Origin of the sequence: Dyadobacter subterraneus, assembly GCF_015221875.1 — a bacterium.
Taxonomy (GTDB): domain Bacteria; phylum Bacteroidota; class Bacteroidia; order Cytophagales; family Spirosomataceae; genus Dyadobacter; species Dyadobacter subterraneus.
Genome location: NZ_JACYGY010000001.1, coordinates 4,081,955 through 4,139,625, shown reverse-complemented (window position 1 = coordinate 4,139,625; position 57,671 = coordinate 4,081,955). Strand labels below are relative to the sequence as shown.

The window sequence follows — 57,671 nt, the reverse complement described above, 5'->3', positions numbered from 1 at the left end:
GAACAAAACCAAATGCCTCATCCAGCACTGGCGGCAATTGCAAAACAGCAAACATAGCGACCCCGGAGATGACCAGTTCCAGATTCCAGCTTTGCGTTGTCAGTTCTCTTAATTTTTCTTCTTGTTCAGGTGCCAAACTGGTATTCGGCTCAGGTATATTGTCGATCATCAGGAGTGAAATAAATAGGGGAAGGGCCCGTCACAAAGCTATTAATTTCAAAAATCACTTGCAATCCGCATCACAGATGAAATTTTAGCCTTGCAGATAGTCTTGCTTTTGACCTGGAATACCAATGGTCAAAGTGCTATTGTAAAAATATTAAGGGCTGCCTGACTGATTTTGTTATCCAAGATTTTTTCAGACAATTGATTAGATCCTTCATGGGATGGTTATGTGCTGGTTTTTATTGATTTTTTAAATTTTGTGTTAATCGGTTTATTACTTAGTTTGGGTAGAAATTTTACAGTGAGTTTGCAATATTCCTAACCAACCTTATTAATGAAATCAAATAAAGAACGCAGAAGTTTTTTAAAAAAAGGACTGCTCGGCAGTATCGGGCTTTACGGCTTTTCAAAAAAGGAAGCTGTTAATCCGGAATTTGAAGAAATACCCGGCTTTAAGACGCCCCCGGCCACGGGAAAATCAGTTATCGGTTTAAAGGTGGCGCCCATCAAACAGGTCAGAGTTGCGCTGATCGGAATTGGTGCAAGAGGCAGTGGACACGTCATGCAATTCGCTTCCTTGTTTCCCGAAAAAGCGGTTGTAACCGCAGTTTGTGATATTCAGCTGGACCGCGCCGAAAAAGCCGTTGAGAAGCTCAAACAAAAAGGCCAGAATGCGACTGCTTTTGGCGGGAAGATTGATTCCTGGAAAGAAATGGTCAAGCGGGATGATATTGACCTGGTGGTGATAGCCACGCCCTGGCGGGATCATGTGCCTATGGCTGTGTATGCGATGAAGCAGGGAAAACATGTGGTCGTTGAAGTGCCGGCTGCTCTGACGCTGGATGAATGCTGGCAACTTGTCAATACTGCCGAAGAAACACAGCGGAACTGTATGATGATGGAAAATGTCTGCTACGGGGATGAAGAACTTTGGCTGCTGAATATGGTGCAGAATGAGGTTTTCGGTACGCTCACCTATGCAGAAGCTGCCTATATCCATAATCTGAATTCTTACCTGCTTGATACGAAAGGATATTATGATTTCTGGCGTTTGAAAGAAAATATAGCACACGACGGAAATCTTTATCCTATGCACGGTCTGGGTCCGGTCGCTCAATATCTGAATATCCTGCGGGGAGACCGTTTTGATCACATCGTCTCAATGAGCAGTCTTGAAGCCTCATTGTCTGAAAGTATAAAAAAACTGCCTGCTGATCATCCGTATGCAAATTTTAAAGGGACCATACATAAGGGTGATATGAACACCTCGCTGATAAAAACCCATCAGGGAAGAATGATTACATTAAAACACGATGTAGTTTCACCAAGAGCTTACGACAGAATTAACGCGCTGGGCGGAACACACGCCTACCACCAGGGTTATCCGAGCAGGCTGTCAATCATTGACAAAGGCCATGATTATTTAAAGGAGGCAGATTACAACGAATATAAAAGTAAATACAAACATCCGATATGGGACAAGCTTAAAAAGGAAATTGAGGTAAACGGAGGCCACGGCGGAATGGATTTTGTACTTATTTACAGGATTATTGATAGCCTGAATAACGGCAGGCCAATGGATATGGACGTGTATGATGCGGCTACATGGAGTTCGGTTATTCCGTTGTCTGAAGTTTCGGTTAGCAAAGGAAATGTTCCTGTTAAATTCCCTGATTTTACCCGCGGAAGATGGAAGGAAAGCCGCGACCTGAGCATTATGAAGAACATCTGATTTTAATACAGCTACAAGTCTTTCTTACCCTGTTTGATTAAAGTCAAACAGGGTAAGAGGGTAGCTGATTTTTACATATAATTACTATCCACCAGTGCCGACTTATCGCTAAGTGTCAAACGTGCTATGTCATCCTTACGCATAAATTTTACACCTGGCTTTTTTGAGGCAAATGCTAAAAATTCGTCAAGAACCTTTACCTGGGCCGGCGTTCCACTTATTCTGTCATGCGTGCTGATAGACATCTGACGCTTTTGTTTTGCACCTTCTTCGTATAACTGCTCAAATTCAAGCAACAACTGTTCTCCAAATTGTTTTGACGAAAAATAGCGTCCTTCCAATAGCTGAATATCATTGTTTCGCAAGGAATATGGAACAACGGCAAAGTTCCTGCCATTTACCGGGATTAAAAAAGGTTGATCCCGGCTGAGATCATCAATGTGATAAATAAACCCTAATTCCTGTAAAATTGAAATAGTATTTTTGCTTCTTCTGAGCCAGTTACAATTGTATCCGATTGTGGTTTGCCCTGTAATATCCTTAATAATATCTGCGCCATCCTTGATGAATTTTTTCTCTTCATTATAGCTCATCGCGTATTGCGGAGTCCAGTTCAAACCATGACCTGCTATTTCATGTCCTCTTTTTACAATTTCCCGTGCGAGGTCAGGATTTCGTTTTGCAGCTTCGGCAACGGTATGGCTGGTAACTTTTATCTTGTACTTATCCCATAAATTCAGCAGTCTGGGTATACCTTCTTTATAGCCATATTGAAACCACGTTTTTGCCGGCAAATCGGTATATCCTTTTTGCAAATTCTGTGGAAAAGGGCTATCAAAACCCGTTTCAGGCTCACCACCGGCTTCAAACTGCATTGAAATAGAAATAACCAGTCGTGTATCGTCCCCCCAGTTTGCCGGGGCCGGATCTGTGCGGTTAACAAGCGGTTTTGCGTCCGGTTTGTCTGGTAATAATAAAGTGCCCGCACCCAATAGAGCGGCGCTTTTTATAAAATCTTTTCTTGATGACATAGAATCAGCTGCTTAATAATCTCAATTGCAAAGCTTTATAAAGGATGGTATCGGATCGATGTAGAAAATAAGGTAAATCTTGTAATTTTTACGTACTGGTAGCCATTGTAATCAAATGGATGTCATCCGTAACGCGAAATATATCGACAATGTCGATCCGGGGAACATAGGTCTACAATGATTGATAGAAATAAGGAGCTGCAATATTATTTAACTTCCTCAATGGAAATTAATTGGATAATATCTGCAAATTTTACAGTATTCAGGGTAGCAGGGCTTGATAAAATAATGCCGCTGATTTTCACTTTCATACCATCATTTCTAAATTCTGCTGTTAAGCTGTCGCATGGGCCGACAATACCGCCACTGGTATATTTCGTTACCGGAATTTCAATCAGGTAGAAAGGTGCATTCCATTTAATTGTTCCGATCATATCTTTAAATACGGTATCCACCTGAACTTCCGGTCCACGATCACATATCTTACCATATTTAATTTCTGGTATATTTTCTTTGGGCTCATCCTTGCACTGACTCAGCAAAAAAATCATGACCGGCAACATGAATTTTATTCTCATCTTTCAAACTTTAATAAGATAAATCCATACTGTGATAGAATATTGGATTATGGGAAGTAGCAATTTACTGTAAACGAAAACCTTCCCTGTCCATAATGGAAGGGAAGGTCCGGCTAACGAGATTGTAAGAAATATTTAGTAACAGCAATGTAGTAATAGTTATATCAAAAGGCAGTCTTTTGTAGAAGTCAACTTATTTAACGGTAAATGCTGGCATTAAAGAGTTGATGTTTTTTATATAATTTCAGATTCTCAAAAATTTGAAAGCGGTTTTTGGCGCCATATTCTTATTTCTGGACTGTTGTTATAGAAAGGGAAATAGGTAGCTTTTTCGGGTAGGTATTTCCAATTTGAAGCCAAGTCTATCCTTTTAAGAAATGGCAGTTCCAGCCCTATCTTCGCTTGCCATGTGCGCTTATTTTAGTAAATCGCAAAGGTTATTACCGTTATGATATTGCAAATTGTCCATTAGCGCCGCCATGATATTGAAGAAATTTCTCCTGACAATTAAAAAAAATAAACTGCCGTATTATACAGTAAATTACGTAAGAAAACTGATTCCCAATATTTTATATCAAAAATCGCTGCGGAAGAAAATTCTGTCTTCGGATGAATACGATACTGATTATTTAACGAGCCGGTTGAATTATTATAATAAATTAAGTGGTCAGAAAGAGGTTCGCGAAAGTGCTGTATCGCTGGACGAAATGAATAAAGTCAAAGGCCATAGTTCTTACTATTTTGACGCTTATCAATACACCAGGTATTTCAGAAATTCTCTAAAAGCCAATTTTATATTTACTGATGTTATTCACGTTCCGGACGTGCCGACTTTGCAAAAAAGCAGACCTGTTGCAGGTAATAACGAAAATGCCGTGGTTCTTAAAATGGATAAAAGGCGGCATTTTCTCTTTGTAAAAGATCCATATTCGTTTTCGGAAAAAAAGGATATGTTGATCGGGCGTGGTTCAGTAAATGCTCCAAATTCTCCGCAGCCGCACCGGATGCGCTTTATGGAAATGTATTTCGGTCATCCGTTATGTGATCTGGGTCAGGTCAATAAGGCCGGCGGAAATCCGCAATGGCTCAGACCGAAAATTTCTATTATTGATCATTTAAAATTCAAATTTATCCTGAGCCTGGAAGGTAATGATGTGGCTACAAATCTTAAATGGATTATGTCGTCCAATTCTGTCGCGGTAATGCCTGAGCCAAAATATGAAACCTGGTTCATGGAAGGCACGCTGATTCCTGATTTTCATTTCATACGTATCAAAGAGGATTATTCGGATCTGGAAGAAAGGCTGCGATATTACATCGATCATCCCGCGGAAGCACAGAAAATTACTGCAAATGCCAACGCTTATGTAAGGCAATTTTGGGATGATAAAGTAGAAGATCTTCTTTCAATTCTGGTGCTGCAAAAGTACTTTGAATCCACCGGGCAACTCGAAGACAGGGAGTTGATTAAGACAAAACTGTACGCAATATAAGCCCGAACGTGAATCAATACATGGATATTTCGACTTATCATGCGTTTTATCAGATTACCGGAAATTTATATGTAGTCAGACTCTTCGTCCAAATGATTAATAAGCAGGGCAGTTATTTGAACAAAAATATAACTATTCCGAACGCTTTGCCAGATGGGTTTTTAAGTTACTTCCAAGCATTTATTCCCATCCGCCAAGAGCTTTCCATCATCAACTTTCGTAACACGCCATTCTTTTTGATATGGACTAATCATTTATTGTTGTTGAATATCACTACTCCATACTAAAAAAGCTTAAAGCGAAGCAATCTAAAAAGGCCGCTTCACTTTAAGCCGGTAAAATAAAACGCCATGTCCTGGTGGAATAACATGCTGCTCTATTTAAAATACTGTACCAGTTGGATTGGCAATCCTGCTGTTCAAAGCTGCATTATAACAAATTCTCCTGCACTGCCTGATAAACCGTCCTGACCACCGCTTGGAAACCAAAACTTCGGGCTAGCGAACTGTCAATATGAAGATACCAGGGATTTTGAAGCGGCTCTGATGATGGCTGCATGGTCTGTCCGACAAGTTGAATCAGCTCATAGACCGAGGTTGGAGATTCATCAGAGATATTTACAATACGACCGTCCATTTTCCCGGTCAATGCCATCTTCATTGCGGTGGCGATGTCAATATGGTGAATTGTACTCATTCTGGTCGCAGGATGCCACTTGGTAGCAGCCATGTGCTTGGGCAACATTTCCAGATGACCATCTCCGTCTCCGTAAACAAACGGAAATCTCAGGATTGACCAGTTGAGCCCACTTTCACGCAACGCTTTTTCTGCCGCTAACTTGCTGGCAGGGTATGCATGTTGTGGATCAACCGCATCGTCTTCCCGTCCCGGATGCGAATTATTGGTATCATAGACGTGGGCGGTGCTTGCCAGAATAAAGCGGCAGCCCGGAGCATGCATCTTTGCCGTTTCGATAAGGTTACAAGTGCCTTCAAAATTGCTTTTCCATATCAAATCTGTGTCCTGCGTGCGGAACACTGCTGCCAGATGGATGATCGCGGTCGCATCCTTTACCGCTTCTATAAGCGATGCTGCATCAAGCAGATCACCTTCAATAGCCGATATTGTGGACGGGATGTTATTTTTGCTGCGTACTAATGCAAGGCAATCCAAGCCCGCTTCGGTGAGTCGCGGCAAGAGACGTGCTCCCACTAAACCGGTCGTGCCGGTTACCAGTATTTTTCCTGATTCTTTGTTCATATATAAAAGATTTATATTGTGAACAAAGCTCCGAAGTATGCCATAAAGAGAGCCGGACAAAAGCTGGTTATGTCAGCACAAATCCTGAAAAAAAACTGTGATGGTTTTTCCGGTCACCTTTTTAAATAACCGGGAAAAATAATCAGGATCATTAAAGCCAAGCTCAAAAGCCAGCTCTTTTACTGAGGAACGTTCGCCATAATATATCCGGCGCCTGGCTTCCAGTATCAGACGGTTGGTAATAAATTCTTTTGGAGATAGTCCTGAGTATTGCTTCACAATCTGGTACAAACTATCACTGCTGATGGCCAGCTCTTCTGTGATGCTTTTAATGGTAGGATGATCTACAAGGTTGTTTTCTACAAATAACTTGAAGCCGATGAATTTTGCAAGTCTGTCATCTGCCGGCCTTTTCTCGGCTGCAAAATAGGCAGTGTTTATTTCTGTCAGCAGACTATTCAAATGGGCCAGGATAAGCTCGGGATCCGTATTAAAGGTTTTTAATAAATCCAGAAGTATCTGAAAAATCGCTTGAAGTCTTTTGGCTGCAACGGCTGAAAAACTTATTTTTTGACGGTTGAGCGGATTTAGAAGGAAGGGATATTGTCTGGGCAATTTCGAAATGCATTCATCATCAAAGCCCAGTTTGTAATAATCATTAGCATGCGCTGTGAGTGGCAACTGCTGAATCTGGTTAGGTAAAGAGTAAAGTACTTCGTGTTTTCCAATCTCAAATTCTTCCAGATCTACACCATACCGGATGGAACCGTCCAATACAAAAAGAAGAAAATAATATGGCAAACGGTGTGTAAGTCCATATTTGTCTGCCGCCTGCGCAGACAAGTGGCCATAATCCGGAGAAACGATCCGAATGGGCAGCTGGTCATTTTGGCTGAAATCCTCGGGTAACGAATTAATACTGCGCATACCTGGTGATGATGAAATTAAAATTTCTAAAACTACGCGGTTAAAAGAAGAATGACAAGTTTGGTGGATACTGGTAAGAGCTTTGTAAGACTGCCGTTCTCAATAATTCCTGTTCAATAAGCTGTAATCCCTTAAATAAGGTTGATTACCATGGGAACAACAATAAAATCTTGGTAAAAAAATTGAAATAAACTAGATTGAGAAACTTATCAGTTAACAACTTATGATGTCGTAATGCAGACCGAATTTGAATTACTTATCGAGGAATTAGAGTCTGAAAAATCAAGATTGGATGAGGAGTTGCAAGAATGTCTTCAATCCAAGAACTATAAATATGCACAGTACTTTCAAAAAGGTATTTGGAGGGTGCAGAGAAAAATCGAACAACTCAAAAAACTCAATCGAAACCCCTTAATCCGTGATACACAATACTTGGCTGACGCCATTAACGAATTAAATAATGACGTGATCGAGGGATTTTCTTTATTCTTTCTAAAAGATTCTGATTTTTATCTGCATTTCTACAAATTACCTGATAGCAAACTCTATTGCCAGATTCCCACCGAGGACGAAATGTTGAAAGCATATTATTATGCTTATCGGCCTGATTCAAGAAAATATATTTTATCGCTAGGTTTCGAGTTGAATGAAAAGAAACCGGGAGTTGTGTTCAGCGTTGAAGACAACCAGTCATGCGACGAAATACTCACCAAACTTGCGGTGCTCATGTTTGATATTCTCTACATTAGTACGGAAGCAAGTGGATATATTACAAAGAAAATTTTAAAGTAGCCTGGTACTTTTACAAGTTCCAATCCTGTTCATCATAATCTTCACTTGAAGCTTTTGGTCCACGAAGTTGCCATCGACTATTTCCCGACAACCCGTCTCAAAATAATTTCGACTAATTAAATAGCCATTATTGTAGACTTTTTGTCAATTATACTTGACAAAAAGAATTGTTTACATATCTTTGTTTTATAACTAAATTATTGAACATGATGGAACATTCTAAAAAAAATGTGCAGCAAAATGCTGTTATCTACGCGCTCATACACGCAGTCACTTATTTACCGGCTGCATGGCTTTTAAAACATCGTATTTTTAGCCAGCCGGTTTCGGTCGTTATTGCTATCGTGCCGATTATTACATTCGCTGTTTTTATTTATAAATTAATTAAAGCCTTTTCGGCAATGGACGAAGTAAACCAGCGGGTGCAGCTGGAAGCCGTTGTGATCGGTTTTTCATTAACAGCAATGCTGATGATGCTTTTGTTTTTGCTGAGCCTGTGTGATATTTCAAATCCTGGCTGGTTTGGGTATGGACATGTGGTTGGTTATTGCTGGCTCTTTTATTTTATTGGATGGTTTGTCTCGAAAAAGAAATACGGAGTATGAAAAACACTATAAAGGTTGAACGAGCAAAGAAAAACTGGACACAAGCCGACCTGGCAAAACACATCGGAATTTCACGACAGGGCTTAAATTCAATTGAAACAGGAAAGTTTATCCCATCCACTGTACTTGCTCTACGGATGGCCAAAGTTTTTAATACTACCGTTGAAGTTTTATTCCAACTGGATGAAATTGACGAGGTATAATCTTTTCTTTTACAAAATCTGTAAAGCGCTTAACTTTGGAAAAGATGTTTTGTTAAATCCTCTATTACCTTGAATAGGATACCGGACATTTATATGAAAAAGATAGGATATCTTCTGGCACTTTTGCTGTACACTTATTTTTCACATGCGCAGGATTTTGGCGCATATAAAAAGGAACTCTTTATTCAGGGCACAGATACGTTACGTTACAGAATTTTATATCCTGAAAAATATAATAAAAAAAAGGCATATCCCCTGGTCGTTTTTCTCCATGGCGCAGGTGAAAGAGGAAGTGACAACGAACACCAGCTTGATCTTGGCGCCTCATTATTTTTAGAAGATTCCGTACGCAAAAAATTTCCCGCAATTGTTATTTTTCCACAATGCCCGACGGATAGTACCTGGAACAGTTTCATAACAAAATCGGATACGACAGAAGCCTACAACCTGACGTTAAATATCGTAGGACTCACAATTCCGGAGCTACTGGTAAAACAATTAATGGACAGTTTGGCCGAAAACAAGATTGCCGACAAGAAAAGAATTTATATCGGAGGGCTTTCACTGGGCGGTTTCGGAACGTATGATTTGGTCATTCATTATCCGGATTTCTTTGCAGCAGCGTTTTCGATTTGCGGACAGGCGAACGTGAAATTATTTACAGAAAATGCGTCACGAGTACCTATATGGATTTTTCATGGTGATGTTGACAGCGTTATTCCCGTTCAACCCAACAGGGATTTGTATAAAGCTTTACAAAAAATTGGCGCCAAAAATGTTAAGTATACGGAATATCCTGGCGTGAACCACAATAGTTGGATCAACGCTTTTGCAGAACCAAACCTTCTTCCCTGGCTGTTTTCTTTTAAGAAATAGGGGATGGGGCAAGACAGTATGCTGACAACAATGTATCTTTTTATTTCTCTACAAAAAGCAATTTAACCATTGGTTACTTTGCTTCAAGTTTGGTCAACGCCTGTTTCGCGAAGTCATTTTCCGGATTTATAGACAGGGATTTTTTGAACATTAATTTCGCCTCTTTAATTTTTCCATTTAACCAAAGCAGTTCGGCATAACTGTTGAAAGTTTGCCATGCACCGGGATCAATAAATGTCAATAATTTGGACGTTTCAAGTGCCTGGTTTTGATACCCGGCAGCGTTTAATTCTCTGGCAGCATAATCCATTTCACCGGATGAAAAACGGTAATTGGTGGTATCTGGCTTTAATTCCTGTAAGTGAGAAGCTGCGTAATCTGTCCCGGTGAGTAATAAATCGTTGGTGTATATTTTGACAAGTGACTTTTTTTGAACGCCCAAAGGTTGATTGTTTAAAATCTTCATTACGTTTTCTCCTGTAAGATGAAGGCCATCGCTTTCAGCGTTATCCAGCAAAATTACCGTCTGTTTCTTTGAAATGTTTCTAATAAAAATGGTCGATCCTCCTGGAATAAATCCTGAGTGTGAAACGATCTTTCCCTTTGTAGTGTCGGTTGCAACAAACCATCCTAACCCGAAAGTAAGTTTACCCGGCTCTACAACTACCTGCTCACCTGAGTTAAGCTTTTGCGGCTGATAGGCTTCGTTTAGTGTCGACGGTTTCAGTAAAATTCCCGCATGAAGTGCCTTATCAAAACTTAGAAGATCGGCGGTAGTACTGGCGATAAAACCCAGACCTTGTAACCCTCCGAAATTGATTAATAACGCTTTGTATCTGCGCATTGTATCCACTTTTTGAAGTTGGTAAGAATAAACAGGCATTCTGTAACTTTCTGCTCGTAGGGAATCCGGGTGGAATAATGCAGCAGAATAAGCATATGTGTTTGTCATTAAAGCAGGTTTCCAAATATTTTTGGATAGATAATCTATAAATTTCTGCTTACTGACTTTCTCGACGATCAGCGCTAACACACAATATCCGGGATTTGAATAGCGCCATCTTTCACCAGATGGAAATTCGAGTTTTCCATGTCTTTTTAAAGCCTCGATCACCAGCGTGTTGTCTATAATCCGGTCTGGTTGTTCTCTGACGAACGGATCGAAGATTTGGAGGTCGGGTAGTCCTGAGGTATGAGAAAGAACCTGTCGGATCGTAATATTTGTGAATGGAAAGTCAGGAAGAAATTTAGAAACATGGTCTTCAAGTGTGAGTGCTTTTCTTTCTTTCAGTTGGAGGATTGCAATCGCAGTGAAGATTTTTCCAATTGATGCCAGCTGGAATCGGGTTGAGGTTTGGTTGGGAATTTTAGTATCGATGTCCGCTAAGCCAAACGATTTTTGGTAAATAATTTTTTCATGGTCAGAAACAAGGATGTTTCCATTCATACAATGGTTCTCATACAAGGTTGTCAGGAGACTGTCTATTCTTTTTACCTGACTAAAAGCAGAATTTTTCAAACAAATAGTTAAAAGGAGCAGGAGTATTGTAAATTGGCGCATTGCATAATTTTTAAAGTTTTATGCAGCTATTAAAGTTTCGTGCCAAATACTTAAAATGTTGATATGCAGTTATATAGGTACTGATTTTAATTTAAAAAAATGTTCGGGTCCGAACATGATGTGCATTTATGCACAGGAGGCCGAGGTTTTGGTTCGTTTTAGTCCGCCATTAAATTTTATCACCACGTAAGTACTTCATGACATTCTCTATTCTAAAAAAATCACTTTTATTGTGATTTTTTCCTCTGTTGCGCAATGCCATATTTAAGAAATAAGTAATGAGCCGTTCAAGAGCAATTGCCGGTAATTTTTACCCACCGGCAATTCTTTCCCATTTTTCAGATGTATTGTATTTCCTTCAATGTAGTGGACAAATTTTTTATTGAGAATGAAGGATTTATGGATACGGATAAAGGAATCAGCCGGTAACAGCTCTTCAAAACTGCTTAATGTGCGGGGTGTCAGCAGAAAATTCTGATCATTCCAGACCTTCACATAATTTCCCAAACTTTCAAAGTAGCAGATTTCATCCACCAGTACTTTTACAAGTTTTTTGTCGGATTTGATATAAATATGCGCTGGATCGGAAATTGGTTTAACTTCATCATGCGACAAAGTATTTGTGTTTTGTTTACGCAAATTAAATTGGGTCTGTGCGCGGTTTGCAGCTTTAAGAAAGCGATCGAAGCGAAACGGTTTAAGCAGATAGTCACATACTTCCAGCTCAAAACTTTCCAAGGCATGTCCCTCGTGGGCAGAGGTCACAATAACAAGCGGGCGTTGCTGCAAAGTTCTTATAAAATCAAGCCCGTTTAGTTTTGGCATCCGGATATCGAGAAAAATTAAATCTATGGACTGGTTGTTTAAAACAGTCAGCGCCTCTGTGGCCAAATAACATTGTCCCACAATTTCAAGAAACGGGATATCGGCCATGTAAGCGAGGATCACTTCATGTGCAAGTGGTTCATCATCAACGATCAGGCAACGCATATTCATAATTTTCCAATTCCAGCTCTACCCTGAAAATAGTATTTTCTTTTTTGATTTTAAGCAGGTACTTACCAGGATACAAGAGTTCAAGACGTTTTTGCAAATTGTTTAGCCCAATTCCTGCATTGTTTTCAGGTTCCGGTTCAAAGGAATTTTCACAGATAAAGTACAATTTCTGACCTTCTGATTTTATAACAACTTCTAAAAATGCATTGGCGTCAGCAGCTTCAATTCCATGTTTGATCGCATTTTCAATAAAGACTACGAGTACAAGGGGGGCAATCAAAAAATTTGCATTTTTGATATCAATATCCAATTTAAGATCAAATTTCTCGCTTAACCGGATTGATTGCAGTTGGAGATAATCCTTTAAATATTGTATCTCTTCTTCTATTTTGACATATGGATCTTTGGCTTTATAAATCACATACCGCATTAAATCAGACAATTGCAGAATTACCTCAGGCGTCTCCTCAGACTTTTGCAAACTCAATGCATACAAATTATTAAGAGTGTTGAAGAAAAAATGGGGGTTGAGCTGCTGTTTTAAAAGGTCTAGTTCCGCCTCGGCTTTTTCTTTTTCCAACGAAACAATCAGCGTGTTTTGTCGGGACCACTGCGCTGCCAGAAGTACCGGAAGACTTATGAGCAAAATTATGATTGCACCAAATGCATTTTCCCAGACAAAAGGATTCTGGGAAAACATGCCACCCAGTCGTTTGCTGAAAGGAAGAATCGAAAGCAGTTGCCCCATAGCAGGATAGAAAATACCAATCAAAGCCAAAGAACTCAAAATATAAAATAGTACCCCTTTCTCCTTTAATATTTTGGCAACCAGAATCCTGCTGTTGATCAGAAAGAAAAAATAGCCGCACAGATACATAATCAGCAGCTGGCCGGAATAGCTGAGGAATGTAAGAAAGTTGGTAAGTACTTTTGCCAGATTAAATTCAAACCCGATCAGCAGCTGTTTTTCAGTATCGTATAAGGGATTGTCCAGACTTGAAACCGCCATGGCTGAGAGCATTACTGCAATAAATGTAATGGAAATTAGTATCGCTTTTTCAAGGCTCAACCGCCTAACCCAGTTCGCAGCTGATATTCTGCGAACGTAGTAATTGTTGGCAAGGAGGATCATTTTCAGGAATAATGTGCAAACGGTGCCGAGCAGTACCACCTCCCAAATTTGGGTTTTCCCGTCAAGCATAAGGCTGCTGCCCAGCGCCAGTAATGGAAGATAAATCCCAAAGTAGGCTATCTGGTAAGTACGATATTTTTCCTTGGTGAAAGTTGTTTTCCAGTCCTGTTCTTTCCAGGTAAAGAATAAAACAGGCCCTTGAGAGATCAAAAGTGAACCTGCGCAGGAAACATAGGTTTGCCAGCTTCCTGCGGTATTTAGTGTTTCGATGATGGCAATCCAAAGCAAAAGGCCCAGATAAATAAAAAAGTCCACTTTGTCTGAAAAGTACCTCGCTTTCTCAATCTTGTTGATCATAAGTATAAAGAAACCGCAGATTGCTCCGGACTCCAAATATAAATGACGAAAGTGCCTTTTTTCGTGACATTGGTCAAAATCTGCTTTGACCACGGTAAACAGGCTGTTCGTCATGAAAACCGCTGCGCATCACACAAATCTTTCATAACCAGCACTGCAAATCCCATTTTTGATCATACTTATCTGAAAACAGGAATTCATGCAACGACTTGAAATCACTCAACTTACCAAAACTTACCCTAATGGCGTAAAGGCGCTCGACAATATTTCTTTGGAAATCTCCAATGGGATGTTTGGGCTGCTTGGGCCAAATGGCGCAGGTAAATCTTCACTGATGAAAATACTGGCCACGTTACTGCTGCCCGATAGCGGAAAGGTGTTTTTTGACGGAACCGATATTGGCCAAAACCAGCATTTTTTAAGAAGCAGGCTTGGATATCTTCCTCAGGATTTTGGTATTTACCCTAAAATTTCTGCGGTAGATTTGCTTGACCATCTCGCTGTTTTAAAAGGGATTACGCAAAAAAAAGAACGCAGAGAGCAAGTCGCTGCATTGTTGCAGCAAACCAATTTGTATGAAAGCCGGAAACAGTCAGTCAGCAGTTTTTCTGGCGGCATGCGACAGCGGTTTGGGATTGCGCAGGCTTTGCTTGGTAACCCGCAGCTGATCATTGCCGACGAACCTACGGCCGGACTTGACCCGCTGGAACGCAACCGTTTTCATGACTTGTTAAGTGAGATCGGCGAGCAAGTGGTGGTTTTATTATCGACTCACATTGTAGAAGACGTGCACGATCTGTGCCCCGAAATGGCCGTGCTCATGAAAGGAAAGCTGGTTTTGAAAGGGAAACCTGCATCACTTACTGAAAAATTACGTGGCCAGGTATGGCAAAAAACTGTCAGTAAAGGCGCCCTGGCCAGCTTGCAGGAAAGCAGCCATGTCATCTCGACAAGATTTATCGGCGGACAGATCCAGGTTCATATCCTGTCAACAACCCAGCCGGATTCCGGTTTTCAAATGATTGACCCAGGCCTGGAAGATGTTTACTTTGCCACGCTATTCGGTGCGCAGCGGCCGGGAAAGGGGAAGTCGGTATGTTAATGTCTTTGCTTCGTTTTGAGATCAGTTATCATTTCAAACAAATTACTTTTTTGATAGCTGCGATTTTGTTTTTTATCCTTGGTTTTCTAATGACACAAGGCAGCTTTGGAGGAGCGGAAGTGCATAAAAACGGGCCTTATGTAATCAGCTTTATCATTAGCCTGCTGTCAATTTTTTTGATTTTTGTCAGTGTGCTGTTTTGCAGCAGCGTTGTGCTCAGAGACAAATCCTCCGGGATGGATGCGCTGATTTTTTCCACCGGGATCAGTAAAAGTACTTATTTCAGTATCAAGCTGGCTGGTCTGTTTTTTTCAGTTTTAATCGTTATGTTTCTCTCAGCACCAGGCTGTCTGGCTGGATCGCTAATGCTGTCAGAGAGCCAGAGGGGTGGGTTTGAAGTGATGTATTATTTGCAGCCACTTCTACTGTTTGGGATCTCGAATGTGCTGTTTTGTGCCAGTTTTATCTTTGCAGCCGCCATGTGGACGCAGAATGTGAGTGCCGTATATGTCACAGGGGTATTTCTATTCATTCTTTATTTTACAGCTTCTATTTTTGGCAATTCTCCTTTGATGGCTACTTCGTCCTTAAAACCTGGTGCCCCGGATTTATTATCAATGCTGGCAGATCCGTTCGGATTAAATAACTTTTTTGGCGAAACAAAAAACTGGCCGGTCTGGCGTCGAAATCATGATCTTTATCCATTAAGCGGTGCATTTTTAGCTAATCGGCTGCTTTGGACGGCGACGGCTTTTTTTCTGATTTTTCTTGGTTACACCCGTTTTAAATTTAGTTTAAACGCTGAGAAGAAGAGTGGCAAAATCAGCGCTGCAACTGCAATAAGTCAGGTAGTAACATACCGATGGGTTGCTGCGGAGCCTTCCGGACCAGGATATTTCTTTTCAGCGTTAAGCTCACAATTACGTCTGGAATTGATTTTTCTTCTCAGGCAAAGGCATTTTCTGGTTATTGCAGCACTTTGGATGTTTCTCTATTCAGTAGAGCTAAAAGAAAACGTGTTTCACGGACCTTATGACATTCGTTTTTATGCAACCACTGCGGTAGTGATCGAGCAGTTGTTACCAATGCGGCTGGCTTTACTGCTGCTTGTTTTTTATGCCTCGGAACTCATTCACCGCGAGCATATTACCAGAATGCGGGCGCTAGTTTTTTCTTCACCTATGCCCAATGCGGTTTTGTTTTTGGCAAAAACAGTTTCGCTGGCAATATTGATTATAATGCTGATCAGTTTGAATATCATCGCCGGACTTAGCTTGCAGTTGATTTCAGGTTCTGAGCACATAACGTTTTTGCCTTACCTGCTTTTATATTACTACGCCGGGTTTCCGTTGCTGTTATTCTCTGTACTGATCATTTTTATTCAGGCTGTCATTCCAAATAAATATCTGGGCATGCTGCTGAGCCTGCTCATTGTGGGAATTAGTATTTTCGGAAAAATGCTCGGAATTGATCTCGCTCTGCTACGATTCGGTTCAACACCTGCGCTTGTTTATTCTGCCATGAACGGTTTCGGACATTCAGCCAAAGCTTTTAATGGTTTCATGGTGATGTGGACGCTTTTCGCCTTGCTGTTTGGTATACTTACCTCGCGCTGGTGGCCGGATGGCACGCAGGATACCTGGTGGAAAAGGATCAGGGCCGGTATCAAATCCCGGAATGTGCTGTTCAAATCTGCCGTAACTTTGATTGTTTTGTCGATCTTTTGCACCGGTTTTTACATTATGCAAAAAAGTGAAGGTGTAAATCTGGGTGAGGATGCCAAAAACACGATTGAATGGCAAAAGCGGTATGAACAAAAATACAAGCCGGCATTGACTAGCCCGCAGCCTGTAATTACTGCTGTCAAAATTAATACTGACATTAACCCTGATGAACAGCGATACACCGTCCGGGGCACTTACACTATAAAAAATGAATCGGGAGTCGCAATTGCCAGACTTTGGATCGGTGTTAATCCTGCGATAATTGTGAATAATTTCGGTATTACTGAGGCGTTTCAAAAAAGGTTTGATAAAGATTTTAATCAATACTTTTATGAATTAAAGAAGCCGCTTTTGCCCGGAGCAGAAATGTCTATCCGCTTTTCACTCCAGGTCCAGCGGACGGGTTACAGACCTTTTGATAGTGAACATTCGGTCGTCAGTAACGGAAGTTATATTGAACTGGAAAAATTTCTGCCGTTTTTCGGATATAATGAAAGTTTTGAGCTGCAAGATAAGCGCACGAGGGTAGAATACGGATTGCCGCCCAAGACAATACCAAATAGTACTGATATGCGCTATCACCTTGTAGATTTTGAAAACATTGTTTCAACAAATGTAGATCAACAAATAGTAACCGTTGGTACACTTCAAAAATCCTGGAAAAAAGAAGACAGAAGCTACTTCCACTATAAAACGCCACATCCCGTCACATTTATGTTTGCTCTGAGCAGTGCGCGGTATGAAGTGATGGAAGAAAAACATGGCGGTACAAAATTCCGGATTTTCTATAATTCCGGACAAACGAAGAACCTGCCAGCCTTGATGCGGGCTATGAAAGACGCCATCAGTTATGGAAATACGCAGTTCAGTAAATATCCGCTTCAACAGATCACATTGGCCGAAATTCCAGCTTATCGAGGCTCGGCAACAGCTTACCCCGGCGTAATTTTCAGCAATGAAAAGTATAATTTTCTTGTTGATGCCAGCGATACTTCACGCGTCGATTTTATCTATGCAACTACCGTTCATGAAACCGCGCATCAATGGTGGGCTAACCAGATCATTCCGCAAGCATGCGCAGGTTACGCGTTCCTGACAGAATCACTTGCCAAATACACAGAAGCGATGCTCTGCGAGAAGCGGCTGGGGAAAATGCTGCTTCGCAAATATCTCACGGCCGATAATGAGCTATATTTCAATATGAGAAATATCTCGGGTCAAAAAGAGCTGCCATTAAACAGAACATGGGAGCAGGCTTTTGTCTGTTACCAGAAAGGTGGTTTGGCAATGTACGCCATCAAGGAAGTTTTGGGTGAGAAAAGGGTGAATGACGCGCTCAAAAGACTTATTGTCCGTAATACATTTTTGGAGAAGAGATCATCACCTGACGATTTTATCAATGAATTAAATCAGGATTCAACCCCGTTTGAAAAGAGCATGATCCAGGACCATTTAAAAAAGGTAATGATCTATGACAACCGGATTAAAATTCTTTCATCCAGGGCGATCGGTCAAAATAAGTTCAAGCTCCAATTGCTGGTTACTGTTCAAAAAATGGATGAAACCGGTTTGAAAACGCAGAAGGTGCCAACCAATGATCTGGTAGATATTGCGGTATTCGGATCAGAAGAACCGACCTGGAACAGGCGCACAAAACCCATCTATTTTCAGAAGTACCATTTGATAAAACCTGAAACAGTAATTGAAATTGTATTGGACAAAATCCCGAAAGTCGCAGCGGTTGATCCTTACGGATATTTACCCGATGAAGATCAGAAAAATAATATCGTCACTTTTTGACTTCTTGAAACCTTAGCGGCTGAGATCTGGCTTTCTGTACCGCCTTTTTTAAGGTGATACAGAAAGCTTTATTGCAAGCGCATCATCCGCCGTTTTGTGGGTCGGACCATGTTACTTATCAAAGCGGCCAGGATTTTAATCTGTATAATACTAACGTTGATTTTGAAGGATTCAGATTGGAAAATTATTCAAACAACCGTGCGAAGTGATTTTCCAAATGGTTTCGCATGGCGTTTCGTAGTTTCTCCGGATTTCCGTTTTCAATAATTTCTACAAGTCCCTGATGCGATACAAAATTTGAATTTGCCGCATATTTGCGAAGCAATCCGCTTTTATGAACATAGTCAAAAACCGGCAGGAGCAAGTGCTGAAACTTCTTCATGGTTTCATTACGCGTTATTTCGTAAAGCTTACCATGAAAGGCAATTTCGTGTTCGATCTGAAAAAGCATGCGGTCGGATGACGATGGCTCATTCGCCACAAGTACTTTCAAAGCCGCGATATCTTCTGCTGTCACACGCTCCATAATAAAATCGGCCATACCAATTTCTAGAGAAAGCCGCATTTCAAAAATTTCTTTCAGTGTGTTATCATCAAGAATCTTTGGGTTCATACTTTTTTGAAGAATCGAAACCAGATCCGGACTGGTAATTACAGCGCCCCGGTGTTTTTTAGATTCAATAAGGCCCATCAGTCTCAGACGCAGCATAGCTTCCCTGACAACAGTCCGGCTTACACCCAGCGACTGCGCAAGTTCCAATTCTTTTGGAATGGAATCACCCACCTTGAAATTCTGCTGTATAAACAGCTCGATCAGATTGCTCTCCACCTTGTCAACCAGTGAGCTTGTATCGATGCTTTTGATATTTTGAAAGATATCTTCCATAGATTATTGATGCATTATGTCTGACAAAAATGGCGGATTTTACTCAATTTTCAAGTAGTTTTTGAGTTACAAATTTTAATCGCAAAAAATATATTTTCCAATAAGCTTGGAATCAAGGTTCTAAAACTTTTACCTTTATTATGTCATACATAATACAAATCTAAACTTAACCTCTTTATGAAATTAAATACTACCCGATTAAAAGTGCTTCTCAGCCTGACGGGGATCTTATTTGCTATGCTCTTGGAGGCCCAGCCGGTCAGGATCCTTACCGGTACGGTCGTGTCTGGTGATGACAAGCTGCCGCTCCCGAATGTTACCGTTCTGCTAAAAGGAAAAAATGTGGCGGTTGAAACATCTGTTGATGGAGTTTATTCAATTCAAGCCGGCAGCGGTGATCTGATTCAGTTCAGAATGGTAGGTTATGTGATGCAGGAAGTTCCGGCCGGCAGCGCCCAAAAACTGGATATCGTTTTGCAGCCGGATGTTTCTTCGCTTAATGAAGTTGTGGTAACGGGTTACGGTTCCAGCAGCCGGACCAAGATCACTTCATCCATTGCCAAGCTGGATTCCAAAGTGCTTGAAACAGGTATGCGCTCGAATCCTGCTCAGGCACTGGCAGGTACGATTGCCGGTGTACGCGTGTCAACGGCAACGGGTCGTCCGGGTTCTATCCCGACCATCACTTTGCGCGGCGGTACCAATTTCGATGGAAGCGGGAGTCCGCTGATTGTGGTGGACGGGCAGGTAAGAGCATCGCTTGCCGATATTAATCCGGACGATATAGAAAGTATGGAAGTATTAAAAGATGCCTCTGCAACAGCGATTTACGGTGCCAGAGCCAGTAACGGCGTTATTCTAATCACCTCAAAAAGAGGAAAGTCAGGATCTTCATCCATCACTTTTAAATCTAAAACCGGTTTTAATTTTCTCAACACTCCCTACGATTATCTGAATGCGGGTGATTATATCAAATGGACCAGGCTTGGGGTAGTCGAAGCGATCAAAAATGGTGTGACTACTTCTTCACTATTAAACGGCGTGGGTCCGCGTGGTACAGGAAATCTTTACAAGGATGCAAACGGGGTAATTCTGGATGGAAATTATGATTCCCGGGCAATTTGGAGCACGATGCGCCTGACGGACGAAAACCGCGAATTGCTCAGTTCCAATGACGGCTGGAAAACGATGAAAGATCCGGTGAAAACCAATGCCGCAGGAGCCTATGACCCCAATGGAACGAATGCAGATCTGATCTACAAGGATTTTAATTATGGTGATTATGCCTTCAAATCACCGGCCATTTCTCAGGATTATAATATTGGTATGAATGGCGGGAATGAAAAAGGAGGTTATTATGCCAATCTGGGTTATTATAACGAGGACGGGCTTTCGCTAGGCACATTTTACCGACGCCTGACTTTTACTTTAAACGGTGATTACAAAATCAAAAGCTGGCTCAAATCAGAAAGCAGCCTGTCTTTTGCCCGGGCCAACTGGCGGGATCAAACACTGCAAAACGGCGAAGCCAATTACTGGGGAAGAATGCTTTCTGCACCGCCAACCATGCGCGGTACAAACGCAAAAGGCGAACTGATTTTGGGTCGTGATGCCAGCGATGGAAATCCGGCGATCAATTTTGATAAATATAAAAGAAACAACCAGTCGGATAAATTTACGCTCGGGCAATCTTTCAAGGTTGATTTTAATAATGATCTGTTTTTTAAGATCGGCGGGATTATCATGTATGATGAATCGGTAGCTGAATCTTTCAATAAGGATTTCAGGATTGGAATCATGAGCCTTACGAATCCGAACACAGGCTGGAACCGCGACCGGGCAACTTCTGCCGGTTTTGACCGAACCATCCGGCAGACCTACAATGCGGTTTTAAATTACAAAAAAGCATTTTTAGCTAAAAATGATATCGATGCCATGGCCGGCTTTGAATATTATGATGAAGCAAATAAAGGTTTTACGGCAGCAGGTAAACTGGCTCCAACAGATGATTTTCAGGATCTGGCTCTGACGGTCAGTGATGCCAATACCCGCACGATTGATTCTTATCACAGTCAGGAGCGCATCATTTCAGCATTTGGTCGTTTGAATTACGATTACGACGGAAAATATCTCGCTTCATTTACAGTGCGCAGAGACGGTTATTCAAGATTAATTGGAGATAACCAGTTCGGCACATTTCCAGCTTTCTCGGCGGGATGGCTTCTGCATAAGGAAAACTTTATGGCTTCAACACAAAAATGGCTTTCGTTTATGAAGGTACGTGCGAGCTATGGGAAAAACGGAAACATCGGAATTGGAACAAATAACGGGATCGGTGTATATGAATTGCAGGGTGCTTACAGTTCACAAACCGCCTACAACGGAACCATCGGATTTTTGCAAACCGGAATTGCCAATCCTAATTTGAAATGGGAGAAAAGTAATACGCTGGAAGGAGGCGTGGAAATGGGTTTTTTCGGAAACCGCATTACTACCAATATCGCCGTTTATAACCGGGTTACGACAGACAAAATTGCCAGTGTGATCCTTCCAACTTCCTCGGGAATTTCAAGTATTCGTACCAATAACGGAAGTATGCGCAACCGGGGCGTTGAACTGGAAGGTATATTTAAAGTAGTTCAAAAAAAGGATTTTACCGTGCAGGTGGGTGCGAACGGTGCATGGAATAAAAACCTTGTTTTAAAACTGCCATTCAACGGAAACGAAAATAACCGTCAGGGCGGGCAGCGGATTTACGATCCGAAATCCGGAAAGGTGATTTGGGCCGGTGGCTTGCAGCAGGGACAGGAATATGGTGAAATTTATGGTTATGTAAGTGATGGTATAATTCGTACCGCCGAAGATCTGGCCAAGTATAACAAAATTGATATCGCGGCCGGAGAAGTTCAATATGGCGGTTCTGCCGGAAAAAGAGTGGCAAGCGCGGCGCTGATCTCGTCACAAAATTTAAACAAATCCACCTACATTTCCACCCAGCTTGGGGATATGATGTGGAAGGATATGGATAAGAACGATACGATCGATACCCGCGATATGGTTTCGCTGGGAAGAACCATTCCACGGTGGACAGGAGGATTTAACACAACGGTGCGCTGGAAAAATTTCTCGCTTTTCGCCCGTATGGATTTTGCTTTGGGACATAAACAAATGGATTTTCAGCAGATGTGGTCGCTGGGTAGTTTTCAGGGAGAATTTAACGCTACCCAGCTTGTCAAAGATACCTGGACTCCTGAAAATCCAAATGCAAAATATCCCCGCTACACCTGGGCAGATCAGCTGAATGCCAAAAACTTTGACCGACCTAGCAGCATGTTCTGGGTGAATTCTTCTTACCTGGCTTTCCGCGAAGTTTCCCTGAGTTATACCGTGCCTGCATCTTTGCTTCAAAAAGCAAAAATCGCCGGGCTCACCTTCACGGCCACGGGGCAGAACCTTGGTTATGTTACCAACAAAATGCTGAGCCTTCCAGAGCGGACCGGCTCGCAAAACAGCGCTTATACTATTCCTACAACCCTTATTCTTGGAGCCAATTTTACTTTTTGAAATGATGAAAAAAATCAGACTTTACTTATGCTGGGCGCTTCTTTCAGTGCTGGCGGCCAGCTGCCAGGATGCACTTGAACTGGCACCTGTGGATTATTTCGGAGATAATAATTTCTGGCAAAATGAGGCTCAGGTCAGCAATTTTATGGTTGGCCTGCACAAACAATTTCGTGACAACCAGTTTCAGTTTCTACGTTTGGGAGAAATGCGCGGCGGGATTTACAGCAATGTGGACAGGCAGGCTACTTCCCTAAATGAACTTCCCGTTATCGAGCAGCGTCTGGAAGAAACCTCGTCCGGGGTGAGCAGCTGGGCTGGATTTTACGCGCCCATTTTACAGATTAACTTGTTCATTCAGAAAGTTGAAGCCATAAATTTCCTGTCCGAAACCAGAAAAAGTTATCTTCTGGCACAGGCTTATGCGCTGCGAGCTTATTATTATTTCCATCTGCTGCGTACTTACGGTGGCGTCCCGCTTATTCTTGAAGCACAGGTTTTAAATGGAACAACCGATGCAGTTCTGCTTCGCAAGGCACGCGCGTCAGAAGCTGAGGTACTTGCAGCAATCAAAGCCGATGTAAATAAATCCATAACGCTGTTTGGTTCGCAGGCAATTGCTACCGATAAAAGCCAGTGGTCACCTAATGCTTCGCGTATGCTGAAAGGCGAAGTTTTTCTCTGGTCGGCCAAGGTTTATAATACGGCTGCCGATCTTGTCGAGGCCAAATCTGCGCTGAATGCCATAACCGGAACGAGCTTACTACCAAGTTTCGCCAACGTATTCGCTTACAATCAGAAAAACAATAACGAAATTATTTTTGCAATACGCTACAAAGTGGGAGAGGCTGAAATGACAGGTGTATCGGCTTATACCTATTCCACTTTTAACTTCAACGGACTGCATTATAAAGATTCTACGGCAAGTGCGGGCGTTGGAAATTTTTTGGTAGATCCACTGGTGCTGGCTGCCTCTAATTCGCAGCAGGTCATTCAGCGCTACGGTTATACTTTTGAGCTTTTTCAATCCTACGATCTTGCCGACGGCCGCAGAAACGCCACATTTTATGATTATTACAAAGTAAATACCGATGTAAAGCCTTTTGTAGCGACCATAAAAAACACGGCGCTGGTTAAATTTCTGGGTACGATTGATGCGAACAAACGTTATTTCTCGGATGACTGGCCGGTGTACCGCGAAGCAGACAGGCTTCTGATACTGGCTGAAATAGCAAATGCGGAAGGTGCAGATCCTGCGTCATTTATTCAACCGGTACGTGACCGCGCCTTTGCTCCGGGTAAGGATCCCAAGCCTTTTATAAGTGCTGGAAAAGATGCGAATGAACTGGCGATTTTCAGTGAGCGTACCAAAGAATTTGTGCACGAAGGAAAGCGGTGGTATGATCTCAGGAGAATGAAATATGGCGCTGAACCACTTATATTTAAGAGTGCGAATCATCCTTACGGACTTTTAGACAAAACCTCCCAGGCCTACCGGATTTTGTGGCCAATCGAGGCTGCGATCTGGACGAATGATCCGCTCGTGACACAGACGCCAGGATACAGTACTGCAAGACATAATTAAGAATAAGATCTCATCAAAAATATTTATGAACCTACAATTGAAAGGCCTCATTGCTGCTCCTTTTACGCCAATGAACCAAAACGGAAGTCTTAATCTGAACTTGATACCGGATTATTATCATTTTTTAAAGCAAAATAATATCTCTGGCGCATTCATATGCGGCTCTACGGGCGAAGGCGTATCACTCACGCTTACTGAGAAAAAGCAGGTAGCCCAAGCCTGGGCATACTGCGCGAAAGACGACAAGGAATTCACCACAATGCCGCTTCTTGGCGGAACCTGCATTGCAGATTGTATCGAGCTGGCCCAACATGCCAGACAAATTGGGCTGGATGCTGTTTCTTTTACCAGTCCGTTTTATTTCAAACCGGCAAATGTTGAAATGCTGGCAGAATGCATCATCGCGATCGCGGAAACAGTGCCGGATATGCCGTTTTATTATTATCATATTCCTGTACTGACAGGCGTAGGTTTTGCGATGTTTGATCTTCTAAAAGTTATAGATGGGCGTATTTCAAACTTTGCCGGTATCAAGTACACGCATGAAGATTTTATGGATTTCCAAAGCTGTCTCAATTATAAAAACGGGAAATATGATATGCTTTGGGGACGTGATGAAAACATGCTTTCCGCACTGGCAGTAGGTGCGAAGGGAGCCGTTGGCAGTACATTCAATTATGCCGCTCCACTTTATCATGAACTGATCGAATCCTTTCAGCAAAATGATATGGAAAAGGCAGGTTCCTTGCAGCAAAAATCCATTGATATGATCAGACTTCTGGGTAAATACGGCGGGATTTCTATTGGGAAAGCTTATATGAAACTTGTTGGTATGGATTGTGGTCAGTTTCGTTTACCTGTCAAAAACATGAGCACGTCACAATTTGAAGATTTTCAGTCTGATGTAGCTTCCCTGGATTTCGATTCCTTTAAATCAAATCATCACCCGGTGAAAACGACACATTAATGCAGCGCATCATCCTAATTTTCTGTTTTCTGTTTTGCTTACATTTTATGTGTTTATCAACTGCGCATGCCCAGGATCAAAAGGCTGATGAAATTGTCTGGACTGATCTTACTCGTTTACCTGCCGTCACACCGGGACAAAAAAATCCGGGTGTAGCCGGCGCATTTGCCGGAACGCATAAGGATGTTCTGATTGTTGCCGGCGGGGCAAATTTTCCTAATGGCATGCCTTGGGAAGGTGGAAAAAAGGTCTATCAGGATGCGATTTATGTTTTGAAAAAAAGTAAAGATTCCTACCAATGGATAACCTCTAAAACAACGCATCTGAAAGAGAAAACCGCTTATGGCGCAAGCGTTTCCATGCCGGACGGTATTGTTTGTCTGGGTGGAGAACAGCAAACCGGTATAAGTAAAAAAGCGTTTTTGATGCAGTGGGATGCTTCAAAAAATGATATTATTTTCAAAGACCTGCCCGATCTTCCAGTTGCTATGGCTAACGCAGGAGCGACTGGTATTGGTAATATTATTTACATAGCCGGAGGAGAAAATAATGGAAAAGCATCGGATGGATTTTATGCTTTGGACCTGTCTAAACCTGGTCCTGAATGGGAGATTTTACCTTCTGTTCCGGCTGCCATGTCGCATTCTGTCGTCGTTTCTCAAAATAACGGGAAGCATTCTTTGATTTATGTTTTGGGTGGCAGAAGCGCGACAGCCTCCGGTATCAGCGAATTGCACAGTACTGCTTTCAGTTACGACCCATTGAATAGAAAATGGCAGAAATTAAGTGATATAAGCGATGGTCAAACCGTAACTACTTGGTCTGCCGGAACGGGCGTTGCCAATGGGGCTTCATATATTATTTTGATTGGTGGCGACAAAGGCGACGTTTTTCATCAGATTGAAAAGTATAATGCCAACATTGCAAAAGCAGAAACGCCGGAATTAAAACAAAAACTGCAAGCCGAAAAAGTAGCTCTGTTAACTTTTCACAAAGGTTTTAGCAAAGATGTTTATTTGTACAACACCATTACCGATGCCTGGGCCAGGATTGGCGAAGTATCTGGCCCAGCCCAGGTAACAACCACCGCTGTAAAATGGTGTAATGATATTTTTATTCCAAGTGGAGAGATCAGGCCGGGCGTTCGGAGCGCGGTTATTACAAAAGGCACCATCCGGCACAAGCCATTTTTTTCCTGGATTGATACGCTCGTTTTAGGAATTTGTTTTCTTTTAATGACAGCCGGCCGCTTTATTTTTACCGGTAAGACCAGTAACACCGATGACTATTTCAAAGGCGGCGAAAGAATTCCACAATGGGCTGCCGGCATCAGTATTTTCGGTGCCAAACTTAGTGCCATCACTTTCATGGGGATTCCGGCAAAAACTTATGGCACAGATTGGACGTATTTTTTTCTTTTGATGACGATCATCATGGTAATGCCAATCGTCGCAGGTTATTTCATTCCATTTTACAGAAGACTTCACGTGACCTCGGCTTACGAATATCTTGGCAAGCGTTTCAATTACGGCTCGCGGGTGATGGCTTCTTCGCTTTATGTTTTGCTTCAAATTGGCCGTATGGGAATAGTCGTACTGCTTCCAAGCATTGCGCTGGCACTGGTTACCGGAATTGATATTAACATTTGCATTATCATGATCGGTGCGATCAGTATCTTTTTTACTGTAAAAGGCGGTATTGAAGCTGTGATCTGGGTGGAGGTTATTCAGGTTTTGATTCTTGCGTCGGGTGCCTTGTTTTGTCTGTTTTATCTTCCATTTCATATCAAAAACTGGGATTCGGGAATCTCGGCTTTGAACGGGGCAGAAAAACTGAAAGTCTTCGACTTCCGGTTTGATTTCACCCAGCCGACTTTCTGGGTTGTGGTGATCGGTGGAATGGCGATAAATCTTTTAACCTACGGAACCGATCAAACAACCGTGCAGCGATACCTGACTACCAAATCAGAAAAGGATTCGATCAAAAGTCTCAAACTAGGAGCCTGGCTAACCCTGCCTTCCACACTCGTATTTTTCTCGATTGGAACGCTGCTGTTTTTGTTTTTCCGGGAGCATCCTGCGCAGGTAAATATGGCTTTGAATGATCAGGATAATATTTTCCCCTGGTATATCGTAAGTCAGCTTCCTGCCGGATTATCCGGACTTCTGATCGCAGGAATTTTTGCCGCAGCCATGAGCAGCACTGAGGCCAGTATGAATTCGACAGCTACACTTTTGACAACCGATTTTTACCAAAAATTCAAACCAACTGCAACATCAACGCAGACACTTTTTTTCGCCAGAACAGCAACATTGCTTCTGGGAATATTTGTAACCTGTATCGCTTTGTACATGGCGCACAAAGGTGTCTCATCCCTTTGGGATAAGTTTAATACCATTCTTGGTTTGTTCACAGGTTGTATTGGTGGCGCATTTATTCTCGGGATTTTTACAAAAAAAGCCAGTGGCAATGGAGTGATGGCAGGTATGGCCATCAGCTGTTTGACGCAGATTCTGATTCAGCAGTATACCCAAATTCATCTTTTGATGTACGCATTTACCGGACTTTTAAGCTGCATAATTTTCGGCTACATTTTCAGCCTGTTTATGCCGGCTGAAAGGGATTTATCCGGATTAACCATGTATGAATAATGCGCAGAATCCTGCTTTATTTCTTACTGCTATTGTTTTCTAATGGTTTTGTAAATGGACAAAATGCAGTTGATAGTTCGCTGACATTGGGCACCGTATTTTCTGACCATATGGTTTTACAGCGGAACAAACCAATTGTGATTTATGGAAAAGTGAAAGGTGGTAGCCAGGTTACCATAAGCTTTTTAAACAAAAAACACACAGTAATTTCAGACGATTCAGGCCAGTGGAAAGCTGTTTTTCCGGCAATGAAAAAAGGCGGACCTTTTGAGATATTGGTCAAGGCGAATGAGCGGAAAGTTACGGTGTCCGATGTTGTTATCGGCGATGTCTGGATTTGTTCGGGACAATCCAATATGGAATTTCCACTTGAAGATTCAAAAACCGGTACGTCTGAGTTAAATCAGACAAATTTCGATACCAATATCCGTTTGTTAAGATTAGGCGGAATAACTTCTACCGGAAACGTCTCATGGGATTTTGCAACGCTCGAAAAAATAAATCGTTTTGAATTTTTCTCCGGCAGCTGGCAAAAACTAAATGCTATTTCAGCGGCTTCGTTTTCTGCTGTTGCCTACTATTTTGGTAAAAAGATAGCAACAGAAAATGATATTCCAATTGGTCTGATTCAGGTGGCTGTTGGCGGCTCACCTACGGAATCCTGGATCGATGAGAGCCTGTTGAAAAAAGATGACCAGATTGCAGGCATGTTCAAAAACTGGCAAGATGCATCAGAAGTCATGGAATGGTGCCGGCAGCGTGCTGCTTTTAATCTTGCCGATGCGAAGTCAGATCAACAAAAACATCCCTTCCATCCCGGCTATAACTTTAAAGCTGGCATCGCGCCACTGACAGATTTTCCAATCACGGGAGTAATCTGGTATCAGGGTGAAAGCAATGTCCACGATGTGGAATTGCATGAGCGACTTTTTGAAATGCTGGTAAAAAGCTGGCGGCAAAAATGGGGCTATCAATTTCCCTTTTATTATGTACAACTTTCCTCCATTGAAAGGCCTTTATGGCCTGAATTCCGGGATTCACAGCGTAAAATGTTAGCGGAAATTCCAAATTTAGGTATGGCTGTAAGTTATGATCTGGGTGATTCCTTAAATGTACATCCTGTTCAAAAAAAGGAGGTAGGAGAAAGGCTGGGGGCTTTGGCACTTAAAAATGTTTACCATAAAAAAATCACGGCAACCGGTCCAATTCCAAAGCGGGCCTCCGTAAAACACGATATGATTTTGCTGGATTTTTCCTTCGCTAAAAAACTAACGACTCCGTATGACCAGGTTTTAACGGGTTTCGAATTAATCAGTCAGCAGGGAAAAAGACTTCCAGCCAATGCTACAATTATGAAAAACAAAGTGACGATTGTAATTCCGGCGGGAGAGAAAATTACAACTGTTTTATACGCTTACCAGCCCTTTACCAGGGCAAATCTTTACAATGAAGCGGGACTGCCCGCTTCTACTTTTTCAATTTTGGTAAAATAAAAATCCAGAAACAAATGAGTTATACAAAAAAAGATCTGGCGGCGCTGGGTACTTTTTACAGTAATCAACTGCTGAATGATACGCTGCCTTTTTGGTTTCCACGGTCTCTTGACATGGAGCACGGAGGGTATATGCTGATGCGTGATCATGATGGAACGCTGCTTGATGATGATAAAGCCGTTTGGATTCAGGGCCGGGCAGCATGGCTGCTGGCAACTTTATACCACACGGTTGAGCCAAGAAAGGTATGGCTGGAAGGTGCTAAATCCGGTATTGATTTTTTGAACAAACATTGTTTTGATACCGACGGACGAATGTTTTTTCACGTGACCAGATCCGGTGAACCAATCCGGAAAAGACGGTATTTTTTCTCGGAAACCTTTGCCGTGATCGCCAACGCCGCTTATGCAAAAGCGAGTGGCGATGAAATGGCAGCTGAAAAGGCCCGGTATCTTTTTGGAAAATGCATTGAATATGCTACGGTTCCAGGACTGCTTGAACCCAAATTTACCTCAACACGTCCTGCCAAAGGAATTGGCGTGCCGATGATTCTGATGAATACTGCCCAGCAGCTTCGTGAGACCATTGGTGATCCGCGCTGTGACGGTTTTATTGATCAGTTTATTCAAGAAATTGAAAATGATTTTGTCAAGGATGATATAGCATGTGTCATGGAACAAGTGGCTCCGGACGGTAGTATCATTGATCATATTGACGGTCGTACTTTGAATCCCGGTCATGCCATTGAGGGCGCCTGGTTTATTTTAAATGAAGCAAAATACAGGAATAATGATCCGCACCTTACAGCTCTGGGCTGTAAAATGCTGGATTATATGTGGGACCGTGGCTGGGATAAAGAATATGGCGGAATCTTTTATTTTCGGGATGTTTATGACAAACCGGTGCAGGAATATTGGCATGACATGAAATTCTGGTGGCCTCATAATGAGGTTATTATTGCCACACTGCTGGCTTACACGCTTACCGGAAATAAAAAATATGCAAAATGGCACCAAATGGTTCACGATTATGCCTATCATCATTTTCATGATAAAAATAATGGAGAATGGTTTGGTTATTTGCACCGGGACGGAAGTGTGGCCCAAACGGCCAAGGGCAATTTATTTAAAGGCCCTTTCCATTTACCAAGGCAGGAATGGTACTGCGCTCAACTGATGAAAGAAGTTACTGAAAATGGATTTGCGAAAAACATTTTTGAAATTGAAAACAAAAGTATTGAAATATGAAAATCATAAAATTGATCTTATTTGTTTTTTTTATTTTTCCAACGGCAAGTCGTGCCCAAACTCCCGTTTTTGTTTCAGGCACAGAAGGATATAAGTCATTTCGTATACCAGCCATAGTGCGCACTCCGAACGGTGATCTTCTGGCATTTGCAGAGGGCAGGGTTGCGGGCAGCGGTGATTTTGGTGATATTGATATTGTGATGAAACGCAGTAAGGATAAGGGCAAAACCTGGTCTGCCTCAAAAGTAGTAGCGGGTTATGACAGTTTGCAGGCCGGAAATGCTGCTCCCGTCATGGATTTGACAGATCCGGCGTTTCCAAAGGGAAGACTTTTTCTTTTTTACAACACAGGAAACAATCATGAAGGGGAGGTGAGGAAGGGAAAGGGATTACGCGAGGTTTGGTACAAAACATCAACAGATGCCGGGCTGAACTGGTCGGATCCCGTCAATATTACCACTCAGGTTCACAAGCCTAATCAGCCACAAATAAATCCCGCCTATAATTTTAGCGAGGACTGGCGGAGTTATGCGAACACGCCTGGTCATGGAATGCAGCTCACAGAAGGCACTAACCGAGGGAGAATTTACATCGCGGCCAATCATTCGCAGGGAAATTCAAAACCCAAAGGTGCAGATTACCAGGCACATGGATATTTCAGTGACGACCACGGAAAAACTTTTAAAATCAGTGAAACAATTTCCATCGAAGGCTCCAATGAATCCACAGCGGCGGAAATTTCAGGCGGAGGAATTATGTTTAATGCACGTAATCAGAAAGGTGATGTGCGGGCAAGGATCGTGGCAGTCAGCAAGGACGGCGGTGTAAAATGGGACACAACCTATTTTGATCACAACTTACCCGATCCGGTTTGTGAGGGAAGTATCCTGACCATTGGCAAAAATAAGAAGAAAAATATTCTCGCTTTTTCAAATGCAGCAGACACGCAAAAAAGGGATAATCTCACCTTACGTATCAGCTTTGATGATGGTAAAACATGGAAAAAACAATATATCATTGACAAGAGCAGGAATGGAGAAAAGGATTATACGGCGTATTCAGATATTGTCAAAACTGCTAAAAATAGTATTGGGGTTTTATATGAGTTGAATGGCTACCAATCGATTGTTTTTAAGGAAGTTGTCTGGGATAGTAAATAAGTGTTTTGCAAATATGAAGAGCCCTTTTGCAGTTAAAGTAATGTTGTTCACAAGATTTTGGGATATGCAGCTGACATCATCTAAGAAACCGTAGTATATTCATTGGAGCAAACAATTAACTGTATGTTTATTTCAAAAAAGAAATTGCTTGCCCGGCTGAAGAACAACTCTATCAAAATCAAAGAAGAGTCCTTTGATTTTGATAGAATTGCGCGTTTTTTCACATTAAGTGATACTACAAACTTTCGTCAGGTTATTTCGGATCGAACTTTTCAGGATCTTGACATGGACGAAATATTCATGTTTTTAGATCGCACAACTTCAAAAGTTGGTCAGCAGCTCTTGTATCTTATAATCAGGACAATTCCTGAAAATGATATAAGAACTGAAAAGTTTGAAAAGATTATTCAGGGACTAAAAGAAAATCCCGAGGTTCGAGAGAAAATTCTGCGCGAAATTTCCGTACTAAATCAAAAAAACGCCTACAACATTCCTTCCCTCTTTTTGGAAAATCATATCGGGAAACCAGGCTGGTTCTGGGTTATTCAGGTGCTTTCGCTAACAAGTGTTTTTTCGCTTTTATTATCATTTCTTTTTCCGAAGATTTTTCTTTTCCTTATTTTATTGTTAGCCGTCAATTTTTCAATCCATTACTGGAATAAACTTAACGTTTATAAATACAGCAGCTCCATTCCTCAATTATTATTACTAAACCAGGCGGCAAAAAAGATTGTAACCTTCAAAGGTATGGCCGACCAGCACCCGGGTATCTTTGACTCCGTTAAGGCAATCGATAGTTTAGGTATGCAGATGTCCCTATTCAAACTGGAAATAAAACTGCAAAGCGAGATTGGTCAGGCGGTGGAATATCTGGCAGAACTGGTGAAAGCATTTTTTCTTATAGAACCACTGGTGCTTTATAATGTCTTGAAAGTGCTTGACTTGAAAAGGAAAGAGGTACAAAATGTCTATGAATATGTTGGAGAAATCGATGCAGCCATTTCCATCAATTTTCTGAGAGATGACTTACCATACTTTTGCTTACCAACGATTATTTCTGCCAAAAAGCAAATAACAGCAGTGGACGTTTACCATCCGCTTATTTATCAATTTGTTCCAAACTCTATAAACCTGAATGAGCGGTCAGCCCTTTTAACCGGGTCCAATATGTCAGGTAAAACAACTTTTATTCGTACCGTCGGTATTAACACGATTACTGCGCAAACGATCAATACATGTTTTGCGAGGGAATTTGTGATTCCTAAACTAAAAATACATTCTGCCATCCGGATTTCGGATGACCTTTTAAATGATAAAAGTTATTATTTTGAGGAGGTGCTTACCATAAAAGCGTTATTGGAAGAAAGCAACCTCGATACCAGAAATTTATTTCTTCTTGATGAAATATTTAAGGGGACAAATACCGTTGAAAGAATCGCTTCCGGGAAAGCAGTTTTGACATATCTGAATAGAGGAAACAATATGGCCGTTGCCGCCACGCATGACCTTGAACTGGCTGAATTACTGAAAGATGAGTTTTCTATGTTTCACTTCGCGGAGGTAATTCTGGATGGCGAAATCAAGTTTGATTATAAAATTAAACCTGGCAATTTAACAAACACGAATGCCATCAGAATTTTGGAGCTAAACAATTATCCCAAAGAAGTAACAGACGAAGCAACTCTTCTGGCCAACCGGATTTATCATCATAAAACCGGATCAACGACCGGATTTGATTCAAAATTGTAATTAATCTTCTCAACGTTTAACAACAAGCTGTTTCAACCGATTATGCAGGGAATCAAGCAGTGGTTTTTTAGTTGCGGCTTCGATATTCTGGTTTTCTTCCGGATCGGCGTGATGGTCATATAATTCACGTGCGATGATGGAGTCCGTTTTAAATTTATACCATTCCGTGTAGCGATAATGATCTGTGCGAATTGTATAACCCATGGTCTGAATTTTATCTTCATTGGATAAAGCAGCATATGGCCGGATAAACTGGCTTAATGCAAAATCTTTAAACCTGGCTTTTGGATTTTTTAGTAATTTAGTAAGGCTTTTTCCTTCCAAAATTTCTCTCTGGGGAAGTCCGCATAGTTCAGTTATCGTTGGATAAAGATCTATCAATTCCACGATTGCGTCAGAGGAAGACGGTTTGCCAGTGCCGGGCGCAGAGATAATCAGCGGCACGCGTACCGCATTTTCAAAGTTGGTCGATTTACACCATTGATCCTGTTCTCCCAGATGATAACCGTGATCGGATAAAAGGACAATAATGGTATTTTTACGAAGATTGAGCCTGTCAAGTTCTGCCAATACTTTACCAATCTGCGCATCAGTATAACTCACCGAAGCATAATATCCCTGCCATAAATGTCTGACCAGTTCTTCGGAAAAAGATCCCTGGTCGGGAATATCTGCATATCCACGAAGTTCTTGTGAATTATGAAATGCAATCGCAGGGGCGTTTTTTGGATATGCTCTTAACGGAATCGGGAATTTTGTTTGATCAAAACGCTGCCAGTATTTATCAGGTGCGGTAAAAGGCAAATGCGGCCGGCGAAATCCTACGGCAAGGAAAAAAGGCTTTTGGGAAATTTGGCGAAGTACCTGAATGGAAGCATTTGCCACTTTTCCATCGATGTAAGCACTGTCGTCAGCAACCTGACGTTCGGTGGCGGCACCTTTTCCGCTAAACAGGTTTTCATCCAGAATATATTTGTGACCTTTTTGATTCCCTGTTACATTATAAAACACTGGTCCCGACCATGAAGCACTGTGCTGATGTGTTGCCGGATCATGAAATATTTTTCCTGCCTCAGCAGTTATGTAGCCATTATTTTTGAAATACTGAGGCAAAGTGACGGCATCCGGAATTGTTTCCCGAAAGGGTTTTTTAAGTCCCCATATTTTTGTCTCGTCGGGTCTCAGTCCGGTCAGAATAGATGTCCTTGAAGGTGAACATACGGCCTGCTGACAATAAGCCCGCTGGAAAAGTGTACCCGTTTTTGCCAGCGCATCGATATTGGGAGTATAAGCAAATTTATCACCATAGCAGCCCAAAGCTGGGCGCAGGTCGTCAACGATAATAAATAAAACATTTCGTTTGTTATCTGCACTTGCCGAAAAGCAGCAAACTGACAAAACAAACACCAGCAGAAATATAAAAGATCTGGACATATCAAAAGACTACAACGGGACAATCGGGATGGATTTGCCCGGTACGATTAGATTATAGCATTTCTGGTGGTTGTCGGGCGAAAGTAAATGTTTTTTTGATACTATATCAAATTGATAGAATAAATAATTTAAAAGATCTGTATCACTTTATTTCAATACAAGCCAGACTGAACTTTCACTACAACTTTTATTATCCAAGGAGGATTAGAAGGAAATAGATTTGCAAAGCTTTAATGGTTAACACAGAAGGAATAAATAATTCGGATACCTATTCTATTTGATTGAAAGAGCACTTTGATTGTAGCTTGGGAATATTTGTCTCCTGTGGTAACAAAAAAGAGAAAGATGATAAGGGAGAAATCCAAAGCAAAATCTTATCCGGTTCACGCACTTACAGCACACAAAGCAGAGATCTACACGGATTAGCAGGCTAGGATTCAGGGAATTCAGAATATTGAAATACGCTCGAAAATTGATGGTTATGAGGATGCAATTTATATGGATGAAGGTGCCACGGACCGGAAAGGGGAATTGTTATTTAGGATCAATGCTCCGCAGTATGAACAAATGTAAGAAATGAGCAGGTAAATATCAAAATTGCCGAAGCAAATGTCAACGCCGCAGGTTAACCAGATTAAACCGCTGGTAGACAAGGATTTTGATAGCGTGTCCGTTGGAAGCTGCGCAGTATACATTTCAGGCGAATCTGGCCTCTCTTGCCCAAGCCAATGCCACATTTACAAATGCAGAGATCAATGTAGGCTACACCAAAATTTACAGTCCGTCTAACGGTGTGCTCGGGATATTGCGATTGTTTCATTGGCAACGGCAATCGCCCTTTAACAGGACAGAATTAATGCCAACTTCGGCCGGTTTTTTCTTTTTCCGGATAATAAACCAGAACAGCATTTATGGCAGATTAGATTTTTGGGCAAATCCCTGACCTGCATCAAAAAATACCAGGGCAGTTAATACTACGATTCTCTTTCTCATGGGTTTAAAAGTCTACGGTAGCTGGCATTTGGTTATAAGGAGTATCATACATTGTTTTTTGTAATATAAAAAACATAAAGTTTCTCCCATACAAGTTTGCAGCGAAAATCTATTTGTACCGAATATTTATCTGAATAACACTGTTGCTATATTGACAAGAGACCTGAAAAATAAAGAATACATATAAATCTGTTGAGTAAAAACTGCTGATTCACCCGAAACCGTAAAAAGCATACAAACATCCTGAATTCGTATTATCTGCTGACCGCTTTTTAAAGGGACCTTTGGTCTATAATTTAAAAACGAAGAAAATGAAAAAGACCATTTTAATTACAGGCGCTAGCAGCGGTATCGGCGCAGCAACTGCCCAACTATTTCTAAGTAAAAACTGGAATGTAATTGCTACCATGCGGAAACCGGAGGAAAGCAATCTTACAGGTGAAAATCTACTGGTGACAAAACTGGATGTTCTGGATGTATCTTCTATTGAAAATGCAGTTAGTGAAGGTATTAGCCGGTTTGGCAGCATCGATGTATTACTGAATAATGCCGGATATGGCGCTTACGGAATTCTGGAATCATTTTCGCGGGAGCAGATTATCCGTCAGTTTAATACCAATGTAATTGGCTTACTTGATGTAACCAAAGCCATATTACCACATTTTCGCGGGAAAAAAAGCGGGATTATCATTAATATTTCTTCCATTGGCGGCAAGATGACATTTCCTTTAGGGACTTTGTACCATGGGACGAAATTTGCCGTAGAAGGTATATCGGAATCGTTGAGTTATGAAGTAGAACAGTTTGGTGGCAAGGTTAAAATCGTTGAACCAGGCGCCATCGCAACTGACTTTTCAGGCCGGTCGCTGGATTTTAGTAACGATGAAAGTATGGCTGAATACCAGTCCATTGCACAAAAAATATTGGAAGGAATGCCGGAATTCTTTAAAAATGCATCCCCGGCCAGTGTGGTTGCAGATGTCATTTTTGAAGCGGCAACGGATGGTAAGGATCAGTTACGCTACACGGCGGGTGATGATGCCAGAGCGATTATTGCTCAGCGCGGGCAAGTGGATGATGCCACATTTATGGCAGGAATGAAATCACAATTTGGGATTTAGGCTATATTTACAGTCATGAGCACGTTCCTTCATTTAAAAAGTATTGCAGACTTGTTCCGGTTTTTCCGGCTGGAACGGGCTGTCATGCATCCTTTGGTTGCTGTGATTGATTTTAGCAAAGTAAGAGAAGATATCACTGAGAAAACATTGCTTTCATGCGATTTCTATTCGCTGATCTGTAAAAGTTATAACCGGAACAACTTTAAATATGGCCGTAAAGTAGTGGATTTCCAGGACGGAAGCCTGATTTGTATGGCGCCAAACCAGGTGCTTGAACTGGAAAACGATTCTGAGCCCGATGCGGCTTTAACCGGCTGGGGTTTATTTTTTCACCCGGACCTGATCAGGGCAACCTCGGTATTCGAAAAAATGAAGGATTACAGTTTTTTCGCTTATGAGGTGGCAGAGGCACTGCATCTGTCGGATAAAGAGAATCAGATATTGAAGGATTGTGTGGCAAAAATTGAAACTGAATTAAAGGAAAATATTGATGAACACAGCCAAAATATTATCGTTTCGCAAATTGAACTGGTGCTGAATTACTGTACACGTTTTTACAGCCGCCAGTTTATTACCCGTAAGAACTCGAATAACGGAGTTGTCATGCAGGTAGAAAAGATTTTGAGTACTTATTTTCAGGATAATACTGAAAAACGCCTGCCGACAGTCAAGGATTTAGCGGAACAAGTGTTTTTGTCGCCGGGATATTTGAGTGATCTGCTCAAAAAAGAGACCGGCAAAAGTGCCCAGGATCACATCCACTTTTATTTGATTGACGAAGCAAAAAACCTGCTGTTAAGTACCGACAAAACCGTAAGTGAGATTGCCTATATTTTGGGATTTGAATACTCACAATATTTTAACAAACTTTTTAAACAAAAGACTGGAAAAACGCCTGTTGAATTCCGTAACTGATTTTGCCAACCCTTCGCTCAGCAGGATCAAAAAACGTGTTAAGAAATAAAGCCGCTGGCACTATTTTGAATGAGACAACCAGCGGTTTAGAAAAACATTCGAATCATCACTGGCGATCGGTCAAGCCTCGGAAACAGTTTTTGTTTTGTTCAGCCGAAATCCCGCGAGCAGGTAGTAAAAAGCTCCAAAAAGCGCATATCCTGCCAAACTTGTAATTCCCTGGGTTGGCTCATGTGCTAAGACGATGAAGGAGACACCGGCAATTGTGGACTGTGCGCCGCTTATGATCATCGGCCACTGACCGCTCAAAACTTTTCTGCGACTTAATCCCAGGATAAACTGGATCAGACCTGTAAGAATGGCCCATGCACCAAAAACTATCAATGTTTGGGGTATTCCTTTCTGCAAAGCTATTATCACCGCTATGGAGGTAATTAAACTGATTGCTGCATTTAAATACTGAGGTGTTTTTGAGGCACCGTTTCGATTAGCGCGGATATCGGCTATTGTGCCTAAAACATCCCAGATCGGGTAAAAAGCGAGTAGGGCAGTAGCCAATCCTGCTGATTTTGCTGAAAAAAGTCCAATAAGTATGGCCCAGCATACTGAAAAGGCGGCCCGCATGAAATATAATCTGCGTAACGCTCTGGCAGTTTCAACTGACTGACTGTCTGCTGATTCTTGAAAAGAGGATGAAGATGACATGATTAGAATTGGTTAGTTTTATTTTTATCACTTCAAAGGTCCGCAGTTATTTTCAGCACTTTTTTCACCTAAGTTAAAATTTGGGAAATTACTTTATAAATTAAGGATTAGAAACAATACAAATGATGCTAAAACTTGTTTAGCATCGAAAAAATTATAGCGGTTTTAATTTAACTCCCTGTTGTGCCGGGCCTTGATCAGGAGTCGAATGCAGTTATTGTTGATAGTTGATTTTCGAAATCTTCAAGAGATAAATTGCCAAGTCCAAAACTAATTTCCAGCAAAGAAGCTTTTTCATTTTTAGTGAATGGCCTGTCCTGTATGGTATTGATGAGCTCATTCTCGCCAGTAATCGGACCGGGAACATTTTTTTGGTGTTTGAATGCCTCAAAATATCTGATTCCGAATTTCCGTAAGGATAGGGCATCAAAGTGGAGCCCATCAGGATTAGCTGTAAGTTCAGCGGCTGATACAAAATACGCATTCGGATTTGTGTTAGCAAACCGAAGCAACTCGCGGTTCACAGATTTATATTCTGTGAAATATTTCCCATACCTGCCAGTGCTTAAAAAATCACCCAAACCACCTGTGATGAAGGGAATATCCGGTGCTTCCAATTCCTGTCGAAGTGCAGCTATTATGACCGCTAATTTATCATAATAAGTTTCAGAACGGCATGCAAAACTATCATTTTCTCCCTGATGCCATAAAATGCCAGTAAGCGAACTTGTACGCTGGGCAAGTTTTGTTTGAAACACTGCATTTTCATATAACACTCCTCCCACTGCCCAATCGTCCAGACTGGAACCACCATCTGCACAGGGGATTAAGCCTATTTGTTGATTTTCATTATTCAAACGCCAGGTGCCTGCAAATGATGCAGCCAGACTAACGCCCGAAGTCGGTCTGTCAAAATTCATGGGTTCAGACATTGTTTGCCACCGCCCGTTTACCAACATTCTGATCTGCTCGTCATATATTGGTTTTACATCTCTTATAAATCCGCGCCCCGCCATATTGGATTGCCCGATCATCAGAAATGAGTGTATTAAGTTTTCCATTGCTTATGTTTTACCTCAATGTTTTTTCAAAAGAAAAGAACGAATTAAAAATTAATAATCATTTAGTTTTGGTTGTAAAAAAATTACTTCTTTAAAGCCATTAGTACACGATCAAAAGTCTCCCACAACACATCATCACTCATTTGAAAAGACTTCCCTGTTATACTCCGGCCTTGCAGATGAAAGCGGACCAGAGCATTTAAAGGTGCAAATGCTATCGTCCAGTAAACCTCAAAAGGCATGGGATCAAGCTCATTACGATCAACGGCGTTGGTAATGAAACGTTCGATATTTTCCCTGAATTCATTCAACCATTCTGAATTTCCATGGAATTTTTCCAGTAACTGCTCGTGGTATGTTGAGCTGCTGATCTGGTCGAAAAATCGTCCGGTCAAAGGATTTTCTATCATATAATCCACTCTGTTTTTCCATTGCACACGAAGGCCGTCTTCCAATGAAGAATCCGGATCGAAATTTTTATTCATCGCAGCTTCCATTTTTGCGCCTTCTTCCAGCACAATCTGAATGATTAAATCATCCTTGTCCTGGTAATAAACATATGGTGTTCCCACGGAAATATTGCACGCCCTCGCCAGCTTGGCAATGGTAAAACCTTCGAGTCCATATTTTACGATGGTCTCAATAGCCATTTTTTTGACCAAGTCCTGTTTGTTAGTATCTCTTGTGCGCATTTTATAAGTAATTACAACAAAGATAAATGAATATTTATTTAATTATAAAATTCGATAAGGCAAAATTTAACTTGCCACGTTAAGATTGCTTAACGGACATTTAAACGCCTGGTTTTTAATTAGAAGAGTATTATCAGTAATAAGGTAAACTAAATACCGCCAGCTTTTTGTTTTGCAAGCCTTTCATTGCGTTTGCTGCTTAAATAATGTCTCAGGGGAATATCGTAAATTACCATAACCAAATAGGCTGCTCCAACAAGTAAAATCACCCCGGTAATGATAATAACAGCGAGTTGGCTAGTGCCTGGTTTATGGGCGGTGTAATAATTGCCGAACATCCATAAGACGGCATAATGTGTCATATACAAAGGGTAAGAGATCTTTCCTGAAAAGATGCAAACCTTTTTTAAGCCTGGTGTTAACATTGCGCCTGCACCCAAAGCTACCAGTGATGGAAAGTAAAATAGTACGACGACTGGTTCTGATAGCCAGTTCCATTTTGTGGATGATGGCAATAAAAATGCCAGCAGTAATAATAAAGACAAGCCAAAAAATCCAAGTTTGTTTTTGATGATCCAATTGGAACGATAAATAAGCAATCCTGCTAGGAACGAATAGGAGACCCGGGCACATCCATCCCAAAGGGTGGGTCCACTCCATCCACCCAATAAATTTCCTGAACGGTAAGCGACAAAACAAATGGCTACGGCCGAGACCAAGGTTAGCAGCAATAGGTAACTCCGGCCGATTTGATAAAGCAAAAACGCATAAACTATATTGGCAACATATTCCCAAAACAGCGACCATGCAGGTGCATTAAAGCTGAACAGGTTGAAACCACGATCGGAAATTACGGGCAGGGGAATTAAAAATATCGAGCAGAAAAAAGTCAAAATGATTTTTCCGGTACTGTACAATTCGGGATGACCGCCGAACGGATCGAATAAAAATGCCAGCAGACCCAATACTGATCCTGCAACAACCAATGGATGCAGCCTGATAGCCCTTGATATAAAAAAGTTAAGTATTCCCATTTTCGCTACCCGGTCATCGTAGGCGTACCCGATCACAAATCCCGAAAGGCAGAAAAAGAAATCCACAGCCAGAAAACCATGTCCGATGAAGTTCTTGCCTGGATCGGTATAGACCCATTCCATAAAATGAAACGTCACAACTGCCAGGGCAGCAACGCCTCTTAGGCCGTCGAGAATATCGAAATGCTGTTTTGTTTGCAGGAAATTTGCGGTGGCTTTATTTGTATCCAATGGGTTGTATTTTCTGTCCGATCAGGGTGAAATTGTCACGCCTGATTGTTTTGGGCCGAAGTTATCAAAATCAATTATCAATCAAAATTCAAGAGATTACTTTTGGCCGAGGATTTTAAAAACTCAGTAAACGTATAAGCAGGATAGACTATAAAATTAGTTTGATTGGCAATGGGTTGTAATATTAGTAAATTAAAATAGTCTGCCGCTTTTTTAATTCCCAGTCTATATGATAAAGCAATCTGATTAAATTGTTTTTACTAAAAATAAAAGCCTATTTTTGAATATTGCCGTAGAGGTGGGTTGCAGGGCTATTAATGTATGAAAATTGGCATCTTCGAATCCAAACAAAAATAAATCAATGCGGAAAATCTTTATTCTGAGTTTTATTGCAATCGTTACAAATCATTTTTGTTATCGTTCTCGGATTCAATATTTTCGTGGCATTTAAATTCGGAATTCACAAATCTTTTTGGCTTTTGGTATTGAATATATTATTTAATCTGTATCCTTTTTACTTCAACGGTACAATCGGCCAAGAATAGAACGAGCCATCGTTTTAAGTAAGCGCAGATAAAAACGCCGACGCAACTTATTGGCAGGATGACTGGTTCAGTTTAAAATTTTAGTTGTTTAAATGAACATTCAAACAACACTAGTTTTCATTTAATACGTTTTCTATTTCGGATTCAATATTTTCAGAGTAACCCAAACCAATAAAAGTAATTTTTCCCTTTCTATCGATAAGTACATACTCTGGTACCGCATTCACCTGATAATCCTTTTTTAGCGTATCATTACCTACGAGCATAGGAAAATGAATTTCCGGATTTTTGCGGATTAGTTTTTTGGAGGATTCCAGTTGGCTGATGTCATTGATGATTCCATAAACTAGCAGGCCTTTGTCCTTATACTTTTCATAAAGATGCTGGACTTTGGGCATGGATTCAATGCATGGGCCGCACCAAACTTCCCAAAAATCCAGGAGCAATATTTTCCCAAGCGTTTCTGGCAAGGTAATCGGTTTATTATCAAAAGATCTTAACTCGAATACGGGAGCCTGCATACCTTTCAGAGCCATCAACGGATGTGCTTGCGAAACGACAGGGATTTTCAGCGTGAAAGTTTTCACAAAATCTGGATTGAAAAAATCGTAGAACAACTCCTGGTCATTCAGGTGAATCTGCTGGATATTCCAGGTCAGATCCTGCACCTTATCCAAAGTTTCCTGGTGCTGCCTTACTGCTACCGGCAGCATAGTTGTTTTGTCAATCGTGACTGTTTTGTGCCGTTTACTTACATCGTATTTTGTCAGGTCCGGATAGTTGATGGTCAGATAATAAAAGCGTTTATTTTGTGAAATGCTTACACCGCTGGTTCCAGAAGTATCAAGTTTTACCATATCCGTGACAACCATACGCCCTCCGGCACTGTATAAAATGTCCTTCATTGAAGATCTGTCAGTAGAAATAGAATAGGCTTTTTGATCGTCATTTGTTGCGTAGGACATATTTCCATTATATACCAGCTGACTTTTTACACTGTCTTCTTTTGCCCAAAATAGAAATCCAAAAGTATGATCACTTGTGTCAACACGTACTTTTACATGACCGGTGAGCGTCCTTTGGTTTCCGGTTACCAAGGTATCATGACGTACGATCTTGTAAGAAATTGTTTTAATCGACTCCTGAGATTTTCTGACTGCTGAGATGATTTGTTCAGCTGATTGAGCCAGGGCATAAGAACTCAAAAACAAAGACATTATTAAAAAAATAACTGATTTTCGCATGATTGGGAGCATTTTGTTTCTGCAAACTTATCTGCTTTTTCTGTGGGAAAATCAGGTATTAGATGAGTCATTTGATAAATTAGACAAACCCGGTTTTGTCGAAAAAAATAAGCTTTTTGTCGAAAACGGTCATTAAGCATGCTGCCCCGTTTTCCTTCAAGCAAACTAAGCGTTAAATTCAGCCTATGAAACCACGTACAGCCCGTTTTATTTGGAAAATGAACAGAACAGAGATTTTTTTCTTTCTGATCATTTTCTTTGTCTTTCCAATCTTAACGGATTTCGAGATCAACTTTTACGAAAAGACCGATTCAACGCCTGCCGATTTGTTTGTAGAAAGGCTGGCATACGGTACGCTCAGAATGTTTCCTTACTTTATTTACTACAAAATCATCATTACCTATCTCTTTGAAAAACGGTATTTTTTGTTCACAATACTGGTTGGCGCTTTTCTGATATTTTTAACCGTATACATAAAATTGGAACATGGACTGATCAGCCAATTGACTTTTCTGCCGGATCAGACGGTCCGGTCTGCTGAGAAGTGGTTTCATTACAAACCAAAACTGTTTCCGTTTAGTATTGTCTTTGTTTTTCGGGAAATGCTCATGTTCACAGCGTTGGCCTATTTTATCCGTTCCACACAACAGGAACTTCAAATGCAGACGATGCGCCAGAAGCAGGTAGAAACCGAGCTCAATTATTTGAAAATTCAGTTGCAGCCTCATTTTTTCTTTAATACCCTCAATAATATTTATTCGCTTGCCATGCAGCGCTCAGAGAAAACAGCGCCTTTGATTGCCAAACATGCCGAAATGATGCGCTATATTTTGTATCATTCGAAACAACAAACGGTGCGTATGAGTCATGAAATTGCTTTTTTGAGAAATTACGTAGAAGTAGAAACACTGCGTTATCCAACCGGTATGGACATACGCTTTGAGGCGCAGGTTGTCAATGACGGGGTAACGATCGAACCATTGTTGTTGCTGCCTTTTATAGAAAATGCTTTCAAACACGGAATCAGGGAAGAAACCGGGAAGGGGTTTGTACATATTATTATTTGTCTGACCGAAGAAGAACTGATTCTGGAAGTGCGTAACAGCAAGCCTGTTAATCCTTACCATCCGAAAAAAGTAGGCAAAGGTATTGGTCTGGAAAATGCAGTGAACAGGTTAAATATGCTATATGCAAAACATCAGCTGGCGGTAACCGATTGCGATGATACCTACGAAGTAAATCTCACCTTACCTTTGTTGAATCATGATTAAATGCCTGGTCGTTGATGACGAGCCGCTTGCGCAGCAGGTCCTGCAAAGATATATTGATCAGACGCCCGGTCTGACTTTCACCGCATCTTGTGCAAATGCAATGGAAGCATTTCAATTTCTCAGCATTACAGATGTAAATCTGATGTTTCTTGATATAAAAATGCCGGCTTTAAACGGTGTAGATTTTGTCAGATCACTCAAAAATCCTCCGCCGGTTATTTTTACTACTGCATTCTCTGAATATGCAATTGAAAGTTACGAACTTGACGCGGTTGATTATCTGTTAAAACCGGTCACTTATGAAAGATTTGAAAAAAGTGTTAGCAAGTTTTTCAAACAAAATACAGTATCAGAAATAATTCCGGCTTATACCTATTTCAAAGTGGATGGCAAACTGGTCAGAATTGAGCATGAAACCTTTATTTACGCTCAGTCAATAAAAGATTATGTGATCATTTTTACTACAAAAGGAAATTATATCACACACATGACAATGAAGTACCTGGCCGAACTGCTGCCGCCAACTGCCTTTCAACGAGTGCATCGTTCGTATCTAGTCGGCATAAAATACATTTCCGGACTTGACAATCAAAAGCTTTATCTGGGAGAAATCCCGGTGCCGATTGGTGATAGTTTTAAGATTGATGTCTTTTCACTGCGGAATAAACTTTCAAAAATTGATAAATAGAATCTGATTTGACTCGGGTTATACTTCCTGTTTGTTCCAAAAAGAAAAACTTTTATGGAGGAAAAGCAACTATGCACTACCAATCTTAAAGGAAGGGACCAATGGAAAATGATAAAAATTAACCCAAAGAAGCACTCAATCCAAAAGTCTTTTTGCCTGTTTTCATTTTGGTTAAGAATGTCCTTGATTTGGTTATGACTGGCAGACGGTGAATGCGCACCTTTGTTAAATCATCAATCAATAATTTAATGGAAAATCTGATGGAATCATCAACAAGCAATCCACTAATCGCGCTGGTCAGCGGTGCCAATCAGGGCGTAGGTTTTCAGATCGCCAAAGCGCTGGCAGAGAAGGGATATATCGTTTATGTTGGTTCACGTAATTTGGGCAACGGGGAAAAAGCGGCAGCTGAAATCGGTAAAACTGCCCATGCAATTGAGCTTGACGTCACCAGGCAATCAACCATCAACGAAGCAGTGGAACTTATCAAAAAAGAATCCGGTCGTCTGGATTTGCTGGTAAACAATGCAGCGATCGCTCACGCCGGTAAACCTGGCCGCACATTGGAAGAAACAACGGAGGATGGCAGAGCAACCACAGCGTCGATTGAAGAGGTAAGGACGGTTTGGGAAACCAACGTGTTCGGCGTTATTGCGCTAACGCAGGCGGCGCTTCCGCTACTTCGAAAATCACCGGCAGCACGAATTGTTAATGTGTCAAGCGGACTTGGCTCATTAACCTGGGTGGCTGATCCGGCTTGCTGGGCAAGGGAACATTTCGGCGTTGTTTACGCTGCTTCCAAAACGGCGCTCAATGCCGTAACGATGGCTTTTGCCATAGAACTGGAAAAGGAAAATATCAAGGTTAATGCAGTCAGTCCTGGTTTTACTGCCACAGCACTTAACAATTTCCAGGGAACGGATTCTGTTGAAGTGGGCTCACGTGAACCAATTCGTGTGGCGTTGGAAACAGATGGTCCGACAGCCGCTTTCACCGGTCCGGACGGCCCGCTGCCATGGTAATTGGTCGTTAATAGTTAAAAGTAACTTTAATTTATAACCGGTGGCCAGGGTGGTCACCGGTTATAAATATTATCTTTAAATATGAAAACAGAAATGCCAAGGCTCAGTAAACTTGAATCCATATCTGAAATACATCGCATGCTGGGCCTTCCGGGGCCTGTCCATCCGTTAATTAGTATGATGGATGCCACTGACGGGCATATTGACCTGGGTCGTCTTCCAGTCAGTTATGTTTCTGGTTTTTATAAAATCTCTTTTACGACCAAGCTGGGTGGGAAGTTCAGGTATGGCCAGGGTTATTATGATTTTGATGAGGGAAGTATGTTGTTCACAGCGCCGAATCAGATCATCGGGAATTCGGAAGAGTATAAGGACAATGCAGGTTATTCGCTGATCATTCATCCGGATTTTCTGCACGGTTATCCCCTTGCCAGAAAGATAAAACAATACGGTTTTTTCTCATATGCTACCAACGAGGCACTTCATCTGTCCGAAAAAGAGAGAACAACCGTGCTTGCAATATACCATTTTATCAATGATGAACTCAACAGCCGGATCGATGATTTCAGCCATGAAGTGATCATTGCACAAATAGAGCTGTTACTGAGCTATGGTAAACGTTTTTATAAACGCCAGTTCCTGACACGCCAGCATAGTAATGATCTGCTTCCGCAGTTGGAAGATCTTTTGAATACCTATTTCGAAGAAGAAAGACCAATTGTTGACGGGATACCGACCGTGCAGTATTTAGCTGAACAGTTGAATTACACATCCAATTATTTAAGTGACATGCTGCGTTCGCTTACCGGGTTGAATGCCCAGCAGCATATTCATCAAAATCTGATTGAACGATCAAAGGAATTGCTTTCTACTACGAACCTGACGATCAGTGAGGTGGCTTATAAATTGGGGTTTGAGCATCCGCAGTCTTTTAGCAGATTGTTTAAAATAAAAACAAGAACTTCTCCTGTGCAATTCAGATCAGCTTTTCATGGATTATCTAAATAGTTTTGAAAGAATTTCCGTGCGCTATCGGATTAATTTTGATTTTCTGCCGGGTTAAGATTCGTTAAGCTTTTTGTCCGGGAATTTTGGATAAAATATCAAACGTATTTGTCCTAATTAACACCACTATTTGTCTTTATCGCACCGGTTTGTTCTTTTAATTAGATATTAGTTTTGATATGGGGAAAACGGAGAAATTTCCTTATATCGTCGCAACTACTGATTAAAAATTAAACATGAAAATGAAACCGGCTGAGTTCATCGCGCTCTCTGCCTGCACGATGACGCTGACTGCTTTGGGAATTGACATTATGCTTCCCGCATTAGGAGCCATCAGACAAGATTTCGGTCTTGATCCGCAGTCCACAGTCACTTCAAAAATTATTTCCTTTTTCTTCATGGGTCAGGTAGCGCAGATTTTTTTCGGCATCCTGTCAGATCGGTTTGGACGCATTGCGATTTTGCGGGTCGGTTTTCCTCTTTATATCATCGGCGGAATCACGGCTGCCCTGGCACCAGATTTTCCGCTTATGCTTACCGCCCGGTTTGTGGCTGGGGTAGGAGCGTCAGCTGTTTTTATGACAACAGTGGCCGGCGTGCGTGACCGTTTTGTAGGAGATCAAATGGCCCGAATCATGTCATTGATCTTTACTATATTTCTATTTACGCCGATTATCGCCCCTTTTTTGGGTTTAGCCATACTGTCTGTTTGGTCATGGAAAATGGTGTTTTTAACGCCACCGCTGTTTGCAATTATGGTATTTGTCTGGTCGCTGCGTCTGGAAGAATCTCATCCGGCTGAAAAACGCAGCACCTTTCACTGGAACCAAATTTTTTCAGAATTTCGGAACGTGTTGACTAACAGGATTTTTCTAAAATACACCGGAATTACAACGGCCCTTTTTACCGCATTGAGTTCTTATGTTGCGAGTTCCGAACACATTGTTGGTGACATCTACGGCAAACCAAAATGGTTTGCATGGATCTTCGCCGGTATCGGGTCGATCATGTCATTATGCTCCCTTCTGAATTCCTATCTTTCGGCGCGTTATGGTGCTTCGCAAACAGTTAAAGGTCTTCTTATTCTTTATACCGCCGTTTCAGGTTTATTACTTGTACTCACTTTGAACTGGGGCGATCCGCCTGACATTTTTATATTTTTTATTTCGGTCGGTATTTTAATGGGTATAAACGTGGCTATTGAGCCAAACAGCAGTGCTTTGGCATTAGAGCCATTTGGGAATTTTGCAGGATTGGCTTCTGCAATGTATGGAACGTTTTTCTTTTTTACAGGAGGTTTTCTGGGATCAGTCATAAGCAGTTTGATGGCAAAAGAAGTTTTTCCAATTGTGTTGAGTCTTTTTCTGATTGGTTTAACGAGCCTATTGTTGGTGTTAAGGAATCGAAGTCCACAAATTTGAAAAGTAATCAAACTTGCAGAAGGAGAATATACTGAAATATGAGCAGGCTTGCACCAGCCGCTTATGTGATCCGCATTGTTGGTGAATGTGAATGACAATGGAACAGATCTGCTACGATTGTTGATGGTGCAATAGCGACTTCACAAAGTGTAGGATAGCGCTTGTTCAAACTGACGGTCCGTCTGTTTTACGGCTAATAAACCCTGTTGGAACCTTTACTGCATTGACAAATATGCCACTTGCACGCGGAACAAACCTGGTTTCAGCGCATCGGTTATAACAAGACTTCGCCAGGTTATAACCAGATGCGTTGTTTCTGAGTTTTTATCCAGGCTTTTGATTTATCCCTAAAAGGCTTTTAACAAAATGGGGCTTTTGTGATACAGAAAGGATAACTCAGATTTGGCAGATCTAAAAATTATAAACAAACGTTCGTAATAATCAATCACTGTCTTAGCTGATCGAAATACCTTTTATATCTCTGATAACAGGTACCATATTCAATGCTTCGCGGAGCAATTTGATTTTTCCATTTTCTGCAACCACTCTTCCCATATAATGCTGGGCGTAAGGTTTGCCATTGGAAGCAATAACGGCCGTTGCCTCATATTCGCCAAATGCCTGATCCGGAGTGTCGATATGGATCTGTATATTTTTGAATTTAAATCCGGGAAAAGTTTTAGGCAGATTGCCCAGAAAATTATATAAAACTTCCCGGCCTTCCCAGTGAGCAGGGCTACCAGCGCTGGCCAGATATGGAAGTTCAATCACAGCATCATCGGCAAAAAGCTCAATTTGAATGTCAGGGTTACCAACGTGTTCTAAATAATCGATTAACAGTTCTTTCGCAGTTTTCATCGCTTTATATTTTAAATTGAATTACTATAAAGACAAATGTCTGACGATTTTGACTGCTGTCCATTGATAAATGATAAGAATAAACTTATCATTTATCAAGATTGAGAAAGGCATTTCGCTTCAATGAGGATCATTGAGATGAAGAGGTGCAGGGCCAATGCGGCAAAATTTGACCTGGAAATTTCACTTAAAAAAACAAAAATAGTTATTCAAAAAACATTACCGGTTTTGCGACTTTCGGCTTGGTGAAAAAGTCTTAAATGAAGATTTTCGATGTTTATATTATAAGCTATTTTCCTGATTCAGATAGCGCAATCAGTACGGCTCCGCTGATAATCAAAACAACGCCAACGATTAATTGCCATGTGATTTTCTCTTTCAAAAATAAAACAGAAAGAATTACGGCGATGACCAGTGAAGACCGTTCAACAGTTGTCACGTACGATGCACGTCCCATTGATAATGCCTTAAAAGAAAATAATGTTGAAAGGCTTGTTGCCACACCGGCAAGTCCCAAAAGAACCCAGGCTTTGGTTTCAATTTCTTTTATTCCGGAGAATGTTCCCTGCCATGTTACTACTGCCCAGGTGATACAAACGATCAGTACGGACTGAAGGGCAAAAGCCAGACTCGAATCCACATTTTTTAAACCTGCTTTTGTTAATACAGTTACCAGCGCTGCGGTTATAGCAGCCAGAATTGCCCAAATCAACCACATACTGTATTCCTCAGATTAAACTTGTTCGTTTATAAAACCAATCCGACTCGCCTTAAAATAACTATACCATTGTCAGTGGCTTATATTACTTGACCCCTTCATGCTACTAGCATAGGGAATTAAAACATCATCGATATCAGATGTTTAAACGGACACACACAAACTTCTTTGCTTCCAGTGCTCATTTAAGCATGACTGGTGGCACACTTTTATATTGAAAGCCTGAATTCACAACAAAAATTAAAACTATGAAATCTAAACATCAAGATTACGAAAGAGAAGATTCGGATAGCGCAGGTTTTGCAACTGGTTTATTTATCGGTGCTGCAATCGGTGCTCTTGCTGCACTTTTGTACGCTCCAAAATCAGGCGAGGAAACCCGTCAGCAATTAAAAGATCTGGCAGACGAGCAAAAAGATAATCTTAAAAATCAATGGGACCGTACCAAGGAAGCTGCTGCTGAGGTTGTAAATACGGCAAAAGAAAAAGTTGATTCAATAGCACAACGCGCAAGTACTTCCGTTGATGAATATGCTGATAAGGCGGTTAATACGGTTATACAGGTTGCAGACGAAACTAAATCTACGGTCGACAAATTCCGGTTTGATAACGGAAATGTTGCTCAGTCTGGCCAAAATTAAAACTGGCATATTTCAAATTTATATGTTTCGTATTACTATGGCTCTGTTTAACGGGAGCCATAGTAATATCTAAATTTCAGAAACCCTTATGGCCGAACTTGACGTACAGCCCAAACGTAAATCTCCGTGGTGGATCTGGATTCTTCTGGCGTTGGTGATTTCTATATTAATCTATTTTTTCAGAAGCTGTGACAACACAGAAAGTGCTGCGACAGATTCGAAAGACAGCGTTTCTCAAATGATTCCTGCCAGCCATCCAGACTGGGAAAGTGTCGACTTTAATTCCCCTTCTGCCTCATTTAACGATAACAGATACAAGTATCTCTGTCCGGGGAAATGATAAATATACAATTTATGGTCTTGGTGAAAATATTCTTTTTGAAAGCGAACAGGACCAGGTTCAGGGAAAAGCAAAAGACAAGCTTGAACAGATTTCTAAATCAATCAAGAAGCGTTTTAGCAATTATTGGATTGCCGTTTATGGCAATACTGACGCAACCGGAGATGCAGATCTGAACCAAAAGCTGAGCGCCAAGCGGGCTGAATCAGTTAAAAACTGGTTAGTCGATAATGCAGGAGTTTCAACAGAAAAGATATCAATGGGAGCTATGGGTGAAAAAGATCCTGTGGCCAGCAATGCAAGCGAACAGGGTAGAAAAATGAATCGAAGAGTTGAGATTGTGGTCATGAACCCATAACGGGAAAAGTTAAAAACCTTATCAAATTATAATTATGGAAACAAGCGGAAATCAACCCCGAAACGACCGGTTGGAAGAATTGGGAAGCAGCAATTTTGAAATTGCCGACGGACAGCCTGACATCAGAGGCTGGAAAGTTTTAGATGTCATTTCAAATTATGTAGGTCAATCCGACGAACTTATTTTTGATAAAACAACACAAAAGGTTTTATATATCGTGGTGAATCTTTACGGTAATGATATTGGTTTGAAACAAAAAAGGGTTCTGGTGCCCATAGGTTTAGCCTCGCTACACGAACAGGATGACCAGATCATACTGGCTGAGTTGGCATCACGTGAGCTAGGCAGTCTGCCCGAATACCGTAAAGGAGAAATTACGCCACAGACGGAGGCTTCTATTCAGCATGCTTTTACCGGACTGGCAGCCGCGCTGGCTGCTGGCAAAACGGTTTATGAAAGTCATCCCGAAAACTTTTATCAGCATGAGCATTTTGATCAGAGCCGATTTTATGGAAGTCGTAAACTTAAAGATTGATTCCTGGAGACAGTGAAATAATCCGGCAATTAAAATATTATATAATTAAGTTTGAACCCTTCCGGTATGAGTAGCCGGATGGGTTTTTATTTGAATTTTTAAAATATTTCATGCCAAACGTTTACATGGGAACGTAATTAAAAAATTGTCCGTTTACATGTTTTGAGACTATTAATAATAACTGCCAATAAGTGCCTGTTTTATGGTTTTTTAGGATTTTTGATGCTTTCGACTGCGTTTTCAATATGAAATATTAATTTCCGAATTTGAATAAGAATAATGGCCAATTCAGTTTTTCATAGCGGCGAACTTTATGTTCAGCAAAGTACGGGAGAAGAGTATTTTGCGATGCAGAACGGGTCAATTATAAAAGACGTCATTGGCGGAGGGGCGGTTAATTTTGTTCAAAGTCAAAAGTTTTTTCTGGCTGCAAGTCAGGACCGTGAAGGAAATATCTGGCCGTCGGTACTTTCCGGTGATCCGGGTTTTGTTGTTGTAACGGACGCGCATCATATACTTTTGAATCCGGATTTACTTCGCTCTGATTCCGGGGATATTTTCTGGGAAAATATTCATCAAAATTCTTCGGTCGGACTTTTATTTATTGACCTGTTATCCCGCAGAAGATTTAGAATTAACGGCCAAATAATACAGCGGGAAAAATTCTGGGAAATTGAAATTGAACAGGCCTTTCCGAATTGCCCCAAATATATTCAAAGGAGAGAAGTAGAATTTTCTGGTCATGAAGCCAATTTGGCCAGTCACGATTTGACAAAATGGATTGATCAGGCAGATACTATTTTTGTAGCGAGCAGCGACGGTGGTGGTAATCTGGATGTTTCGCATCGGGGAGGGAATCCGGGTTTTGTTACACTTGCGGGAGAAAGTATTCTTCGAATCCCGGATTACCAGGGAAATTCAATGTTTAATACCCTGGGGAATTTCCATGAAAATCCACATGCTGGATTATTATTTATTGATTTTTCAAACGGTGAAACTATGCAATTAATTGGTAAGGCTGATATCCATTTACATGATGAAAGTGCATCAACTTTCACTGGCGGGACAAATCGTTTTTGGGATTTCCAGATTGAAAAGGTTGTTTTTCTAAAATCACTTGAAAATTTCTCTGCACATCTGATTGATTACTCCCATTATAATCCCTGACACTCTTTGCCATTATCAACTCTTAACCAAACTTTTCCATCCAGTCTTTTTTAAGATCAGCATATTTAGGATTGCTCTCCGCATCTTTCCATTTGGTGAAAAATATGGCTGCCGCCTCTGCTTTTTCCAGTTGTCCGGTTCCTTTTTCTAAAAGCTGATAATCGTGATCCTTGTCGTATTTTTTACCGCCTTTATAATTGGCATAACGGCGAGCCCGGGTGAAACCCATCTGCAAATATTTGCGAGCCATATCTGCTCCAACAAAATCATTTTGATCCAGGTACTTTAAAAAAAGATCATAAATTTTTTGACTGCTGTCCTCAGCAATAGCCTTTGTTTTGAATCTCCAAAACTGCCCGATCTCCGATTTATAGGGTTCACAGATCAATTCGCCTTGTTCACCTTTTCCCACCCGGTAAGATTCAGGATGTGCTTTGTAATCAATATCAGGTTTCCAGGCATATGCCGGTTTGTCAAAATTCAGATACGACGGTTTGCTGCCCATAGACTTGGAAAGAATGACGAATTATGTAACAAATTATACGGAGCAACGTTGAAAATTAAAAAAAGCTGCCTCTTTTAAGGCAGCTTTCAATTAACTTTTTGAATTATAGCTGAGCAGTATCACGCAAAGCTTTAATATGGTCATGTGCAGCGTTAATTCCCTGCGCCTGGGTATTAATAATTTCAATAGCACTTTCCGGAAGTTCTCCACCGCTCAATGCATCTTTATATGCTTTTTTAATTGCATCCTCACCTCGTTCTGCTTCGGATAGAATGCTTCCGCGATCACTTCCGCCAAACAATGATTTTACATCAATCCATGCGCGGTGCAAGGTACCGCTTACACTCTTTTCAGTTTCCAGATGCGGAGCAGATCCTGCGATCGCAGACAATTCCTGAGCGTTTTTACGACTTTGTTGCGCATAAGTTTCAAAAAGATCTTTCAAATCGATGTTCTCATCCTTTATATCCGCAATTGCTTTTTCAAAACCTGCCACACGGTCATTATTAATCTCGATCAGATCTTTGATTATTCCTGTTTCAATTTCTGTATTTTCCATAATGATTTTGTTGTTGATGATATTAGGGCATTACAAATAATACCATGCCATTATGCATTTTGAACTTTACAAATTGCGGATTATTTTCAATGATGGAAAGAGAACAGGAAATCACAGGGGTATTTGAATACAATTCAGACGGCTTTACAGTTTCTTATAAGAATTTCTCAAAAAACCGCTATAAACTTACTATTCCTTACCAGCTTCAAACAATTCAATTTTGTTGCCTTCTATATCAACGATGTGAACGAATTTTCCATAGTCATAGGTTTCTATTGAATCCAAAACCGTTACGCCTTCCTTTTTTAGCTCTTCTACCAGCATTTCGATGTTTTCAACCCGGTAATTAATCATGAAATCCTTTGTAGAAGGCTCAAAATATTTGGTCTTTTCAGGAAAGGGAGTCCATAAGGTATAACCTTGATTTGTGGAATCTGATTCTTGTCGCCAGACAAACTTTGCTCCGTAAGGGTCAGTGTCCAGGCCAAGATGTGTTCTATACCATTCCTTGATTTTTTTTGGATCCTTGCATTTAAAAAAGATGCCGCCAATTCCTGTAACCCGTCTCACCTCCGGTTCCTTTTTATTTGCTCCAGCCAAAATAGAATTGAATGCGAAACCAAAACAGAATGATGCCGCCAGTGCCAAAATGATTAAGTTCTTCTTTGTCATTTAAAGAATTCTATTGTTTAGACTATGGTTGATTACGCTTCATGCTGACCTCATAAATATACACGATTAAAACTTTTTTTTTGTGATTTGACTGGCAGGAATTAGCCAAACTATTTTCATTCCCAGCCAACAGATTTGACATGCGGTAATACACCCCAGATTGAAGTAAAATCCCGTTTAATCATTAAAATTCCGTATAATAAAATTATCAGCCGATTCCACTTTTAAAACATTAAATTAGAAGTTGACAACCTCAACTTTTAAAAAATGAAAAATCTTTTCCTTGTATTGGCACTTCTGATTTCTGTTGCGGGCCGGGCTCAGCACGACCACCATGTTGAGGACAATAAGACTAATCACAGCCATTTGGCGCATATGCAGGCTGCACGGGCATCGAGTTTTTATATCCACAATTTGCCTGCCCCAAAGCTGATGACCGGAATTGGGAAATCGTCTATGAAAATTGAAACCAAATCAGAAAAGACACAATCCTATTATAATCAGGGGTTGAACCTGACACATGATTTTTGGGACTTCGAAGCCTACCGAGCGTTTAAAGAGGCAATTGCCAATGATTCAGGTGCAATTATGCCGTATGTTGGACTTGTCCAATCTGCGGGTTCTGACGAGGACAGTATTTTAATGAGTCAGAAGAAACTTGCAATTAAAAAAATAAAGATTCTGCTCAAAACTGCAAACCCGCATGAAAAACTTTATGGGGAAATTGCGCTCCTGAGCGATTCACTTAAAGAAAAAGCATATCCTGAAATCCTGAGAAAATATGAGGTGATCGTACATAAATTTCCGGATGATATCGATGCCAAATTAATGCTGGCTTTGAGTAAAATGGGTGGTTTCGATAATGACATGAACCCCAACGACGGACAAATGTATGCAGAATTTCTGCTCAAAGACGTTCAGCGCCTGGATCCTCAAAATCACGCATTTCACCATTACTGGATTCATTTGATGGAACAATGCTGCCCTGACAGGGCGTTGGAAAGCGCGGATTTACTTGCGTCTCTCGCCCCGGCGTCCGGCCACATTGTGCATATGCCAGGACATATTTATAATCGGGTGGGGGATTACAAAAAAGCACATGATGCCTTCGTCGCTGCGGTTAAAACAGATTCTGCCTATATGAAAAACGAAGGTGTTCAGGAAGTTGACAACTGGAATTATATTCATAATATCAATTACCTGATTGCCAATTGCGCGCACGATGGCAGACATATTGAAGGTCTTTTTTACGCCGAAAAACTAAAAAAAATGCCGATAACAAAAGAACGTAAGAAGATTTACGACGGTACTTTTTTTGCCCAGGGTATTATGGCGCCGGCACGGATGGAAATGGCTTTTGGATACTGGGATAAAGCTGTGGCGCAGCTGGAAATAATCACAGATAAAGACAGCGTTTTTAATATTTCAAATATGCGTTTTAAAGACGGAATATTAATTTTCGCAAAAGGAATGAACGCTGTCAGTAAAGGTAAAACAGAAGATGCTGTCAGGTATTCCGATAATCTGGACGCTTTTCTTTGGCGTAATGATAAGCAGACGGCGAAAGACAGTACAATGAAAAAGTGGTATCAGGATATCCTTAACACGGCATCCCAGGAACTGCAAGGCTGCGTCAAAACCGCCCAGGGAAAGTATTCCGAGGCAATCACGCTTTTAGAAAAAGCGCATAAAGACGAACTTGCGCTTGGCTATAATGAGCCGCCGATTTATCCTCGTCCGGTTGCGATCAACCTGGCAAAGGCCTACGAAAAAGCTGGAAAAACTGAGAAAGCTATTGAAATCTATGAAAGTATTTTAAAACGTTTTCCCAACAGCGGTATGGGGTTCATGGGGTTAGCCTATTTATATTCCGCTAAAGGTGACACGGTTAAGAAAAATGAGTTTGAAGATAAGCTGAAAAACGCTGGAAAATTTGGTGATAAAGGCGTTTTTACGATCAGTAAAAAGTAAATATTAATTGTTGTTTCAAACGCCAGTCAACAATCCATTTTAATAAATCAACACAATCTTTTAAATCAATAACTTCCGTGATTTTCCTAAAATAGTATCGTAAAATGTGATTTAATGCTTTTCCCGTGATCAGGGCATTTCGCAAATAACCGGTTTGATATATTTAAGATTTGCCGGCCGTTCAACCAGAGAACTTCGTCCATTTTGCCTGCCGGATTTGGCACTGTTACGAGGCGTTGGCAGCCAGATACAATAGTTTATTGCGTGCCTCACCCTTTTCAGCTGTTCGGTTGTAAAAGAATTATTATTGGTGTAATAATAATCCATAAAAT

At 41.1% G+C, this 57,671-nt stretch carries 50 protein-coding genes (2 of these 50 running past the window's edge); 29 read left to right on the top strand and 21 right to left on the bottom strand.

Annotated features, from left to right (window positions below):
- A protein-coding gene (locus tag IEE83_RS17190) for a hypothetical protein (RefSeq protein WP_194121767.1) crosses the window boundary here: on the bottom strand, nt 1-169 show its start. 1,193 nt of this gene lie to the left of the window's left edge; only the first 169 of its 1,362 coding nucleotides appear in the window; its start codon is at nt 167-169; its stop codon lies off the left edge, out of view.
- Nucleotides 170-499: 330 nt separating this feature from the next.
- On the opposite strand from IEE83_RS17190, the gene IEE83_RS17185 reads away from it, so the two are divergent.
- Nucleotides 500-1,897, top strand: a complete 1,398-nt coding sequence (locus tag IEE83_RS17185) for a Gfo/Idh/MocA family protein (RefSeq protein ID WP_194121766.1) — start codon at nt 500-502, stop codon at nt 1,895-1,897.
- 71 nt (nt 1,898-1,968) lie between these two features.
- Here IEE83_RS17185 and IEE83_RS17180 read toward each other — a convergent pair whose 3' ends face one another.
- Together IEE83_RS17180 and IEE83_RS17175 are read right to left on the bottom strand one after the other, a co-directional pair.
- Entirely contained in the window at nt 1,969-2,928 is a 960-nt protein-coding gene (locus tag IEE83_RS17180; RefSeq protein ID WP_194121765.1) for a polysaccharide deacetylase family protein, read from the bottom strand.
- Between the two features lie 206 nt (nt 2,929-3,134).
- Nucleotides 3,135-3,506, bottom strand: a complete 372-nt coding sequence (locus IEE83_RS17175; protein WP_194121763.1) for a hypothetical protein — start codon at nt 3,504-3,506, stop codon at nt 3,135-3,137.
- A gap of 479 nt (nt 3,507-3,985) precedes the next feature.
- Between IEE83_RS17175 and IEE83_RS17170 the strand changes: the two genes are divergently transcribed.
- On the top strand, nt 3,986-4,999 hold the full coding sequence (locus tag IEE83_RS17170) for a glycosyl transferase family 90 (RefSeq protein WP_194121761.1): 1,014 nt from the start codon (nt 3,986-3,988) through the stop codon (nt 4,997-4,999).
- A 429-nt stretch (nt 5,000-5,428) separates the two neighbouring features.
- Here the strand turns inward: IEE83_RS17170 and IEE83_RS17165 are convergent, their stop codons facing one another.
- Both IEE83_RS17165 and IEE83_RS17160 read right to left on the bottom strand, forming a co-directional pair.
- Complete coding sequence (locus IEE83_RS17165) at nt 5,429-6,259, bottom strand: NAD-dependent epimerase/dehydratase family protein (RefSeq protein WP_194121760.1); 831 nt, start codon at nt 6,257-6,259, stop codon at nt 5,429-5,431.
- Between the two features lie 72 nt (nt 6,260-6,331).
- Nucleotides 6,332-7,186: an AraC family transcriptional regulator gene (locus IEE83_RS17160; protein WP_194121758.1), complete on the bottom strand. Its 855-nt coding sequence runs from the start codon at nt 7,184-7,186 to the stop codon at nt 6,332-6,334.
- Nucleotides 7,187-7,420: 234 nt separating this feature from the next.
- Between IEE83_RS17160 and IEE83_RS17155 the strand changes: the two genes are divergently transcribed.
- The 4 genes from IEE83_RS17155 to IEE83_RS17140 all read left to right on the top strand — a co-directional run bounded on the left by IEE83_RS17155 (nt 7,421) and on the right by IEE83_RS17140 (nt 9,662).
- Nucleotides 7,421-7,978 carry a hypothetical protein gene (locus IEE83_RS17155; protein ID WP_194121757.1) on the top strand — a complete coding sequence of 186 codons (558 nt, stop codon included), beginning with the start codon at nt 7,421-7,423 and terminating at the stop codon, nt 7,976-7,978.
- Nucleotides 7,979-8,184: 206 nt separating this feature from the next.
- Nucleotides 8,185-8,583 carry a hypothetical protein gene (locus IEE83_RS17150; protein WP_194121756.1) on the top strand — a complete coding sequence of 133 codons (399 nt, stop codon included), beginning with the start codon at nt 8,185-8,187 and terminating at the stop codon, nt 8,581-8,583.
- On the top strand, nt 8,580-8,786 hold the full coding sequence (locus IEE83_RS17145; protein ID WP_194121755.1) for a helix-turn-helix transcriptional regulator: 207 nt from the start codon (nt 8,580-8,582) through the stop codon (nt 8,784-8,786). The genes IEE83_RS17150 and IEE83_RS17145 overlap by 4 nt, the downstream gene beginning before the upstream one ends.
- Before the next feature lie 93 nt (nt 8,787-8,879).
- Entirely contained in the window at nt 8,880-9,662 is a 783-nt protein-coding gene (locus IEE83_RS17140; protein WP_194121754.1) for a carboxylesterase family protein, read from the top strand.
- A gap of 73 nt (nt 9,663-9,735) precedes the next feature.
- Here the strand turns inward: IEE83_RS17140 and IEE83_RS17135 are convergent, their stop codons facing one another.
- The 3 genes from IEE83_RS17135 to IEE83_RS17125 all read right to left on the bottom strand — a co-directional run bounded on the left by IEE83_RS17135 (nt 9,736) and on the right by IEE83_RS17125 (nt 13,708).
- Entirely contained in the window at nt 9,736-11,109 is a 1,374-nt protein-coding gene (locus tag IEE83_RS17135) for a serine hydrolase domain-containing protein (RefSeq protein WP_194121753.1), read from the bottom strand.
- A 378-nt stretch (nt 11,110-11,487) separates the two neighbouring features.
- A complete protein-coding gene (locus IEE83_RS17130) occupies nt 11,488-12,219 on the bottom strand; it encodes a LytR/AlgR family response regulator transcription factor (RefSeq protein WP_194121752.1) in 732 nt (243 codons plus the stop codon).
- Nucleotides 12,194-13,708 (bottom strand): sensor histidine kinase, encoded by a 1,515-nt coding sequence (locus IEE83_RS17125; protein ID WP_194121751.1) that lies wholly within the window; start codon nt 13,706-13,708, stop codon nt 12,194-12,196. The genes IEE83_RS17130 and IEE83_RS17125 overlap by 26 nt, the downstream gene beginning before the upstream one ends.
- 42 nt (nt 13,709-13,750) lie before the next feature.
- Here IEE83_RS17125 and IEE83_RS17120 point away from each other — a divergent pair, with 42 nt between their 5' ends.
- From IEE83_RS17120 to IEE83_RS17110, 3 genes are read left to right on the top strand one after another with little or no spacing between them, the layout of a single operon-like run.
- Nucleotides 13,751-13,921 carry a hypothetical protein gene (locus tag IEE83_RS17120; protein ID WP_194121750.1) on the top strand — a complete coding sequence of 57 codons (171 nt, stop codon included), beginning with the start codon at nt 13,751-13,753 and terminating at the stop codon, nt 13,919-13,921.
- Nucleotides 13,908-14,810, top strand: a complete 903-nt coding sequence (locus IEE83_RS17115) for an ABC transporter ATP-binding protein (RefSeq protein WP_194121749.1) — start codon at nt 13,908-13,910, stop codon at nt 14,808-14,810. The genes IEE83_RS17120 and IEE83_RS17115 overlap by 14 nt, the downstream gene beginning before the upstream one ends.
- Entirely contained in the window at nt 14,810-18,334 is a 3,525-nt protein-coding gene (locus IEE83_RS17110; protein ID WP_194121748.1) for a M1 family aminopeptidase, read from the top strand. The genes IEE83_RS17115 and IEE83_RS17110 overlap by 1 nt, the downstream gene beginning before the upstream one ends.
- Nucleotides 18,335-18,518: 184 nt before the next feature.
- On the opposite strand, the gene IEE83_RS17105 is transcribed toward IEE83_RS17110, so the two are convergent.
- The gene (locus IEE83_RS17105; RefSeq protein ID WP_194121747.1) at nt 18,519-19,220 is read right to left on the bottom strand and encodes a FadR/GntR family transcriptional regulator; all 702 of its coding nucleotides are present in this window, start codon (nt 19,218-19,220) and stop codon (nt 18,519-18,521) included.
- A gap of 177 nt (nt 19,221-19,397) precedes the next feature.
- On the opposite strand from IEE83_RS17105, the gene IEE83_RS17100 reads away from it, so the two are divergent.
- The 8 genes from IEE83_RS17100 (at nt 19,398) to IEE83_RS17065 (ending at nt 33,633) form a co-directional block, all read left to right on the top strand.
- The gene (locus tag IEE83_RS17100) at nt 19,398-22,784 is read left to right on the top strand and encodes a SusC/RagA family TonB-linked outer membrane protein (RefSeq protein WP_194121746.1); all 3,387 of its coding nucleotides are present in this window, start codon (nt 19,398-19,400) and stop codon (nt 22,782-22,784) included.
- 1 nt (nt 22,785) lies between these two features.
- Entirely contained in the window at nt 22,786-24,366 is a 1,581-nt protein-coding gene (locus tag IEE83_RS17095) for a RagB/SusD family nutrient uptake outer membrane protein (RefSeq protein WP_194121745.1), read from the top strand.
- A gap of 25 nt (nt 24,367-24,391) precedes the next feature.
- Complete coding sequence (locus IEE83_RS17090; RefSeq protein ID WP_194121744.1) at nt 24,392-25,333, top strand: dihydrodipicolinate synthase family protein; 942 nt, start codon at nt 24,392-24,394, stop codon at nt 25,331-25,333.
- A 47-nt stretch (nt 25,334-25,380) separates the two neighbouring features.
- A complete protein-coding gene (locus tag IEE83_RS17085) occupies nt 25,381-27,984 on the top strand; it encodes a sodium:solute symporter family protein (protein ID WP_194121743.1) in 2,604 nt (867 codons plus the stop codon).
- A complete protein-coding gene (locus tag IEE83_RS17080) occupies nt 27,984-29,477 on the top strand; it encodes a sialate O-acetylesterase (protein WP_194121742.1) in 1,494 nt (497 codons plus the stop codon). Before IEE83_RS17085 ends, IEE83_RS17080 begins: the two co-directional genes overlap by 1 nt.
- A 14-nt stretch (nt 29,478-29,491) precedes the next feature.
- Complete coding sequence (locus IEE83_RS17075) at nt 29,492-30,724, top strand: AGE family epimerase/isomerase (protein ID WP_194121741.1); 1,233 nt, start codon at nt 29,492-29,494, stop codon at nt 30,722-30,724.
- Nucleotides 30,721-31,884, top strand: a complete 1,164-nt coding sequence (locus IEE83_RS17070; protein WP_194121740.1) for a sialidase family protein — start codon at nt 30,721-30,723, stop codon at nt 31,882-31,884. Before IEE83_RS17075 ends, IEE83_RS17070 begins: the two co-directional genes overlap by 4 nt.
- Nucleotides 31,885-32,007: 123 nt before the next feature.
- Entirely contained in the window at nt 32,008-33,633 is a 1,626-nt protein-coding gene (locus IEE83_RS17065) for a MutS-related protein (protein ID WP_194121739.1), read from the top strand.
- A 9-nt stretch (nt 33,634-33,642) separates the two neighbouring features.
- Here the strand turns inward: IEE83_RS17065 and IEE83_RS17060 are convergent, their stop codons facing one another.
- Nucleotides 33,643-35,067, bottom strand: coding sequence for a sulfatase (locus tag IEE83_RS17060; protein WP_194121738.1), 1,425 nt, complete (start codon nt 35,065-35,067; stop codon nt 33,643-33,645).
- 1,304 nt (nt 35,068-36,371) lie between these two features.
- Here IEE83_RS17060 and IEE83_RS17055 point away from each other — a divergent pair.
- A complete protein-coding gene (locus tag IEE83_RS17055) occupies nt 36,372-37,181 on the top strand; it encodes an SDR family oxidoreductase (RefSeq protein WP_194121737.1) in 810 nt (269 codons plus the stop codon).
- A 15-nt stretch (nt 37,182-37,196) separates the two neighbouring features.
- Nucleotides 37,197-38,096: a helix-turn-helix domain-containing protein gene (locus IEE83_RS17050; RefSeq protein ID WP_194121736.1), complete on the top strand. Its 900-nt coding sequence runs from the start codon at nt 37,197-37,199 to the stop codon at nt 38,094-38,096.
- A 120-nt stretch (nt 38,097-38,216) separates the two neighbouring features.
- Here the strand turns inward: IEE83_RS17050 and IEE83_RS17045 are convergent, their stop codons facing one another.
- From IEE83_RS17045 to IEE83_RS17025, 5 genes are all read right to left on the bottom strand, one after another.
- Nucleotides 38,217-38,801: a DUF308 domain-containing protein gene (locus tag IEE83_RS17045; RefSeq protein ID WP_194121735.1), complete on the bottom strand. Its 585-nt coding sequence runs from the start codon at nt 38,799-38,801 to the stop codon at nt 38,217-38,219.
- A 197-nt stretch (nt 38,802-38,998) separates the two neighbouring features.
- Nucleotides 38,999-39,862 carry a sialate O-acetylesterase gene (locus IEE83_RS17040; RefSeq protein ID WP_194121734.1) on the bottom strand — a complete coding sequence of 288 codons (864 nt, stop codon included), beginning with the start codon at nt 39,860-39,862 and terminating at the stop codon, nt 38,999-39,001.
- Nucleotides 39,863-39,945: 83 nt separating this feature from the next.
- The gene (locus IEE83_RS17035; protein ID WP_194121733.1) at nt 39,946-40,554 is read right to left on the bottom strand and encodes a TetR/AcrR family transcriptional regulator; all 609 of its coding nucleotides are present in this window, start codon (nt 40,552-40,554) and stop codon (nt 39,946-39,948) included.
- A gap of 149 nt (nt 40,555-40,703) precedes the next feature.
- Nucleotides 40,704-41,819 (bottom strand): acyltransferase family protein, encoded by a 1,116-nt coding sequence (locus IEE83_RS17030; RefSeq protein ID WP_194121732.1) that lies wholly within the window; start codon nt 41,817-41,819, stop codon nt 40,704-40,706.
- A gap of 655 nt (nt 41,820-42,474) precedes the next feature.
- Entirely contained in the window at nt 42,475-43,608 is a 1,134-nt protein-coding gene (locus IEE83_RS17025) for a TlpA disulfide reductase family protein (protein WP_194121731.1), read from the bottom strand.
- Between the two features lie 185 nt (nt 43,609-43,793).
- Here IEE83_RS17025 and IEE83_RS17020 point away from each other — a divergent pair, with 185 nt between their 5' ends.
- The 5 genes from IEE83_RS17020 (at nt 43,794) to IEE83_RS17000 (ending at nt 49,015) form a co-directional block, all read left to right on the top strand.
- Nucleotides 43,794-44,879 (top strand): sensor histidine kinase, encoded by a 1,086-nt coding sequence (locus IEE83_RS17020; RefSeq protein WP_194121730.1) that lies wholly within the window; start codon nt 43,794-43,796, stop codon nt 44,877-44,879.
- Complete coding sequence (locus tag IEE83_RS17015) at nt 44,872-45,567, top strand: LytR/AlgR family response regulator transcription factor (RefSeq protein WP_194121729.1); 696 nt, start codon at nt 44,872-44,874, stop codon at nt 45,565-45,567. The genes IEE83_RS17020 and IEE83_RS17015 overlap by 8 nt, the downstream gene beginning before the upstream one ends.
- Before the next feature lie 260 nt (nt 45,568-45,827).
- Entirely contained in the window at nt 45,828-46,589 is a 762-nt protein-coding gene (locus IEE83_RS17010; RefSeq protein ID WP_228101844.1) for an SDR family NAD(P)-dependent oxidoreductase, read from the top strand.
- A gap of 81 nt (nt 46,590-46,670) precedes the next feature.
- On the top strand, nt 46,671-47,597 hold the full coding sequence (locus IEE83_RS17005) for a helix-turn-helix domain-containing protein (protein WP_194121727.1): 927 nt from the start codon (nt 46,671-46,673) through the stop codon (nt 47,595-47,597).
- Nucleotides 47,598-47,830: 233 nt separating this feature from the next.
- Nucleotides 47,831-49,015: an MFS transporter gene (locus IEE83_RS17000; protein WP_194121726.1), complete on the top strand. Its 1,185-nt coding sequence runs from the start codon at nt 47,831-47,833 to the stop codon at nt 49,013-49,015.
- Between the two features lie 453 nt (nt 49,016-49,468).
- Here the strand turns inward: IEE83_RS17000 and IEE83_RS16995 are convergent, their stop codons facing one another.
- Nucleotides 49,469-49,873: a nuclear transport factor 2 family protein gene (locus IEE83_RS16995; RefSeq protein WP_194121725.1), complete on the bottom strand. Its 405-nt coding sequence runs from the start codon at nt 49,871-49,873 to the stop codon at nt 49,469-49,471.
- 289 nt (nt 49,874-50,162) lie between these two features.
- Nucleotides 50,163-50,591 carry an EamA family transporter gene (locus IEE83_RS16990; protein ID WP_194121724.1) on the bottom strand — a complete coding sequence of 143 codons (429 nt, stop codon included), beginning with the start codon at nt 50,589-50,591 and terminating at the stop codon, nt 50,163-50,165.
- 248 nt (nt 50,592-50,839) lie between these two features.
- Here IEE83_RS16990 and IEE83_RS16985 point away from each other — a divergent pair, with 248 nt between their 5' ends.
- The 4 genes from IEE83_RS16985 to IEE83_RS16970 all read left to right on the top strand — a co-directional run bounded on the left by IEE83_RS16985 (nt 50,840) and on the right by IEE83_RS16970 (nt 53,632).
- Nucleotides 50,840-51,232, top strand: a complete 393-nt coding sequence (locus tag IEE83_RS16985; RefSeq protein ID WP_194121723.1) for a YtxH domain-containing protein — start codon at nt 50,840-50,842, stop codon at nt 51,230-51,232.
- Between the two features lie 269 nt (nt 51,233-51,501).
- The gene (locus IEE83_RS16980; RefSeq protein WP_194121722.1) at nt 51,502-51,930 is read left to right on the top strand and encodes an OmpA family protein; all 429 of its coding nucleotides are present in this window, start codon (nt 51,502-51,504) and stop codon (nt 51,928-51,930) included.
- 34 nt (nt 51,931-51,964) lie between these two features.
- Nucleotides 51,965-52,465: a PRC-barrel domain-containing protein gene (locus IEE83_RS16975; RefSeq protein ID WP_194121721.1), complete on the top strand. Its 501-nt coding sequence runs from the start codon at nt 51,965-51,967 to the stop codon at nt 52,463-52,465.
- 279 nt (nt 52,466-52,744) lie between these two features.
- The gene (locus tag IEE83_RS16970; protein WP_194121720.1) at nt 52,745-53,632 is read left to right on the top strand and encodes a PNPOx family protein; all 888 of its coding nucleotides are present in this window, start codon (nt 52,745-52,747) and stop codon (nt 53,630-53,632) included.
- A 22-nt stretch (nt 53,633-53,654) separates the two neighbouring features.
- Here IEE83_RS16970 and IEE83_RS16965 read toward each other — a convergent pair whose 3' ends face one another.
- The 3 genes from IEE83_RS16965 to IEE83_RS16955 form a co-directional block, all read right to left on the bottom strand.
- Nucleotides 53,655-54,137 (bottom strand): DUF4385 domain-containing protein, encoded by a 483-nt coding sequence (locus IEE83_RS16965; protein WP_194121719.1) that lies wholly within the window; start codon nt 54,135-54,137, stop codon nt 53,655-53,657.
- Between the two features lie 103 nt (nt 54,138-54,240).
- Nucleotides 54,241-54,696, bottom strand: a complete 456-nt coding sequence (locus IEE83_RS16960) for a PA2169 family four-helix-bundle protein (protein WP_194121718.1) — start codon at nt 54,694-54,696, stop codon at nt 54,241-54,243.
- A 189-nt stretch (nt 54,697-54,885) separates the two neighbouring features.
- Nucleotides 54,886-55,368 carry a VOC family protein gene (locus IEE83_RS16955; RefSeq protein WP_310588522.1) on the bottom strand — a complete coding sequence of 161 codons (483 nt, stop codon included), beginning with the start codon at nt 55,366-55,368 and terminating at the stop codon, nt 54,886-54,888.
- Nucleotides 55,369-55,635: 267 nt separating this feature from the next.
- Between IEE83_RS16955 and IEE83_RS16950 the strand changes: the two genes are divergently transcribed.
- Nucleotides 55,636-57,339 (top strand): tetratricopeptide repeat protein, encoded by a 1,704-nt coding sequence (locus tag IEE83_RS16950; protein WP_194121717.1) that lies wholly within the window; start codon nt 55,636-55,638, stop codon nt 57,337-57,339.
- Between the two features lie 129 nt (nt 57,340-57,468).
- Here IEE83_RS16950 and IEE83_RS16945 read toward each other — a convergent pair whose 3' ends face one another.
- Nucleotides 57,469-57,671, bottom strand: partial view of a M43 family zinc metalloprotease gene (locus tag IEE83_RS16945; protein WP_194121716.1) — the 3' portion only. 1,348 nt of this gene lie beyond the right edge of the window; 203 of the gene's 1,551 nt are visible here — the last part of the coding sequence; its start codon lies off the right edge, out of view — the gene reads right to left on this strand; the stop codon is at nt 57,469-57,471.

Coding starts and splice junctions, on each gene's coding strand:
- IEE83_RS17060 (WP_194121738.1), bottom strand. CDS start 35,067: ATGTCCAGATCTTTTATATTTCTGCTGGTGTTTGTTTTGTCAGTTTGC.
- IEE83_RS16970 (WP_194121720.1), top strand. CDS start 52,745: ATGGCCAATTCAGTTTTTCATAGCGGCGAACTTTATGTTCAGCAAAGT.
- IEE83_RS17035 (WP_194121733.1), bottom strand. CDS start 40,554: ATGCGCACAAGAGATACTAACAAACAGGACTTGGTCAAAAAAATGGCT.
- IEE83_RS17080 (WP_194121742.1), top strand. CDS start 27,984: ATGCGCAGAATCCTGCTTTATTTCTTACTGCTATTGTTTTCTAATGGT.
- IEE83_RS17045 (WP_194121735.1), bottom strand. CDS start 38,801: ATGTCATCTTCATCCTCTTTTCAAGAATCAGCAGACAGTCAGTCAGTT.
- IEE83_RS17180 (WP_194121765.1), bottom strand. CDS start 2,928: ATGTCATCAAGAAAAGATTTTATAAAAAGCGCCGCTCTATTGGGTGCG.
- IEE83_RS16990 (WP_194121724.1), bottom strand. CDS start 50,591: ATGTGGTTGATTTGGGCAATTCTGGCTGCTATAACCGCAGCGCTGGTA.
- IEE83_RS17020 (WP_194121730.1), top strand. CDS start 43,794: ATGAAACCACGTACAGCCCGTTTTATTTGGAAAATGAACAGAACAGAG.
- IEE83_RS17135 (WP_194121753.1), bottom strand. CDS start 11,109: ATGAATGGAAACATCCTTGTTTCTGACCATGAAAAAATTATTTACCAA.
- IEE83_RS17010 (WP_228101844.1), top strand. CDS start 45,828: ATGGAATCATCAACAAGCAATCCACTAATCGCGCTGGTCAGCGGTGCC.
- IEE83_RS17025 (WP_194121731.1), bottom strand. CDS start 43,608: ATGCGAAAATCAGTTATTTTTTTAATAATGTCTTTGTTTTTGAGTTCT.
- IEE83_RS17155 (WP_194121757.1), top strand. CDS start 7,421: ATGCAGACCGAATTTGAATTACTTATCGAGGAATTAGAGTCTGAAAAA.
- IEE83_RS17050 (WP_194121736.1), top strand. CDS start 37,197: ATGAGCACGTTCCTTCATTTAAAAAGTATTGCAGACTTGTTCCGGTTT.
- IEE83_RS17090 (WP_194121744.1), top strand. CDS start 24,392: ATGAACCTACAATTGAAAGGCCTCATTGCTGCTCCTTTTACGCCAATG.
- IEE83_RS17115 (WP_194121749.1), top strand. CDS start 13,908: ATGCAACGACTTGAAATCACTCAACTTACCAAAACTTACCCTAATGGC.
- IEE83_RS16955 (WP_310588522.1), bottom strand. CDS start 55,368: ATGACAAAGAAGAACTTAATCATTTTGGCACTGGCGGCATCATTCTGT.
- IEE83_RS16975 (WP_194121721.1), top strand. CDS start 51,965: ATGGAAACAAGCGGAAATCAACCCCGAAACGACCGGTTGGAAGAATTG.
- IEE83_RS17000 (WP_194121726.1), top strand. CDS start 47,831: ATGAAAATGAAACCGGCTGAGTTCATCGCGCTCTCTGCCTGCACGATG.
- IEE83_RS17040 (WP_194121734.1), bottom strand. CDS start 39,862: ATGGAAAACTTAATACACTCATTTCTGATGATCGGGCAATCCAATATG.
- IEE83_RS17125 (WP_194121751.1), bottom strand. CDS start 13,708: ATGATCAACAAGATTGAGAAAGCGAGGTACTTTTCAGACAAAGTGGAC.
- IEE83_RS17005 (WP_194121727.1), top strand. CDS start 46,671: ATGAAAACAGAAATGCCAAGGCTCAGTAAACTTGAATCCATATCTGAA.
- IEE83_RS17140 (WP_194121754.1), top strand. CDS start 8,880: ATGAAAAAGATAGGATATCTTCTGGCACTTTTGCTGTACACTTATTTT.
- IEE83_RS17165 (WP_194121760.1), bottom strand. CDS start 6,259: ATGAACAAAGAATCAGGAAAAATACTGGTAACCGGCACGACCGGTTTA.
- IEE83_RS17120 (WP_194121750.1), top strand. CDS start 13,751: ATGACGAAAGTGCCTTTTTTCGTGACATTGGTCAAAATCTGCTTTGAC.
- IEE83_RS17150 (WP_194121756.1), top strand. CDS start 8,185: ATGATGGAACATTCTAAAAAAAATGTGCAGCAAAATGCTGTTATCTAC.
- IEE83_RS17145 (WP_194121755.1), top strand. CDS start 8,580: ATGAAAAACACTATAAAGGTTGAACGAGCAAAGAAAAACTGGACACAA.
- IEE83_RS17055 (WP_194121737.1), top strand. CDS start 36,372: ATGAAAAAGACCATTTTAATTACAGGCGCTAGCAGCGGTATCGGCGCA.
- IEE83_RS17110 (WP_194121748.1), top strand. CDS start 14,810: ATGTCTTTGCTTCGTTTTGAGATCAGTTATCATTTCAAACAAATTACT.
- IEE83_RS17015 (WP_194121729.1), top strand. CDS start 44,872: ATGATTAAATGCCTGGTCGTTGATGACGAGCCGCTTGCGCAGCAGGTC.
- IEE83_RS17170 (WP_194121761.1), top strand. CDS start 3,986: ATGATATTGAAGAAATTTCTCCTGACAATTAAAAAAAATAAACTGCCG.
- IEE83_RS17095 (WP_194121745.1), top strand. CDS start 22,786: ATGATGAAAAAAATCAGACTTTACTTATGCTGGGCGCTTCTTTCAGTG.
- IEE83_RS16985 (WP_194121723.1), top strand. CDS start 50,840: ATGAAATCTAAACATCAAGATTACGAAAGAGAAGATTCGGATAGCGCA.
- IEE83_RS17175 (WP_194121763.1), bottom strand. CDS start 3,506: ATGAGAATAAAATTCATGTTGCCGGTCATGATTTTTTTGCTGAGTCAG.
- IEE83_RS17100 (WP_194121746.1), top strand. CDS start 19,398: ATGAAATTAAATACTACCCGATTAAAAGTGCTTCTCAGCCTGACGGGG.
- IEE83_RS17185 (WP_194121766.1), top strand. CDS start 500: ATGAAATCAAATAAAGAACGCAGAAGTTTTTTAAAAAAAGGACTGCTC.
- IEE83_RS17160 (WP_194121758.1), bottom strand. CDS start 7,186: ATGCGCAGTATTAATTCGTTACCCGAGGATTTCAGCCAAAATGACCAG.
- IEE83_RS17085 (WP_194121743.1), top strand. CDS start 25,381: ATGTGTTTATCAACTGCGCATGCCCAGGATCAAAAGGCTGATGAAATT.
- IEE83_RS17065 (WP_194121739.1), top strand. CDS start 32,008: ATGTTTATTTCAAAAAAGAAATTGCTTGCCCGGCTGAAGAACAACTCT.
- IEE83_RS17075 (WP_194121741.1), top strand. CDS start 29,492: ATGAGTTATACAAAAAAAGATCTGGCGGCGCTGGGTACTTTTTACAGT.
- IEE83_RS17105 (WP_194121747.1), bottom strand. CDS start 19,220: ATGGAAGATATCTTTCAAAATATCAAAAGCATCGATACAAGCTCACTG.
- IEE83_RS17130 (WP_194121752.1), bottom strand. CDS start 12,219: ATGAATATGCGTTGCCTGATCGTTGATGATGAACCACTTGCACATGAA.
- IEE83_RS17070 (WP_194121740.1), top strand. CDS start 30,721: ATGAAAATCATAAAATTGATCTTATTTGTTTTTTTTATTTTTCCAACG.
- IEE83_RS16965 (WP_194121719.1), bottom strand. CDS start 54,137: ATGGGCAGCAAACCGTCGTATCTGAATTTTGACAAACCGGCATATGCC.
- IEE83_RS16950 (WP_194121717.1), top strand. CDS start 55,636: ATGAAAAATCTTTTCCTTGTATTGGCACTTCTGATTTCTGTTGCGGGC.
- IEE83_RS16960 (WP_194121718.1), bottom strand. CDS start 54,696: ATGGAAAATACAGAAATTGAAACAGGAATAATCAAAGATCTGATCGAG.
- IEE83_RS16995 (WP_194121725.1), bottom strand. CDS start 49,873: ATGAAAACTGCGAAAGAACTGTTAATCGATTATTTAGAACACGTTGGT.